Raw genomic sequence first — 40,785 nt, forward strand, 5'->3', positions numbered from 1 at the left:
GCAACAAACAGGTGCTATGCACCCAGCCGGGAGCATAGCGCCGTTTGTTGTCAGCAGCCCGTTTCACGGTCTGCGTGTAGTTCCTTGTAAACTGACCTAACGATCTTTGCAAATATCATTGTCACCTTTATGGAGACGTTTGAAGAATTGTCCGGTTTCTCCTCTGTTTTCCGCATCGTAGAGATCGTGACGATCTTCATTTTCTGTCTGGAATATATCCTGCGTATCGTTGTTCGCAGCACACCGGAGAATTGAACGATATCATAATCATGAAAATATACCGGAAACCGGGGCGATCTCACAGCCGCACAAAACACACCGGAATCCCAATCTACATCCATGCCGGCAGATATGTCCGCAAATGCTTCCATGCATTATCTGCTGCCACGGCAAACGCAAAGGTCACAAGAAAAATTCCAACCGTATACAGCGGTATCCCGATCCATCCCGGTACATCGAGCGGTTCTAATTCTTCCTTTACAATATCCAGAAAAATAATATGTGACAGATATATCGTAAAGGAATGACGTGAGATCATCTGCATGATAGATTTCTGCGCCTCGGTAAATGCGATCTTCCCATGCTCTATGATCCCTATAAATACTCCCAGAGAACAGATCGCGATCAGAGGATTACGGTACTGAAAATATATTTCTTCATGATCCCCTGTCGTAAAGGTTCCGTAACAGGTCAGCCCGATATTGATCAGTCCCACGATCAAAACAATTCCGAAGCAGGTTTTCGTCCCCAACTTATAGTATTTACTGAACTTCCGCATAATATATCCCAGAACAAAATAACCGAGATAGCTGGAATTACCTACCATTGGTACCATATATGTAAATTCCATGTCTGCCAGTGCCAGAACATAATAAAGTGTCAGAAAAAACACCCACAAAAGGAAGAAGTACTCCATCAGGCGCCTGGACATCTTTTTAAACAGAAGCTGGAAAAACGGCAGTGCAATATACATCCCCAGAATCGCATATAAAAACCACAGGTGTTTCTTGACCGGATCCTCAAACAGAGTTTTAAAGTCATACCGGTCACCCCAATATGCAATGTTCCAAAAATAGTACAGAACACTCCAGAAAACAAGTACAACGATCGTATGAACTACCCTGTGTACGCTCTTACGCAGACTGACATTTTCGTCCAGCAGAAGGTAGCCGCTGATCATAAAAAAGATGGGAACTGCTACACGGCTGAAGCAGTTCGTCATAAGAGAAAACAGATACGTTCCGCCGGAAACCTCTCCGTACCCCCTGCTATATACATTTGATACATGAATACAGACAACCAATAAACAGGAAATGACCCGCAATAATTCGATATTATAATTCCTCTCGCGGCTCAAAGCCAACACTCCTCTCAAATCCGTAATATTTCAAATCTATGATATTCGTTGGTTTCAGGAAAACCGATATGTTCCGTCCTTCTCACGCCGGATCCCGGTACTGTAAAATGCCTCAAGTGCGCGGATCAGATACGCGGTATCACGCACGCCCGCTGTCTCATACGGCGAATGCATAGCAAGCTGTGCCAGTCCGATATCGACCATATTAACAGATACCTGATGGCTCGCAATATTGCCGAGCGTAGAGCCCCCCGGCACATCCGAACGATTCACATAGCTTTGTACCGGAACCTCAGCCTTCCGGCATATCTCCTGAAATACAGCTGCAGACACCGCATCTGTCGTGTATCGCTGATTGGCATTATATTTGATCACGATACCGCCATTCATATACGGACGATTCGTCGGGTCCGCCTTGTCCATATGATTTGGATGAACGGCATGCGCATTATCTGCAGAAATTAAAAAGCTTTCCGACAGAAGCATTTTCAGCTCCTCTGCATTCATACCCAGACCAAAGGCGATCCGTTCCAATACATCCTTCAGGAACGAAGACGCCGCCCCCTGCTTCGTGCCACTTCCGACTTCTTCATTATCAAACACGCAGCACACACTGATGCTTTCACGGTGATGTCCTTTGAGCATCGCCTTCACAGAGGCATATGCGCACTGCACATCATCCAGATGCGGACTTGAAATATACTCGTTTTGCGCTCCCCACACGGTTCCCGGCATCCGGTTGTACAAAAACAGATCCGTTGATACCACATCCTCCTTTGCAGCACCGCACTCTGCTGCGACCATCTCATCAAAGCTGCCCTCTGAGGCTTCGTCACCCCAAATTGGTATCATATCCTTCTGGGCGTTATATTTATATCCATCATTCAGGTTACGATCCATATGGATCGCCAGATTCGGGATCATCACAAGGTCTCGGTCAAAATTGATCAGACGCTGCTTCACGCCGCCGTCAGCACGTACCATAACCCTTCCGGCAATCGAGAGGGGTCTGTCAAACCACGGTGCGCACAGCATACCGCCGTACTTCTCTGCATTCAGCTCCACATAATGACCAGCCGAAACCATCTCCGGATTCTCCTTGATCTTGAAGCTCGGCGAATCGCTGTGGGACGCTACCATCTGGAAATTATGCACTTCCCCCGCCGGGATCCGGAAAGCGATCAGAGACGATCCATTCCGCATCACATAATAGTCCCTGCCCTTCTGCAGCTTCCATTTTTCATTTTCATATAACCGCTCAAAGCCATTATCGGATAATATCTGTGCCAGTCCATCCGCCACATGAAAGCTGCTCGGATGGCTCTTTATAAATTCCATCATCTCACGGGAAATCTTCTCATTCATCCCATTCACCACGCCTTTCTGCTATATCTGTCGTTTGTTTGCAGACACATGTATCAAAACAGGTCGTCCTGCATCCGATAATGCTCCATCAGCTCCATCGCCGCTCTCAAACTGCCGGTCTGATTAAAACCCTTCGGATAAGCAACACCATCGTCCATCGCCTTCTTCAACGTCTCCTCAAAGCATGTCTTGCCGTATCTCTGTATAAATATTGCCGATACCTTCGCGATATATTCGGTCTGTATATTGTAATAGCCCTTGCTGCAGGCAGGCAGGTCAAAGCACTCATAGCAGCCGTCCAAGCCGCGCTGTTTCGAGCATACGACATTCTCACACTGTCCATCCGGGAAAAGTGTGCCAAACGAACAGCAGGCATAATTACTCCTGCAGCCTCCGCACCACTGACTCTGCAGACAATGTGTACAATGCTGTCCACAGCGCGCGATCGGATCTGTTCCCGCTTTGGCACGCTGTACCAGATAATCCTTCATCTGACGGCAGCGTTCGATCCTTGCCCCTTTCGGATCATCTCCCTCCTCGTCATCATAAGAATAACGGTGAAGCATTTCACAGCAGAAATCCTTACACTCTCCGCAGAAATTGACCTTCTTGCGGCGGGCACATGCTGCCAGCTCACAGGGACCATAAAACGGATTGCCGCCGGTTGCCATGCAGCCGCCACAATGAAACTCTTCTCTATATTCACATTCCTCGCAGCTTAAGCCACAGTAAGAATCCATTCCTTTGTACATCTTTGAATCCTCTGCTTTCTCTCGTAATCATAATCATTATAAAATGTATCACATTCCGTCTCATAACGCAACAAAGCAGCCCGCCAAAACGGACTGCCTGTGATATGTATATCGTTACCTGACGATAAATTCAAAATAATAACATCGGTGCATCAGAAGCTGTGACCTCCACCGCCTCCGCTGCTGCCTCCTCCGCCACCGCCTCCGCCGGAGCCTCCACCGCCCCCGGAGCTTTGCGGACTGTATGTCTTCGTCTCCCGATCAAACTGCACATCAACATGATTCATTCTCTGTGTCGCTGCGATTGCCGCCAGCATTTCCCGATCCGACGGACTCTTCGCCCTCGAAAACAGCTTCACAAGAATATAATTGATCAGGATCGCAAGTGCCAGTGCCAGAAATAAATTGCTGACATATTTCATCGGCTGTGCGATCTTTCGCCCTTCCAAAAGCGTCTGCTCGGAGAGAAACACCTCTCTGGCACATTTATAGTAATCGCCCCTCGTAGCATGCTTATAAACGTTATCGGTGATTGTGTTGGCATATGCATTTGTGATCGTCTTGTAGATCACGCCGTTGCTGTAAATATAAATCTTGCGGTTTGCCATATCGATCAGAAACATCGTTCCGCTCTCTGCGCCGCTGCTCTGTTTCCACAGATACTCATCATACAGAGAATGTGCAAGCCCGGAGGTTCTGAATCCTTCTGTATCAGAAGTGAAAAATCCCACAGAACCGTACTTTGTCAGCCCCTTCATATTCTCCGCCAGTGCGCGCAGCTCACTCTCCTCCAGAAGAGAAGCATCATCGTGAAGCTCAATCTTATATCCGGTCTCATCATTGATATACCAGGTTCCGCTTAACTCTCCGATCTCCTCCGCATGGACGGATGCCGGCACAAACAGCAGACAAAATGCTGCCAGTAAACAGATCACAACAAATCTCATACCGGTCAATTTCCCAAAATTACGATCATGCACGGTCATCACCTCCCTTATAATGAAACTGCGGCAATGGCCGTGTTGCAAACAGATTGTAGCAGCGGATCAGATCCACCAGGGAAGCCACCATCGCAAGAAGCATCAATGCAATGCATCCATAATAATACAGATCTGAAACCGGATGAAGCAATGCAACGATCACAGAAGCCACCATCGGAATCAACAGATAGGTCAACGCATTGCCGCGTCCCTTTCTGGAGCTTACATCATCCATCCTAAACCATGTACGGAACCAGTAGATCAAGACCAGAACCGCTGCGGCTCCCACTGTGATCCGCGTAAAATATTCTTCCAGTACAAATCCAAAAAGAAGCCCTGCTGCTACCACAGCAAGAACAAGGATCGGATCAAAAAACGTCATTGCTGCACGGAAACTGTCACTCTCCGCCGATACCGTTTCTCCGTTAACGATAAGCTTCGGCTTCGCATCTGCCTCTTCTTTTTTCCTCTCCTCTAAGGATGCCGCAAGCTGTGCATCCGACTTTGGCGGAAGCTTCTCTCCTCCGGGTGCTCTTTTGTGATTCTCTCTCTGCTCACGCAGCCTTGCCGCGATCGCACCCTTGTCATATTCCTTGCCCTCCTGCGCTGCAATATCATCAATCTGTCTGAAATACATACAGGATACGATTCCTGCTACCAGACAGACTATGCCAAGCAGCATACTCGGGATCAATGTCAGAAAAGCGTTTAACAAGAAAAACAGCGGAATTGTCAATACCACCGACGCCCCCAGATATTTCGGGACATCCACCGGAAGATCCGCAACAACCTTTCCGGTCTGACCGTTCACCGTTGCGTAGGCGACACGGTTTTTATTCTTGTACGCCATAAACCATACCGGAAACATTGCTCCCTCAGCATCTCCTACCGTAGAATTCAGTTTCCACTGCAACGTTTTGCCGGTTTCTACGATGTCATATTTTCGCAGGTTCGGGTAAGAGCTGATAAAATCCTGCGTCTTATCCAGTGCAAACTGCTCTGCGTCATCCACATATAACGAGGTATCTATATCTGCGCTGTCCGCATAAAAGCCACTTAAAAATGCCGGTGTAAATTCCTTTATGTTCTTCGTGTCAAACGGTGCCAGATTCTCGCTGATCGTATCCGAGAACGAGGAGGATGCATCATAAGCAATTCCCTGATAATCAGCATCCAGATCAAGGTGCAGATTATAGTGACTTTTAATGATATAATCACCTCTGCGCTTCTCCGTGATTCCTGTCAGACGGATATCCCCGCCGCCCTCATGAACGTTGTAGATCCAATACGGCATGTAAATTCCGCGAAACTCATTGATATGCTTCTCACTCTTAAGTTCCTTGGGGGCAAAGACTGCCTTTCCCATCAGCTTCATGTAAGACTTCTTACACTGCTCCTTCGTCTGACGAAACGGTATGATATACTTCGGCCGGTGCTCCTTACGAAGACGGCTCTCCAGTATTGCTGCCGATCCGCAGAAGGTACAAAAGCCTGCCGCCGTGTTGTCGGTGCTGTAAATCTCGCCGCCGCACTGCGGACATTTGAATACGGTTACCTCGTACTCATCCTCTGTTTCCTGCGCTCCGTTGCGTTCGGACACTTCGTAAGGATCGAACTTGGAGTCACAGCTTGCGCATGCCATCATTTTTGATGGAATATCGTATCGCAGATTCCCTCCGCAATTAGGACATTCATACATACAATACCTCCTTTCGGTTTTCCTTTATGGTTAAATTGTTTGCATAACATTTCCATTTATCTGATTCGGACATAAACTATGCTAAGCTTGGAATTTTTGGGGCTTGGCACAGCATCTATCTCCAGAAAGTCAAAGCTTCGGATCAGCTTGCCAAGCTTGGAATAGCCGTAGTTTCGCGGATCAAAGCCCGGGATTCTTTTGGAGAGCTGAATACCGATCTCTGACTGATTGATCCATCCATCCTCGTCAGATTTCAGATCAATAATATTGGCGATCTCATCTCCGAGCTCCTCCTTGGTCAAAAAGCTTTCCTCTGCATGGTCATCGTAAAAATCATAGAAAACATCATCGTAGGAAGAATATACCGGTACATTCTCCTTTTTTGATTCTTTTTTCTGTTTTTTGCCGGACTGACTGCCGCCTGCCGGTTTCTTTTTCTGCTGCTTTTTATTCTCATCCTCCGCCTTATACAGAAGGTCGAGATATTTGAAGGTCTCGCAGGCTGACACAAGAGAGATCGGTGTTTTCTTCTCTCCCATACCGATGACAAGCATGCCCGCCTCGCGCAGCCGGTTCGCAAGCTTTGTAAAATCACTGTCCGAAGTGACCAGACAGAAACCGGTCACGTTGCCTGTATACAAAATATCCATCGCATCAATGATCATCGCTGAATCCGATGCGTTCTTGTTCTTTGTGTAATTGATCTGGAAAATTGGCGTGAGTGCATATTTACGAAGCTCATCCTTCCATGCCGATGCACTTCCTTCGGAAAAATCCGCATATACTCTTTTATACGTCGGTGTACCAAATTCTATGACTTCATCCAAGATCAGTTTAATATATTTGCGGGAAATATTTTCTCCGTCGATCAATACAGCTATCTTGTCCTGTTTCTGCATCCTTTACATTCCTTTCTTTTTCTGATCCTTCTCCTCGTCAGCACGACAGAATACCTCCTCGTACGGCTCTGTTCCATCAGCCGACTGTGCCGTGCCATACACGATCCGAACTGCGATGTCCGGCGCCCCCACAAGCGTCACATCGCTGCTTAAATCCTCAAACTCCCGCAAAAGCTCCCCGCACTTCATGTAATCGTTCCCTTTCAGAAATGCGACAAACTCGTCTCCACCGATGCGGAAGATCGGGCTGTGAGAGAACACCCTGCAGATAATGCCGCACGCTGTTACGATCAGTTCATCTCCACATTTTCTGCCTCTTGTCTTGTTGACTCCCGCCAGTCCCGTCACCTTAAATACTACGATTGTGTACGGCTGCTTCTGCGCCTCCTCGGACAGGGATTTTATGTATTCATAATAGTACATCTTATTCTTAACTCCGGTAAGTCCGTCACGATAGACAAGTCCGTTGATCTCCTTTACATAAGCCTTGAGATTCTGCGCCATCTGCTGGATGCTCTCCGTCAGCGTCTTCACTTCATCATTCGTGTTACACTCGATGCTCACATCCATATTACCGTCCGCAATCTCTTTTGCCGCGGCATTAAGCTGTTTTAACGGCTGAACGATCTTTTTCGTCATATATATCGTGAAACACAAATAACCGATCAGAATACTGCAGGTCACCAGCAGAATTACCAGCAGCAGATGATTTTTCGGCCGGTTTGTCTCTGTGACAGGTGCAAGAAGTACATATTTCATTCCGTTATTTAACGTCTGATATGACATATGGGAATGCTTCCCTTTATAGGAAAACGGCAGAAGTTTTCCCTGATTGGTGTCTGCCTTTTTCAGGGTATTATAGAAATGATCTGAAATATCCAGTGTGCGGATCTCAAATTCGTTGTCACCGGCATTGCGATAATAAACCACCCGCTTGTTCATATCCACAAGATTACCACGTCCATTTTCGTAAATGGCACCCTCCTGCGCCAGATCCACAAGATAAGAAAAGTCCATATCGATTCCCATCACGCCTACTAATGTCTTGCCAAGGTAGAACGGAATTCCATAAGAGATCATCTCCACCCCGATCGTCTCATTATAATAGGAACTTGTCCATATCGGTTTCCCGGCATTGACAGGCTGATAATACCAGCAGGTCTTTTCCACGTCCTTTTCTCCATACTCGGTGAGATCTGTCGTCATTGATTTCTTAAGGCCACTCTTGATATCGTTCTTCGCCCAGAAGAATCCGTCCTTCGGTCCCGTCAGCTCCGGATTATAACGAAAATACACCCCGAGCGTTCCCTCTGTATGATCTGTTACGTTGACTGCCAATGAACACACCCGGTCGGTATATTCCTTCCGAAAATCTTCATCCTGCAGATCCTTCAGTGATGTCAGACGGCTCCGGGCATAGTTGTAAATGATCGTTGCCGCCTGCTTTACGGTATCGAGCTGATTATCCATGCGGATCGTCTGCTCCTCGCACACTGTATTCAGTGTCGTCTTAAGATTTTCTGTCGACTCATAAACTGCATAGATGAGGCAGATGCCGCCTAACAGTAATGACATCGTCAGAAGTCCCGATATCATCAGGACTGTAAATTTGCTTTGAATTGATTTCATACTATCTCCATTCTTTTGTTCCTTCGTGCTTATCCTTCCTTATATAGTGTATCATGAATTTGCAGCATACACCAGATACTAAAATGACATTTTGTATTATAATTATAATACCTCATTTAATTCTTCGGTTCCCTCCAGCACGAAACGCCCCTCATGGATCAGCGCGATCTGTCTTCCGTCATGACAATGAACAATAATATCCCCCAGCTCATGATATGGGATCGTCACATCTGTATGACAGTTAAAATACGCCTTCTCCGGCTCGGTATGGCGAAGTGCGGAGAAGCGGTTTTCTTTTGCAATCATCTGCTTGCCGTCCGGATTATATGTGACAAGATCTTCCTCATGAGAAAAACAGGTGTCACCAAACGCAAAATGTGGTCCTGTCTTCTCCGCGATCAGGATCGGCAGGAGGTTGGAAATGCCGTACTTCTGCCCCATCGCATAAGCAGTCGTATTCGTACCGATTGCAAACTCCCCCATCGGAAGGGTCAAATGCTGGAACAAAAGATTCTCTTCAATATAGGCTTTATTCTCCTTTTCTGTCCCAAAATTGGTACACATATATTCTTTGACCGTACCATCCTCAATCTCCAGAGACAGGTTCTCATATTTGAGTTCGTTCAGATATACCTCGGTCACATGAAGTGTTCCATGCGTTCCCTCCAGCTTCGGTGAAGTAAATACTTCTCCAAGCGGAATGTTCACATCGGCAAGACAGTTTTCAAAATCGGTCTGACGCTCCGGATCCTCCAGCGGATGAAGCGCTACCGTCAGATCTGTGCGATTGCCGTTTCGTCCGGTTACGGTAACATATTCTCCCTGATCCAGCGCATCGATCAGCTTCTGCTGGATCACGCCGTATTTAGTGCTGTCCAACGTATTGACCCGTACGGTTTCGTCAAAGATTTCTTTGTAGTTCTGTCCAATTTCTGGGACAGGGTATGCGATGATCGTAAAGCTCACCTGATCCCCCGGTATAAATTCATTGGAAAGCAGTGAAGCGGCAGACTGGTATTCCAGCTTCTGCTTACGCTGCTTCTCGGTATATACGGCAGCCTCCTTCTTTGCAACAGGGACAAACGGCTCCTCTCCGAAAACTTCAACAACTGCCGGACCTGCATAGGCAGCCGCCAGTGTCTGATATTCCTCATAGGCACATCTTTGCTGTGCCAGCTTCCGGTCTGCCAGTGCCTTTCCAAAGATCAGTGCCTCATCAAAACGGTGATCGTAATCGTATTGCGGATTAGCTCCTCCTGAGCTGTAGCCGACCCGGATGCCTCTGCCATTGTGATAGATCAGATTGCCAACCGCACGGTACATCGTCGTCTTAAGTCCCAGCTTTTCAAACCGGCACATTGCCGCACGTATCATCCGCTCAAAGCCGAGCTGATACCGGATGTTGACCGTCTGCTTAGAGGACAGATCGATCCGGTACAACTCAAATCCCTTCCGGTATCCCTCCGTATAAGTGCACGCCATATCCTCGATCTGCTTTACTTCCAACTCCTGCAGATGTCTGGCTGTTCCAAGCTCATTCTCTCCGATATATTCTCCAAAATAATACAGGTACTTCTGATCTGTCAAATCTGCCGTCATGATCAGCGACTGTGCAAAGCAGTGATCCGGATCTAACATCGCCTGTGTCCGGTCCGCAATCGTCACATCCGCATAATCATACACATAATAATACAGGGCATTCCGAAGCTCATGCGGTTCGCATTTCTCATCCTCCATCAGATCGTAGATCTCAATGAATAACTCCAGACCCGTCACCAGGAAAAACAGTCTCTGCTCAAACACCCACACCAGCGTCTCACGCAGCTCTGCATATAACAGGCACAGATACCGTCCATACTCTTCCCCGAGCACCTTCACTGCATATGCCGGGTTGGCGTAACTCTCCCCATAGTTCTCCGGAAGGATATCCTCGTAAAGTGCATGGTTCTGCTCCTGCAGCTCCTCGAGTGACTTTGTGTAAAGCGTGCCGTCTGTGACACTTTCATATGTCTCCATCAGCATCACAAGATAACCGGAAACCTTTTCAAAATAATCTCCGGTATATTCCGGCACAACTGCTCCGCCGTTCTTTAACTCTTCGTAAACTCCGCGGACACGCCCCGCCGCAAGCTCATATCTTTCCTGATACTGCTTCTTTTCTTCCTCTGCTTTTGGATAAACAATATTCATAGTGTTTCAAATCCCCCTGTAGCATTCCTGATTATCTGTTCCCATAATAAAGAAAAAATACTGGAGCACCGCCTGTAAAAACAGTCGGCACCACAGTGTTATTGATTTAAGTTCCTTTATTGTCCGGTGCATAAGCTTTGCAAACCTGCCTCACTGCACCCTTCATATCGCCGTCGTATCCGGCTACATGATCTCCTCGATCCGCAGATATCTCTCCTTACGCAGATCGATTGCCTCTCCATCTGCCATCACTACCGGCCGCGACAGAGCATAGTTGTTGATATAGATCAGTTTTCCGCTCCTTCCATCCGAAAGACGTACGTTTTCATTGAGATAGGATTCTGCAATCCTCCTCAGAAAGATCATGATATATCGGCTGTCATACTTCTGAAAGCCCTCCTGTTCAAACAGATTGATCACATCAAACGGACATGTCGGTCCACGATAAACACGCGGAGAAGTCATTGCATCATACACATCCACGATCGATACGATCTTGGCATATTCATCAATATGTGCAGCCACCAGCCCAAGCGGATATCCACTGCCGTCATTGCGTTCATGATGTTGCAGCGCCGTATAACGGATATGATAATCCAGCTTGTTCTCTGTCAGTATCGCAAAGCCATATTCCGTGTGCTTCTTGATGATCTGATATTCTTCCTCACTGAGCCTTGACGGCTTCTGAATGATCTCGAGCGGTATCCTTGTCTTACCGATATCGTGAAGGATGCCGGCGACAGTCAGAGTCTTTTTCTCTTCCTCGTCGAAATCAAGCCAGTCCGCAAATACGTTGCACAAAAGCCCCACATTCATTGAATGCGCATATGTACTATCATCATAGTGTCTCAAATTCTGAACCATATCGAATGCATTGATGGAATTACCGGTATCCTTCAAAAGCATCACTACCTGACGATACAATGCTTCGCAGTCAATCTTCTGATTCTTCTCGACGACACAGCTGATCATATTCTGAAAACCTAACACCTCTGTGTCATAATCCTCCTGAAACTTCTTAAACTCCGGACTGTTCTGTATCCGTTCCGAATAGGAGGAACGATGATACGAATTGGCCTCCTGAATACTTAAGACCTCTTCCTCGATCATAAACTGTGGTATCTCGAAACGGTGCAGCTTTGTGATGGTTCTCTCATCCAACACCGTTCCCTTTTTTATGACGATCTGATTGGCAAAATTATAGACATCCTGTCCCAGGATCATCCCCGGACAAAGCCTCGACTTGTCCATCATCTGCACTTCGTTTCACCACCTCTTGTTCAAAATAAGCCCGCTCCCCGGAGCACTCTCCGGTTTTGCGGGCAAAAGCATCATCAATCCTTATCAACAACTTCCATGAAAAAGCTTGAGTAATCTTTTCTCTGTTCCTTCGTTGCTGCAATCGCTGTCCGCGGATGCTGATTCAGATGACCTGTGATGAGGTACGGAATGTCGTACCCCCAGACAGCTCCCTGTTCCTCGAGAGGAACCATATACTTCTCAACAAACTGCAGTACCGGGAATAACTGGTACTTTGGATTCTTGAGGAATCCAAGCAGAAGCTCCATCGCACAGTTCCCTGCGCCACGTCCCATGCCCTTCATCGTTGCATCCAGGAAGGATACGCCATTGGTCAACGCCTCGATCGTATTGGCAAATGCAAGCTGCTGGTTATTGTGTGCATGCATTCCGATGTACTTGCCATACTTCTCACCGATCTCAAGGTACTGCTCACTGATATTACGGATCTGCTCCGGAAATAAAGAACCGTAGCTGTCTACGATGTAGATTCCATCTACCGGACTGTTGCCGAGCATCTCGAGCGCAGACATGATATCGGACTCCTTCGCATTGGAGATCGCCATGATATTACATGTCGTCTCATAACCCTTATTGTGTGCATCCTCGATCATATCGAGTGCTGCCGGCATCGTGTTCACATATGTAGCGACACGCACCAGATCAACCGGACTCTCATCTCTCGGATGGATGTCCTCCTTGTAATTACACCTTCCGACGTCTGCCATGATGGAGATCTTCAGATCAGTATCATTATCTCCTACGATCGCGCGGATATCCTCATCGTTGCAGAATTTCCACTTGCCAAATTTGTCCACATCAAACATTTCTTTGTCTGCTCTATATCCGAACTCCATATAATCTACGCCAGCCTTTACGTTGGTCTTATACAGAGCTTTAATAAACTCATCGGTAAAATAAAAATCATTAACCAGTCCACCATCTCGAATTGTTGCATCCAGGACCTTGATGTCCGGACGAAAAGATAATAAATCTCCTTTTTGTGCCATAATGTCTTTCCTCCGTTTCTAAAACTTCATTTCCATCGTATATTATACATAATCTCGGCATGTTTTACAATCCTTTTACTCCGATCGGAAATAAAAAGATTTCCCCATACTACAAAAAAGCTGTGATATTCACCAAAATGGAAATATCACAGCTTTCTATGCGTTTATGATCCGCCGTCGAGCGGAATCTCTTTCATTTGTTAGTGTGCCAGAATGATCTTCTTCGGACACTTCTCCGCACACTTGCCACAGCCCGTACACTTGCTCTGATCGATATGAGCCACATTATTCTCAACCGTCACAGCTCCGGACTCGCACTGTCTTACGCAAAGACCACAGCCGATACATCCGGTATCGCAGACTGCCATAACCTTTGGTCCCTTGTCCTGATTAGAACATGCCACTCCATAAGAGGCATCGTATGGAACCATCTCAATCAGGTGATTTGGACATTCCTCCGCACACTTACCGCATGCCACACACTTCTCCTTGTCAACAACTGCCACGCCGTCAACCACATGGATCGCATCAAACTGACAGGCTGCCACACAGGAGCCAAAACCCATGCATCCAAAAGAGCATGCCTTGTCACCGCGTCCCGGTATCGCTGCTGCTCTCTTACAGTCTGAGATACCGTAATAATTTGCCTTAAGCCCCGCCTTGTCGCAGGTTCCGTTACATTTCACAAAGGCAACCATCCTGACTGCCTCTCCGGCATCCACACCCATGACTGCTCCGATCTTCTCGGCGACTGCTGCGCCTCCGACCGGACATGCATTAACCGGTGCTTCTCCGGCCGCGATTGCTTTGGCAAGCGCATCACAGCCTGCATAACCACAGCCGCCACAGTTGTTGCCCGGAAGGAACTCACGAACCTCGATCTCTTTCTCATCGACAGGCACGGCAAGCTTGATCGCTGCAAATCCCAGAAGAAGACCAATCAGAATACCGATAACGCCAACTAAAATTGCCGCATGTAAAATACCAGCTACCATTTTGTCTCCTCCCTTCTATACCAGACCGGCAAAGCCGCAGAATGCGATTGCCATCAGACTTGCTGTTACAAGTACGATCGGTGTACCCTGAAATGACTTCGGCACATCGTTGTACTCGTTGCGCTCGCGGATACTTGCCATGATCGTAATAGCCACAAGAAAACCAAGTGCGGTAAACAGACCTCTTACGACACTGTAAAGGAATCCCATACCAAAGCTCTCTCCGGCATAATCAGTTACATTGTTCAGTGCCACACCAAGAACTGCACAGTTGGTCGTGATCAGTGGAAGATACACACCAAGGGATGCATGCAGTGCCGGCATGAATTTCTTAAGAACCATCTCGATAAACTGCACAAGTGCAGCAATGATCAGGATAAATGCAATGGTCTCCAGATAAGCAAGACCGGTTGGTTCCAGAATAAAATAATAAATCGGATATGTTATTGCTGAAGCAATCGTAATAACGAATGTAACGGCAGCTCCCATACCAACGGCTGTCTCAACCTTTTTCGATACACCAAGGAATGGACAGATACCAAGGAACTGGCTCAATACGACGTTGCTGACCAGCATTGATGATATAATGATCACAAATAATTCGCCCACTGCCATCAATCCTCCTTCCTGTCAGAAGCGGCTTCCTTCGCCTTGGTCTCAGCCTCGGCTTTAGCCTTTGCTTCCTTTGCTGCCTTCGCCTTCGCTGCGGCTTCTGCTTTTGCCTTGGCTGCGGCTGCCTTCTGAGCAGCTCTCTCTGCCTCTACAAGTCCCTTGTTGGCAACACTGCAGTTACCGACGCAGGATGCACAATTTCCACCGCAGGCAATCTCGTCATCTGCCTTCTCTACATTTGTCGCAGAAGGCATCTTGAGCTTATTCTGGATTGCTGTCAGGAAAGACAGAACAAGGAATGCTCCCGGTGCCAGTACAAAAAATGTAATATGATAATCATCCGGAATGAACTGATGTCCAAAGATTGCACCAGCACCCAGGATCTCACGGCAGATACCGATACAGGTCAGACCAAACGTAAATCCAAGACCCATACCGAGTCCATCAAATGCAGATGGAAGTACCGGATTCTTTGATGCATATGCCTCGGCTCTTCCGAGGATAATGCAGTTTACTACGATAAGTGGGATATATACACCCAATGCTTTGTTCAGTGATGGAAGATACGCCTGCAAAAGTAACTGGATCAACGTTACGAACGTTGCAACGATTACGATAAATGCAGGGATTCTCACCTTATCCGGAATCACCTTACGAAGCAGAGAGATGAATACATTCGACAGGATCAAAACTGCCGTTGTCGTCAGACCCATGCCCAGACCGTTGATGGCTGATGAAGTAACAGCCAGCGTCGGACACATGCCAAGCATCATCACGAAGGTAGGATTCTCTGTGATAATGCCGTTTTTCAAACGTTCTGTACAAGAATTCATAATCCATTCCTCCTATTCTGATAATGATGCAATGAAATCCAACGCACCATTGACGGCTCTTGTTACCGCACGGCTTGTAATGGTCGCTCCGCTGATCGCATTGACCGTGCCGCTCTTTGCATCACCGGAACCATCCTTCACAACGGAAAGTCCGGAGTCACCCTTTGCCATGCCGACATACTGCTCATTCCATGAGGTCGCACTGTTCTGTCCAAGACCGGGTGTCTCGTTGGAGCAGTCGGTTACACGGATACCTAAAATATTGCCATCCTTATCAACACCAAGTGCCAGCACCACACTTCCGCCATAGCCTTTGGCTGAGCAGGTCACTACATAGCCGGCATCTGCGCCGTCCACCTGTGCCTTCATGACCTCAGAGATCTCTACATCGCTGAGGGTCTCACCCATGGCATCTGCCTTGATCTCACCGGCAGCAAGCTTCTCATTGTACTTGACAAGTGCGTCATCAACCGTCTTGTCATCGACAAATTCTGCATTCTCATAAACAGCGGCATATGCCTCTGCCTTTATCTTTTCATTCTGCTGCTCGATCGGCTTCTTTGTAATGGTATACACACCGCCCAACAGGATACCTGCGATCAGTGTGATCACGGTAAGCGCAATGGTATCATGCACCAGTGTATTGCCTGATTTTTTCTCGTCTTTATTTGCCATCCTTGATGCCCTCCTTTCCAAATGGAACAGGAATTGTCACCTTTTCGATCAACGGTACCATAAGGTTGCTGATGATGATCGCATAGGATACGCCCTCTGCAGATGCACCGTAGACACGGAAGATACCGGTCAGAATACCTAACAGGATGCCAAACACGATCTGTCCTTTCGGGGTGATCGGGCTTGTTACGTAATCAGTGGCCATGAAGAAGGCACCGAGTAAAAGTCCGCCGCCGCAAAGCTCAGCAGCAAGGTACATCATATTGAAACCGTGTCCGCCGAAGATCAGATAAAATACAGCGAAGGTTGCCAGATAGCATACCGGAATACGCCAGCTGATGACCTTGCGGATCAACAGATAAGCTGCACCGATCAACAGACAAAGTGCTGAGGTTTCACCGATCGTTCCGCCGGTTGTTCCGAGAAACATCTTCAGCACCTGTGCCCAGTCAAGATTCATGGAGCCATCCTTGATCATTGCCAGCGGCGTTGCTCCACTGATCGCATCAAGCTGTTTGTCGGACAGATATTTCAATCCTACTGCCTTGTCATAAGCAAAGGATGTCATCTGACCCGCAAAGGAGATCATCAGGAAGCATCTTGCACCGAGTGCGGGGTTCATGAAGTTCTGTCCAAGACCACCGAAAAGCTGTTTTACAATGATGATTGCAAAAACACTGCCGATGATCGCCATCCAGATTGGAAACTTGGAGCTTAAGTTCAGTCCAAGAAAAAGTCCTGTCAGAGCGGCACTTCCATCGCTGACGGTCAGCGGAAGTCCCATTGCCTTCTGCCATATGTACTCAGACAGTACACATGACGCCATACATACCACAATCAATACCAGTGCGCGGATACCGAAATTGTAAATTCCGAACAGAGCCGCCGGTGCCAGAGCAAGAAGCACATCGTACATGATCGATTTTGTAGAGGTCTTGCTTCGAACGTGTGGTGATGATGAAATATTCAATAGATTACTCACGATTCTACACCTCCTATTTCTTTCTTCTCTGGGCTGCCACATACTGGCGTGCCTGCTTAAAGGTCTGGGTCAGAGGACGTCTTGCCGGACATACAAATGTACAGCTTCCGCACTCATAGCATTCCATACCGTTTAATTTCACAAATGCATCGTAATCATTGTGCATAGCCGCCTGTGCCATCTTCTGCGGCATCAGATTGCCGGGACATGCTTCCACGCAGCGTCCACAGCGGATACACGGTGTCGGCTCATACTCTGCCACCTCATCCTTTGTCAGTGCAAGGATTGAGGAGGAGGTCTTGGTCACCGGTACATTCAGATCAAAGAATGCAAAGCCCATCATCGGACCACCGGAAATGATCTTGACCGGCTCTGTCTTAAAGCCGTCTCCTTCCGGTACCAGATCGGCATGACTGCAGCCGAGACGAACCTCTACATTGACCGGTGTATTAAATGCATCACCGGTTAATGTCAGAACTCCCCGGATCAGCGGTGTCTGCTTGCAGACAGCACGGTAGATTGCAATAACCGTAGATACATTATCCACGATACAACCTGCATCTGCCGGCAGCTTTGCAGAATAGATCTTACGTCCGGTTGCCGCATAGATCAGGGTACGCTCACCACCCTGAGGATACTTTGTCTTAAGGGGAAGCACCTCTATGCGCTCCTCATTCTGAACAGCCTCCCGCATCTTTGCGATCGCATCCGGCTTGTTGTCCTCAATGCAGATCACACCCTTCGCATTGTCGAAAAGCGTAAGCATTACCTTCAGACCTTCAACGATCTGATCGGTATATTCCATCATCTGACGATAATCAGATGTCAGATACGGCTCACACTCTGCGCCGTTTACAAGGATGTAATCAATCTTATCCGGCTCCTTCGGGGCAAGCTTTACATGTGTCGGGAAGCCTGCTCCTCCCATACCAACGATACCCGCCTCCTTCACGATATCGCGGATCTCATCCTTGGACAGCTTCGTGTAATCACGATCCTCTCCAAGCCCCTCGATGCCTGTGTACTCCTCATCATTCTCAATTACTACACAAGTTGCTTTGGAACCATTAAGAAGCATTCTCGGTTCTACTGCTTTGACGGTTCCAGAAACCGAACTGCAGATATTTGCAGAAATAAAGCCACTGGCTTCGCCAATCTTTTGTCCTACCAGCACCTTGTCGCCCTTTTCCACGATCGGAGTCGCAGGCGCACCAATATGCTGAGCCATGGAAAATACATACTCTCCCGGCAGATTTACCTGCTTGATCGGCAAATCCTTAGACAGCTCTTTTCCCTCGTAGGGATGAACACCCCCACGAAATGTTGCGTTACTCATTCCGGTTCCCCTTTCTTTGTTTTATTTTGCCGTGTCTGTTGAGATCATTTCTCATTTCCCTCACATATGCCTATTACAATCTATTCTTTTGGGACGTGATTCAGCCACAACAATTCACCTTTTATTGTATCATTCGTACGACAAAAGTCAATATTTTCACGCCGTTTTCGGTTATTTTCACCAAAATCTCGTCCCTTTTCCCATTGAGAATTTATATCAGACTTTTCCGATAATTATAAATATGTAAAAGAAAAAAGAACAAAACCTCAGAAGTTTCCTATAATGCAAGAAAAAACGCTGTGCAAATGCACAGCGCCCCGTATGTTAAGCTGATAACGGGAATCGAACCCGTGACCTCCGCCTTACCAAGGCGACGCTCTACCGACTGAGCCATATCAGCAATCAACATGCGATATTATATAATACTTTCACCAAAAATGCAAGCATTTTTTTATTCTTCTTCCATAAATTTCAGGTACAGTTTCCGCAGGATAAACGCTGCCAGCAGCACCGCCACAACAACGACTCCGCCCACGATGTACTTCTTGTAGTCCTTCTTCTCGGTAAATGCAGTCAATGGCGAATCAACGATCTTCTTATCCGACTCTGACTCCACATACTCCTTCCCCAGATCCTTTTTGATGTACTTGATCGCCTTTTTCTTTATCTTACCCTTTTTCATGACTGCAAGATTCTCCATAATGACCTTCTTTTTCTGATCATAGGAAAGCTTTTTAAAGCTTTGATCCCGATCCTGTGCCGCCATGTCATCATCCGTCGCCAGCCACTCCCCGGTATTGTGACTGTCGCGGAGAGTCTCCTTCCCCTCCGCCGTCTCGCCATACACATACTCCCTGTTCCGATAGAAGATCATGTCCGCGGGCGTCTTGCTGTTAATCTGCAGAAAATGGTCGGATTCATCATAGCTGAAGTATATCTTTCCGCTATAATCGTCCAGCTGCAGACGGAATTTGCAGAAATCCTTTCCGTTGCGGGTAACAAGGAAATAATACTCAGATACGCCTTTCTGTGAATACCAGATATTATAAATGTAAAACGGCCGGCAGATCCGAAGCACATCATCATCCTTCACCTTCTTCATCAGTTCACCAAGCTTATTATCTTCCTTGGAAACCTTCTTGGTGTAACTGACATAATCGTCCTCGCGAAGCTGTGCATATTTATTATATTTCTTTACCGCCTTGTCCACATGCTTCCGAAATAACGGCTCCACATTCTTCAAAATGTAAGACGGCATCTCCTTCCCATAAATACCATTAAAATCTGTCTCAAGCGTGTACGCTTCTGCCTGCTTTGCCCCGGCAGCAATGCTTCCGAGTACCGCCAAAATCCCCATGCATAAAAGTAATGCTGACTTTTTGATTCTCCCCATAGTCATCCCCCTCTCTTTTTCTAAATATACCATGGGGATTTATCTGTTTTCTACCCTACTTTTTTAAGGTATTATCTATAATTATTACATATTTCCATCTGCCATCAACACAGCGTTGAGCATAACCGACGCCCCCTCCGTACACTGCTGTGGAGAAGAATATTCCTCCTCACAGTGTGACAGTCCTCCTTTCGACTGTACAAACACCATTGTAGTCGGCAGCATATAGCCAAGATACTGCGCATCGTGTCCTGCCGTACTCGCTCCGAGGTGGGATTCAGATGTTTCGAAAGGCACTTGCAAATGATCCGGAATTTCTCTTGATGGATGAGCCTTTCGGTGCGTCAGATGCCCAAACCCGTCTCATCATGCAGGAAATTCTCCTGAAAGTCTGGGAGGACACCGGCAAAACGATCCTTTTTGTCACGCACGATGTCAACGTAGCTGTTTTCCTTGTTGACAAGGTATATGTTATGACAGCCCACCCCGGCAAATTAAAATATATTCAGGACGTCGATTTTGAACGTCCACGTCATCCGGATATCAAATATGATCTTGGCATCATTTCCGGTTCTTCTGACGATCCGGCAGGAACTCGATCAAAACATTCTGTTCTCTCTGGTTTCGCGTGCGGAGCCTGTTCATGTATTCTCATCTCTTATCATCTTAAAAAGTAAGACCGAATGGCCAAATGCCCAGGAGTTCATAGAGTTTCTTCCGGATACCTGGGATTCGGCGACGACATATTAAACGGCATTAGCGGTACGATTGTTTTCAAATTATGATGTAAAAATAAAAGACCCATTTTATGTCCAATCGACCAGACCCATATCAAGCTTTTATTGAATTACGATAAATTTTTATTGACATTTCCGAAAATCCATGTTATAACAGATTTATCGTAATACGATAAATCATTATGTGCTTATTTAATTTGGCCAATGAACGCACAGCAGGGGGAGATAACGATTCAACAATCAAATATATTTAAAAACTCAGGCAGCCTGAAGCTTTCTGCATTCATCGTCGTTCTGGCATTGTTGATGATCAGCTGCATGTTCCGGAGCAGAAACAGTAATATTCATTCTCACTTTCCGCCCGGAAAGAATGCACTGTGTTTCCAGGATACCGGACAGTATCCTGACATTGTCAGCTATGATTACAAGGGACGCATCTATGTTCCGTATGGCAGGAGAAAAGCCGGTTACGGGAAACCACGCGTCCGTGAGATTGATCATTGCATTGGTTATGTTAAAAACGCTGATGCAACATCCGGGGAACAAATAAAAGAAGCGAACAATACGGATAGCGGTGTGTATCTTTATACATTAAAGGGGGACGATGCTCACTGCTATCTACTGGAATATATGGAAACCGGGCTGATGGATGAACCAACCTATTTAAGAGCTGTTGATACGAAAAAGCAGGACTTGAAACAGCTCGATCCAACAGAATATATAGAGCCCGACGATGTATATGAGACAGCAAACATCTGGAAACATTAAAATTAAAATATTAAAATTCGCGACAGGAAAGGATTTGATTAATATGGAACAGAAAACATTGGCAAGATGGCTTAAAATAATTATTATCGGCACAGGTTTGTGCGGCATAGTAGTCGGCGCATTTCTTCTGCCGGAAATCGGATCAGAAATAATAACTGCATACAAGGAATTTTCTTCGTGGAGACTTCCATGGCTTGTATTTCTGTGGCTGACTCTGATTCCCTGTTATGCGGCACTGGCAATCAGCTGGCAGATTGCCGACCGAATCGGAAAAAACCGCTCCTTTACCATTGAAAATGCCGTAGGGCTTGGCCGGATTTCAAAGCTGGCAGTCGCTGATACCGCTTTCTTTTTCATCGGAAATATAGTATTGTGGTTATGCGGCTGGAATCATCCGGGTATTGTACTCGGGTCGTTGCTAATCTGCTTTGTTGGAATTGTAATCGCTGTAGCGATGGCAGTATTGTCACATCACACAAGGAAAGCCGCCGCACTGCAGGAAGAAAATGATCTGACGATCTGATCACTACTATGAAAGGACACACGTTATTATGGAAGAATTATTACCGGGAAAGATTATATTTAATATTGATGTGATGCTGGCAAAACGTAAAATGAGTGTCACAGAATTAGCAGATAAAGTGGGGATCACGATCGCCAATATGTCCATCTTAAAAAACGGAAAAGCCAAAGCGATAAAGGTATCAACCCTGATCAAGATCTGCCATGCGCTGGACTGCCAGCCCGGCGATATATTGGCATACCAAGAAGAGTAATTTGATTTAATTTCATAGCATTACTTTATACATATATTGTATTCTCACTCCTTGCTTTGTACCCATGCTATTTTGTTGCGTGGGATTCATTGCATAAATTCTTTACATTATTCCAACTTAACACCGAATTGTTTAGCAATCAATTTTCATTTTCCATATAAAAAAGATGCCGCACGATTGTGCGGCACCCCTTTTATATGGTTATCCGATATATTCCATTATTTGAATTTCTTATATCCGCTCTTCTTCAGAAGCTTCACATTTGCTTTGCGAACCTTTGCGGAAGCGCCCTTAACCTTAATCTTCTTCTTGCATCCCTTGAAGGACTTCTTAGCGACCTTCTTCAGTTTTGCTTTCACCGTCAGAGTCTTTAACTTCTTACAGTTTGCAAATGCTGCAGATGGGATGGTCTTAATGTTCTTATTCAGGGTGATCGCCGTTGCCTTAGATCCCTTGAATGCCTTAGCGCCGATCGCTGTTACCTTGTAACCTGCTGTCTGCTTCTTGATTGTTGCAGGTACATTAAGCTTCTTAGCCTTAGCACCCTTCTTAGTCAGGCCAACTACCTTTACGGTACCCTTAGCTACTGTTGTAGCTGCCTTTGTTACCTTGTACTTGTAGTTACCGGAAGTAAATGTAGCATTTACCTTAGGTCCAACGATAGATGGAGCACTTGTAACAGCTGCCGGTGTTGTTGTCTTTGCTGCAGGTGCAGAAGCAGATGGTACTGCTGATGGCACGTTTGAAGGTGAAGCTGAAGGTACCTGTGTTGGAGCAGCCGGAGACTCAGCTGGTTTCGCATTCGGATCGATCTGCTTTCCTGTCTGCGGATCGATATAAGTACCATTTGCAACATCCTTCAGAAGCTGATCAAGACCGGATACGGTAAACTCGATTGAAACGCTCTGGCTTGGAAGTTCAAGTTCCTCATTAGCACTTGCATCATCTAATGGATGACTTCCCTCATCAGCCCACTTATCAATTGCCATGAATGTATAGTAATCATTCTTGTTTTCCTCAGTCTTCGGTGGGAGTACAGAATCATTCAATACTTCCTTACCGTCAAGCTTGATTGATTTTGCTGTAACTGTAACGCCCGGATATGTCTTCCATGCAATATCTGTAGCAACACCTAACATGTTAAATGCATTTGCTGCTGAAAGATCAATTCCATCAATTGATACGGTGTAATCACCGTCCTTGTCAAAGTATACATCCTGTACCTTTGTCGTATCAGCAGCCTCATTACCGGCTGCCCTAATATACTCAAATGCATGTGCATCCTTAGCCAGCTTCTTCTGTGGCTTAAATGCATCACGATAATCCCCGGAAGCTGTCTGATACATCAGGTATGCATGTGCACCCTTCTTCTCCCAGAGAGACTTATCGATGTACTTACCATAAGAAATCTCAGGAGTATCATCATTCAGAGCCTTACCTGTCTCAGGATCGATGTAAGAACCATCTGCAATATCCTGAAGCACTTTATCCAGTCCAGTAACTGTAAATGTAAATTCAATACTCTTAGATGCTACCGGAAGCTTCTCTGCAGCATTCAGTTCATTCAGCGGGAAGAACTCCCCATCCTTTGCATATGCGTTAACAGCCATGAAGGTGTAATACTTGTTATCTTCCTTTACAGTCAGATCAAATGGAGCATCTGTTACTTCCTTGCCATCTACCTTCATGGTAGCATTGGTAATCTTGATTCCTGACTCTTTGTAGGTCTTGTAATCGATATCTGTAGCAATACCAAGCATCCTGTAATTGTTTGCTGCACTCAGATCAACACCGTCAAGAGAGATTGTATACTCGCCGTCCTTTGTGATCTGAACATCCGTTACCTTTGTATTTTCCTTTGTTACCTCATTTCCACCGGCCTGAATATACTGATAAGATCCCTCATCCTTGCCAAGGCTTCTCAAAGGCTTGTATGCGTTACGATAATCCCATGTTGGTGTCTGATAGGTAATATATGCATGAAGTCCTTTTGTTTTCCAGAGTGTCTTATCTACATAATCACCAAAGTGAACATCACTGTCATCGCCATTCGATGGTACACCACCTGAGATCTTTGTCATGGTAGCATCACCGTCAGCCTGGTTGATCGTGTTATAGAAATCAGCGATATCCTTGTAGATCTGCTTGCACTCAACACGGTCGAAGTACTGGCTTGTCTCCCAGAGGCAAGGAACTGCACTGATCTGCTGTGCTGCTGTAAAGGTATCGTTATACCACTGTGTTACACTGGCATCAACACCAGCCGGGTTACATACGGCACACTCACCGATAATGATGCCATAACCGTTATCAGAGAACTTCTCCTTCATCTGATTGAAGTACTCATATGTTGCCTTCTGGTCACCAACAGTATATGTACCTGTACCACCGTCACCACAGAAATCCCATGGAGTATAGTAATGAACAGAGATGAACAGCTTGTCCTTACCGTTCTCAGCAATATCGGTCGGCATCTTGTATCTGTCATCTACTGTCTTGGAGATATCAGTATCATATCCCGGAATCAGGAGATGTCTGTATGTGTTGTTGCCGCCTGTGCTGCGGACAATGTCAACAAACTTCTGGTTGATCTTATTGGTCATCTCATATAACTCGTCTGTCTTTAAGTTACCACCTAAGGTTACGATATCCTTACCTGAATTGTCCGGCTTTGCATATCCCTTTGCAGGACCATTCAGACAGATTGCATCGTTCAGACGGGTTCCGAGCTCCTCGTTAGCACCCTCGAAGATCAGGTGGTCAGAGTAATCTTTGAAACGCTCAGAGATCTGTGTCCAGTAGCTCTCATAACGAGTCCATGCTGCTGCACGTGTCTCCTCGTCAGCTACCTTGTTGCCATCTGCATCTTTCTTGCAGGCACCAAACTGCCCCCACCACTGGTTATCCCAGTGATCATTGACGATAACATACATCCCCTCGTTCAAAGCGTAGTTTACGATCTCCTCGATACGTCCAAGGAACTCCTCTCTCAGAGTATATGTACCATCATCGATATCTGCATTAGACCATGCTACCGGAATACGAACGGTATTGATACCATATGAATGTAATGCGTCAAAATACTCCTGTGTGGTTACAGGCTGTTTCCACATGGTCTCGCCATCTGTTGGTGTAGCATCCTTCTTCTGGTCAACCGGGATAACTGCCTCCATGGTATTACCAAGGTTTACCCCGGCACCCATCTCGTTCTCGGCGAGCCACTTTGAAGATAATTCCTTACGAACAGTTCCGTTATCCTTAACCGTCATCTTTGTGCCGGTACCCTGGATCGTTACCTCTCTGCTCTCTCCTTCTGTAATGTTAGATGCTTTCTCCGGAAGCTTCTCACGAAGTGTGATCTGATCCGGTGTCAGCACCTCTGTAAATACGGTTTTGTCATCCTCTGCTGCTTCTGCGGTCTTTGTTCCAATTCCACCAACACTGAAGCTGGTAACAACCATGGAAAAACTCAGACAAGCAGCTAAAAGTCCTTTAAGATTTTTCTTTCTCAAGTCTTTTCCTCCTCTTTCTTGATATTCTCATTGTGAAGATTCATGATCTCTTCTTCCGAGATCGTTTGCTATAGCATACACATATATTGTACACAAATATACGGCAACATTCAAGGAATTTATTGTTGATAATCACCACGAAAAATAGAGCAAAAATATAGTAAAAATTCAATCTTTCACAAAAAATACCCTTAAAATACGAAAAAAGCAGGCGAATACATCACCGCAAAATTTTCATTATCTGCGGCGGTATGTAACCGCTCTGCTCTTTGTCACGGCAGCACCCGAATTGATGCCTGCCATGCTTCTATTCCCTTCTATTTGTAAAAAACAATACTGCTTCCGACGATCTTTTTGCTTTGATACATAGCACTGTCCGCCTGACGATATAGCCGCTCAAAATCCAGATCATCCTTCCTGTGGAAGGCAGCGCCCATACTCACATGGATCACTCTGCCGCCAAGCTCCGGAATACGGATATCCTGCATCCGCCCGACCACTTCATCCGCAAGCTGCTGTCCATGTACATCATCCAACATCCCCGGAATGTACATGGCAAACTCGTCTCCACCAAGCCGCAGAAGTATGTCCTTTTCGCCGCAGATTCCCTGCAGTGCTTTCGCCACGGCAATGATCACCTCATCCCCGACTGCATGTCCGTATGTGTCATTGATTGATTTAAATTTATCACAGTCAAGGATCACAAACATGCCCGGAATATTCTGCGCAATCGTTTCTTTAATCTTGCGCTCTCCACTGCCGCGGTTGCGGATCCCTGTCATCAGATCCATCTCTGACAGATACAGGAGACGGTTTTCTCTGCGCTTTTCCTCGTCAATCACCTCAACTGCATACAACACATGCAGTAAGCGTCCGTCCTCATCCTCATCCACCTTGATAAAACGTTCCCTGCACCATCCAGATATATTTCCAAGGTATTCATGGGCGATCGTGCATTTACCGCACATCCGATCCTCTAAGGTGGAAATGTCCGTAAATTTCCGAACGCTCTGTGCATACTTCTCATTGGCAAGCACTTCCATCACATTTCTGATCTGTACGGCAAAATCATCACCGCCCTCCGCACTGATCTGCCGCTCGATATGCGGTGTTGTCTTGATCATCTGAAATCTGCCGTTCTGCACATTGACCAGATGCATTGACAGATAGATCTGCGCCAGTGCGGCATAGCTGTTCAGGCTCGCTTCCTGATTGGACTTATCAAAGGAATTACGCAGCTTGAGAAGCGACACCAGAAACGTTCCGATCATGTCCAGAAAAAGGGACAGTTCTTCCATATCAGTATCTCTCGGATTGTCCACGCCGAAAAATCCGCTGATCTGACCATGATAACGAAGCGCACTCACTGCAACACATTCTATCTTCTGCGGTGCCAGCGTCTGATAAGTCATAGGATATTGTTCCTTTATATCCTCCACATTACGAATGATCACATTCTCATCCCGGTCAAAGGTATCATACCACCATCCGATGATATCCATATCGACATTCTGAAGAACATCAATCTGGGGAACAATCCCCTCCTTGCACCACTCATAGGTATTATTGGTCACATGAGTGTGCAGATCATCCTCAAAAATATAGATCCGGTCAGAACCAATATGATTACCAAGGAATCGGATAAACTCCTGAATCTGCTCGTCCGGATTATCATGCTCCATCGCCGAACGCATCGCCTTATTGATGATCAGTTCACATCTTATCTCTGTTTTCATAATAATCTTGTATCCTTTCTCCCTGAAATACCCCTTTTATCTTCCTGACTATTTCTTTAACGTTCCCTCTGCGAGATCTCTCTCCGTCAGATAACCGGTCGAAAAAGCCGCATTGCATTCTGCTATCTCCTTCGTTCCATTAATATAATCGGCATAAAGGTCCCACAGATCCATGCCTCCGTCCGCTTCAAGTCCATCGTCATCCGGAAGCCATTCACGGATCAGTGCGATCCGTTCTTCCTTTGTTGTATCCCTGATCAATATTGATTTCATAGCCATGATCCTCTCTGCAAAATAAGTCGATTTAAATACATATTATTTCACCCTGCCTATAATGTCAACCATTCACGCTGCTTGACATATACTATATATAAACTTATAATGAAGTTGATTATACTCTCATTTTCATGAGAGCATCATCAATACCAAAGGAGGATTTGAAAAATGCAGCAAAGAAGTATTCCGATGTACATCATTCTGTCCATCGTGACCTGCGGACTGTTCGGTCTGTACTGGTTTATCGTTCTGACAGACGAGACCAACGAGGTGACCGGTCAGACACAGCTTGCCAGTGGTCCTATGGCTCTCATCCTTACCATTATCACCTGTAACATTTACGGTTGGTACTGGGCTTACAAGATGGGTGAGAAGGTTGATATGATCAAGGCACAGAATGGTCAGTCATCCAGCAATTCCGGTATCCTGTTTATTATTCTGCAGGCACTTGGTCTTGGCATCGTCAACTATGCACTTGCGCAGGATGCCTTAAACCATACCGCATAATGCTGTTACACTTTATGGAATGACAGAAGTAAAAGGATCATTAAAATGAAAAAAGAACGAATCCGGAGATTATTGATACGTGACATTATCATTGCTGCAATTCTTGCCGTTTACGGCTCGATCGTCAGCCTGACTCATTGGAGTATTCCATGTATCGTTTATCAGCTCACCGGATTACAATGTCCGGGATGTGGGATATCCCGGATGCTTCTTGCAATGCTGCACGGGGATTTCCGTGCAGCATTTTCTTTTCATCCGTTTCTGTTTGCAACATGGCCTTTCATCGCTTATCTGATTCTTCGCATGGATCATCGCTACGTGAACGGTTACGGAATGACGCTGAAAAAAGCAGACACAATTCTTGCCTGCTTTTATATGATCGGACTGGTCATTTTCACAATATGGAGAAATCTGTCCGCGATTTTATAAGCGGTATGCGATTATCCCCGAAAAACACCTCATCATATAAGAAGCCGGTCTGCGATTTCAGACCGGCTTTTCTTTAACGAATCCGATACTGACAGATCATACTTTCCTGTCCGTTTTTCCGGTCAGACTCTATCGCAAAGGTATCTTCGGTGAGCCAATGCAAGGAAGACTCCTCAGACTGCGTCAGATTCTTTCGTTCCAGCAAGCATAATTTCCGTTCCGGCACATCAAGAATCCCAAGCTTTCGGATTCCATTCTCCGAGAAACGCGCCGACAAAAGAAGCTTGTCGCCGGACACATTGATCAACACAAATTCCGTATTAAGATCAGCATCCATGCCTTCCAGTTTTATCCGTTCCCCGGTCAGCTCATCCACCAGATATGTTGTTCCATTCTTCGTGAAAAGATCATACCGCCCGCCGGTAAATGCCACCCTGTCGACTTCGTTCGTCTCGTCATCCTCTTCCCCGATCACGACATGATGAAACAGCTCTTTCTTTTCTCCCGACTGCAGATCAAAACGATAGCAATCGTAGCATTCCTCTTCTGTCCCCTCTGATGCCGTTCCGATGATCATAGTATTTCCCAGAGCACGGACAAACCGGATATCCTTTTGCTTTGTCAGTTCTTCCAGAGACACCGCTTTCTTCTGCACAGTATCAACCATATAATACTTTGCCGTTTTCTGTGTCTTTCCCACAAGCGCGCAGTAATACCGGTCCGATATTGTCTCCCAGTTTGTTATCACGGGATAATTGCACAGGCGTTTTCCATTGATCCGGATATTGCGGAAAATATCAGTAAGCTTTGCGGTATTAATATCCTGTATGTCCCCGTCACACCGCAACGGATACTCATACGTCCCCTCGTCAGACTCCTTCGACAGAGTAAGCCAGAAACCACCGGTATCATCAGCGGATAATAAAAACCGTTTCTGTCGAATCTTTCGTTCCCCCTGATCACCACGATACAGATCATAAATATTTCTCACATACTGTTTCCCCTGATAAGAAATAACGTTGGCATTTGCGAAGCCCTTTTGTCCCTGCCAGCAAATCGTTCCCTTAAAGGAATGGATATTCCGGATCGACACACATGCATTATTCTGAACGGAAAAATATGTCTCCTTCCCCCGATCTTTGGAAACATAAATATCCTCATACGGTTCGACCGGCTTCTTTGCCGTCACATACCGCACCTCCAGAATATCATCGATCTTCTTGACCGGCGAAACGTCGATCACAGCTTCAGAAGACTTCGCCGTCCCGGAAGCTACCGGTGCATGCGGTTTCCGGATCTCCTCTCTGCCGTTTAACCGCACAATGGAAATAACCCACTGACGAAACTGCGCATTGACCTGATACGCTGTAGAAAGGGCAAGTGCCACCAGGAGCACCGCAACAGCTACCCGGCGCCATGCCGACGACTTCGCATTTCTTCCCGTAATGATTCGCACTGTTTTCCCAAAATCTCTTTCTAAGACACCATCAATACAAGAATCCGTTTCCGCCAGACATTCCTCGATAAACCGGTCTTCAATCTCCCCATAGGCACGCAGTAATTTATCGGTCATCGCCATAGCCTCCCTTCCTCAGATGCGCTCTCAGCTTCCGATTCTCCCTTCTAAGGATCGACTTGACCGAGTTGATATTCATATTCATATCCGCCGCAATCTGAACAACAGAGTCCATGAAGAAATATCTCCTGACCAGGATCCTTCTCTGTTTCGCCGGCAATTGTTCCAGGAAAGCATTGATCTGTTCCGTCAGTTCCCCCAACTCGATCCCCTCCGTCAGATTTGGCGTATTGGAAAATGTTTCTTCCAGCTCTTCCAAGGAGACCGTCTGCTGCCGGCTTCGTTTTCCTGCCAGATTATAGTCCAGCCGGTTCATCGCGATATTCCTTGTAATCTTACAGAGAAATGCCCGGAAATAAGACGGACGTTCCTCCGGAATGCGGTTCCATACCGCAAGATAAGTATCCTGCACACATTCCTCTGTGTCCTCTCTGGAATGTAGAATGTGCTCCGCAATATGGCTACATAATTTGTCGTATTTCTTTTTCGTTTCCCGGATCGCTTCCTGCGAGCGCGACCAGTACAGTTCAATAATATCCGTATCTTCCATGCAGTTTCTCCTTTCGCCGTCCATCCCATAAGTAGGAATATACGGCGAAAAAGTTTCACTTCCCCTCATCATCCCCTTAAAAATGATAGGCATCTACCCATTCCTTCATAAGCGTTTCCTGCCTTTTCTGCAGCTTCGCAGTACGAGCTTCATCCTCCCCGTCATCCTGCGCCACCATATACAAGGAATAGGTGACTCCGTCTCTGGTAAGATATGCGTTTTTCTTATAAAACATATATTTCCCGGTTCTGGAGCTGCTGTCCACGACCAGCCACTCGTCTCCGTCTGCGGATTTTAATTTTGTCTGTTGATATTCCACATTGCCGTCCTCAGAAACGCCTGTCTGACCAGCATCTAAATGGGAACCCTTAAAAAATATCTCCTCCCACTGCTGCAATCGGATATGATCGATCTCATATTTATGCTCGAGCATCACCTGATCCATCGTCACATCACGTTCTCCCCTCACGCTCGCATACAACGACACCGTTATCTCGGATGACCTATAATTCCAGTCTGCCGTCACCAGCTTATCATACCCAATAAAATCAACTGCCTTCTTATCTGAGTCAAAAGTCTTCTGACAATAGCCCGGCATTTCGTCGGTATACGCAAAGTCCATATTTTTGTTCTGTTCAATGATCGTTTCCTTCATGCTGTCAAGCTGACCATGAAGCTCGTTAAAGTCGACCTGCTGCTTATCCCACTTCACGGTATAGCCGGAACCACTATCGCCGGAGTGCTTCTCGCTCACAAATATTCCGAGCTTCTGCGCCGCATATACGGCTGTTCCCATCGCCAACAGGATCACCAGAACAACCGCTGCTGCCTTAAGCGGGAAATACGCCTTTTTCTTTCGGGAAGAACACTCTGCCCAGGATTGTGTCAGAAAACGGTCATCAATACCGGAAAGATATTCCAATCGATTTACTTCCTTCATATGCGATATCTCCCTTCTAAATAATTCTTAAGTCTCTTTCTCATTCGAAACAGACTGCTTTTGATCCTGCTCGCTCCATAACCGGTCTGTCCGCACAATTCCTCGATCGATTCTCCGAACCAATAACGATGCACAAACAGATAACGGTCCTGAGCCCGCTCCTTTTCCAGAAATTCATTGATCAACTCCGTCAATAAGCTTTCCTGTTCCACCTTATCCGGAATAATGTTTTGAAGCTCATTCGACAATTCCACAACCTCAGCTTTACGTTTCTGCCGCTCCATACTTCTGATCATATTGAGTGCCTTATTTCTGCATATTCTGGCGCTGTACGCAAATAAATTGTCCGGCCTGTTCGGCGGAATACTGTCCCATACGGCAAGCAGTACATCATTCATGCATTCCTCCGCATCCTGTGCAGAAACAAAATGACCTGCCAGCATTTTCAGCTTCGCCGCATACTGATCCTGAAGTGCCTTTATGCCATCCTCTTCCCGGTTCCATAGCATTGCTATGATCTGTTTTTCATCCATAGAATACTCTCCCTTCTACTTATAAAGACACTTTTTCTGACCGACAGGTTTCTCTTGTTAAAATTTAAAAGTGAAATTTGAAATTTTTATTCTTCATCTCCTTCAACAGTTTCTACTCTTCATAATAATTGGTGTATTGTTCAAAAATCTCCTTTACCCTTCCATATGCCGCTTTCGGACGACGATATTCATCCACAACCCCCTTATTATTCATTTCTCTCGGACGACCTGCAAACCATTCACTGCTCACCCGCACATCACAAAACTGCCAAATATAAACACCCATGCTTTCTGAAAACTTCAAGCATTCTGACACCTGTTCAGACAGCGCATCTGCCTGATATTCCTCTGTCCATTTTCCGTGATAAGCATTATGACAGCCATACAAGCCTCCTGCTCCGATCTCGGAAACAATAAAAGGCTTACCCTTTCCATTTCCGTCCTCGACGATCCAGTCATATACCTCATTTAAATAATCGCGGACCGGCTTGTCCACATACCATCTTGGATATAGATTGCAGGAAATAACATCCGGCAGATCAAAGCAGATATCACCGAAAAATTTGCAGCTCGCAAATGTACATGGTCTGCTGTCATCCATTTCCCGGATCAGCCGGAACTGCTTCTCATAACAGGAACGCCCAAACAATGTTTCACTCGCACATTCATTTAAAATTCCCCAAATAAAAATACATGGATGATTGTAATGATAAAATATCATTTCCCGGATAACCTGTTCCGCCTGCTCCTCAAACAATGGATGTTTCATCCTATCTTCTTCCAGGCCGCGTGCATGATTTTCTTCCCAGACCAGAATGCCAAGCTCATCACACAGATCTAGAAATATTTCATCGTTCGGATAATGTGCCGTCCGAATGGAATTTGCTCCCATCTGCCGTATTAAAACCAGATCATTATATATTGTCTGATACGGCAGCGCACATCCATAATCCGGATGATCTTCATGACGGCATACTCCCTTGATCCGAAGCTTTTTCCCATTCAGCAAAATGTATTTACCCTGAACACATATCTCACGAAATCCAAAGCGTTCAATCAGATCATCGATCACTTCATCCTCTCGCAGCATTTGCAATTCCACCTGATACAGCACCGGCGTCTCCGGACTCCACTCCTCAATCCCATCGATCTTCAAATCGGTACAAAATTCATAATGTTTTTTAGCAGTATCTGTAAGTTTCCATTCAAAAGCAGTATCTTTTATTTTTCCTTGAATGGTAATATCCTCGTCGTTCTGTCTGATTTTCAGTACATTGACTGCTGCCTTAACCTGAACATGCCATTGTTCATTTTCGCGATATGTTTTCACATGAACATATTCCAAATACAGATCACTGAGTTCTTCTACGACAACACCTCTTGATATTCCGCCGTAAGACATATAATCGTTCGGAACATGAAGCGCACTGTCTTTATGAAAACGATTATCCGCCTTGATCTCCAGCATATGTCTGCCCGGTTCCAAATCACTGACAACGACGGAAAACGGCGTATAGGCATTGTAATGATGTCCAATCTCATGTCCGTCCAAATAAACCGTTGCGGTATGGCTCACACCTTTACACTCGATCCGCACATTTCCCTGTGCCTGAAAAGTTTTACGATAAATCCCCTCTCCTCTGTAATCTGCAAAAAGCGGATGGTTCTCCCAGCAGCCCGGCACAGCAACCGGAAACTTCTGTCCTGCATAATTTCCTGCACATGGTTCAAATTCCCATAAACTTTCGGTTAATTCCATTTGCTTTCTCACATCATGTGTCTTAAATGTCCGAATCATTTGATTCAATGCCTCCCTTCTTTAAAGCAAGTTCTAATCATAAATAATTTTTTATCCTCATAAATAGTTCATATTATCTCCGGTCTCATCAACCACAAGTCCTCTTACACCAGCAGCGAATAATATTCCCACGGCCAGATGACATCATCAAAACAGTTTTCCATATATTCCCAAATATCATCATCCGCATATCCCATCATCCGAAAGATCACACATACACTTTCCCGCAGCTCCCCATAGGAAAGCATGCCTTTTCGCTGTTGCAAAAACAAAACCTGCAGCAACACCGCATACTCCATTGCCATCCATTCTAACTTCACAAGAATATCCAGAACCTGCTCCGTTCCCGGCGTGATCAGTGCCGATGATATCTCCTCCGCAAACAGATTTCGAAGATGCTTCTCAAAAGGTTGAATCTTCTGCCGAAAATCATCCCATTCCTTCGTCTGCCTGTTATCTAATTGCTCTGCTGCATCCGCAAGCGGCAGCAAAAAATCCGTATAAATATTTTGTCTGCGGTATATCTCAGAAACATCCAGAAAGAGCAGATTATATTCTTCCATTCGATCGCTTGTCATTTCGTCATTATCGCCGATCGCATCCTGAATCTCCTTAAGATCTGTCGCATTCTTATAAGCTTGGAGCTTCTCCTCCAGGCTTCCATTCTCTTCCAGTTCATTCAGATCCTTTACGATCAGAAAACAGATTTCCAAAGCAGTATTTAACTTGACTCCCTTTGTAGTTACAATTTCCAACAGCCAGTCCCTGATTTCAAATAATATCGGATTTATTTCAGCGATCTCTCCACACGTCATTTTGCTTTCTTCCCGTTCCTGAAGCTGAAAAGATTCCTGCTGCCACAGCAGATCTAACACTGCCGGACAGCCCGGTGTCAGCGCACGCTCAATCCTTCCGTTGTATATGTGCTCCTCTCTCGGAAAAGTCTGACAGGTGTGCGAAATCGCCTGATCTCCATCCCTGATGACAATTTTGCATAACTTCTCATCATTTAGAAACGGACACATCCCATCCTGTCCAAGTGCAATAACATATCCGTCCTCACCCTGCTTCACATGACTTTTCCATTCCTCGTCCCATCGAAAAAATGTCTCATCATCTACTGCAATACGCCACTGCATGCAGCAGGTCGTGGGACATTTCGATGCGGTACATTGAAATTGTTCATAATAATCCGGTTGATATAATTTCATAGTAATCTCATATTCCTTTCTCAACCCTAATCTATCTTTCTTCGCAAGCTGTCGGAAGATCCCTGTTTTAAAAGCAAAAAATCTGCGCAGATCATTTGCTTTCATCCAAAAGGAAATTACCTGTGTAAAATACTACAAGCCTTCGTCGTAAATCTTCGTAATTGCCGCCTGTGCTTCCTCCATCTCATGCTTCTTCCGAAAACGCTCACGATCCTCCAGAATTGCAAGCATTTCATCAACCACCATTTCCACGCTCGGATTCGTCATCCGATACAGATACCCCAGCATTCGCGTCGCAGTATAATCGGTGTTCATATATTTATATGCAATCTCACGACATAACTCTTCCGGAAAATTCTTGTCCATCAGTGCCCGATACACCTCCGCACTGCGCGAGGAATTTTTATTACTTCTATCCATCAAATCGTCCTCTCTTTAGAATCGTATATTTCTACTTTGTAATTATTTTCTGATCACTTCTTTCCCAGCATCGTTAGTAATAATAATTTGTTCATCATCTTTCCACTGAACAGAATTAACGGAATTTAATTTCACCCTCTGTGTTTTTACCTTTATGTATTTATCTCCTCTTTTCGCCAAAATCACGACATGAAACTTCTGTGTCTCACCATCCTTCAAATACTTTCCAACAACGATCGCAATATCACCATTTGTATGATTCACAGCAATATTTGTAATCCGTTCCTTCTTCTCGGTTTGATACAAAAGCTTATCTTCCGAATTAAGAAGTTTATGGTTCCCTGAATCGCCAGATGTCGCTTCCACATACGCAAGAGAATCCAGCGTATCGCCAAAGGCATAGCTCGAACAATATTTTTCCAGAAGAAGCTCCTGCGTAGATGCATCGTAAACACTCATACAGCCCATAAACGGACTCACATGAGAAAAAGCAACTATCATCTTGTCATCAGGCCACTCCAGAGACATAATTCCCGTTGCCAGATGCGGTTCAACCGTAATCGTTTGGGTCTTGTCTGTCGCCCGATCCTGAATATATAAAAGCTGACTGTCGTCTTCGCAGACATACGCATTATAGCTTTTCTGTGTAGACACTGCAGACAAGACAGTTTGTGATGCGGATGCATCTTTTACTTTGTTATTCACTGATGTCACTGCCCGGTTGCCAGTTTCATCATTGACAAAGGTTTGTTTAGAAATCCGCTTGTCCTGATGAATCTCTGTCTGCTTTATTCCGGACGCGCCGGTTATATTTGTATTCTTAGTTGTAACCAGAGTTATGGCTGCGAGAATAACGCAGATACCGGTCACGGTGTAAAGCTTGGTCTTTTTCATTTGGATCTCCTTTAATGATGTTAGCTTATTTTTAAACTATAAATCAAATAATGTGTTGTATTACACTGCTTTTACTCACAAGAGGTTATTTAATGTTTTCATATCTTCCAGACTTAACTTACCTTGCGCGTGCATATCTTCCAACGGACCATTTCGAAAACAATAATGTACGACAAATCTTGCAAATAAGTCCACATCAACATTTTCGAAAAAAAGTTCCTTCATTTCTCTATTTCAAGCATCAAGTAATCCTACTATAGCACAATCTGTTAAAAATAAATAGAGATATTCTCATATCAATCCTTTCAAATTTCTCAAACATCCTTTGATATCTATTTTGATTACTCTAATATATGTCACCCTAAAGTTTCAAATCCCAGAATCAAATTCTTTACTATTTCAAAAATCCCCATACCAGGCAAAAGCTTAGCCCGGTATGGGAACCCATTATTCTAATATTATATTACAAGCGTAAGCTCTAATAAATCGTCATATCCAATTTTCTAAAAATATCTGCATCTTGCTCTAGTGAGATTATCTTGCTGTAAATTTCTAATTCAAAGTTATCAGCGACTCTTTTACCAAAATTCGATTCTATACTTTCAGTAATATCTACAATATCATAGATTGCTTTCCGTTTTTGTTGCTATTCTTGCTGATATCAGACGAATATTCTCTTTCCGTTCTGTATATACAACAAAAATCACATCATTAACCATTCCAATTTTGTATATGAATTTGTCCAATAGCTATATTCAATGTTTCCGAATAGAATGATAGAGAAACACCGTTCCGGCACCCAATAATAAAACAGCTATTATTAAAATACAAGCCAACGGGAACCGCAAAATATAATCTGCCGAATTTGTAAAACACTCATGATAATTTCTAAACTCGAATGCTTGATACCATTTTGCAAATAACGGCATCAATAAAACAAATATCCCGCCTATCAGGATACATGTTATTGAGATACACCTTTCAATAATACTGCCATTACTATTTTTCTTATCCGTATTGTGATTATTTGTGTCCTGACCATTATCGTCATCTACCTCATCCTTCATAAGATAATCCAACGAGCAGTCAAAATATCTTCCTAATTTGACCATATTTTCCATATCAGGAATCGTCCCCATTTCCCACTTGGAAACAGCCTGTCTGGAAACATTCAGTTTTTCTGCCAGCTGCTCCTGTGATAATCCGTTCTGTTTTCTTAATCTCTGTAATTTTTCAGCAAACGTCATAGCATGCATCCCCTTTCTGTTTTTCAGTGTAATTACAGTATATCTTTATCTCTCGATCTATCTACCATCTGAACCTTGCAAATCCGCAATTCAAGGTTACATTCCGGAAAATACTGCCGATTTATACACTTCTGCTATAAATCAGATTATGATAGGTACATCCACAACATTGCAGTCACCTCTGTTTTGATTTTATACCCTTTTATAAATAATAGGAGCATCATATCCAAATGTACGTTTTCCATTCACTTCCATACTCTCCGATACTTCCAGACATGTATCAGAAAATTTCTCCCATAACCGAAATATCATTACCGGCGAAAACTGGCTTACACTGCCTCCTTCCCATGTACCATCCTTTTCGTGATACAAAGCCGGAGTAAATTTTTCTGACTTTTTCAATGCACTGTATTTTACATTTTTCATTGTTTCGTAGGAAAATGTCTTTTTATCCTCTCCTTCCGGAATTTCATAGGAAGAAAGCATAATCCCATCATCCTGCTCTGTCAACAAAAACAAATGTGGCGAAGAATGACGTTTTCCTTGGCTTTGATAATAACTTTCTTCCACAATGAATATGCCGGAAAAATCTGCCGGAAGATCTTGTATTTTATTGTTACACGGTGTATTAACATGCTCCGCATATGGATATATCTCTCCTGCTTCCTTCATTTTTTGAAATTGTTCCTGATTATCAAAGTGACCTGTCATCATTTTAATAAACTGCTCAAGTTTAGATATATTTTCTGTATGGCTCATATAGTTCTCCTCTCTCGACGATATTTTCTCTCATTATACACCCATCCATATGAAAAAAAAAGAATATTATCTTTCATACTATCCACATAAGTTTTCATGATAAACTCCCTGCTTAAAACGTGAACGAGAGAAACGTCCACAGCAGACAGATCAATGAATAATCGAAAAGTAGCATGTTTTTTTGCCGGAGTAGGTGGAATTGATTTAGGCTTTGAACAGATCGGAGCATTTGAAGTCGTATACGCAAATGAGATTGACAAATACCCTATTGCCACCTACGAAAACAACTTTAATATCAGAGCAGACTGCCGTGATATTAACACAATAAATGCGAGTGAAATGCCAGAATCTGATGTAATGGTTGGTGGATTTCCTTGTCAAGCCTTTTCGCTTGCCGGATATAGACAGGGATTCGATGATGAAAAAGGACGAGGAACGCTATTCTTTGAAATGATGCGTATTATTAGGGAAAAGAAAGCAGCCGGACACCAACCCAAAGTTGTATTCTTTGAAAATGTCAAGAATCTGGTTGGACACGATCACGGCAATACGTTTCAAGTCATTCAAGAACAATTAGAATATCTGGGATATCATATAAAAACAAAGGTTCTCAACGCAATGGAGTACGGAAATGTACCACAGAATCGGCTCTCACCAAAAGCAAGACAGTATTTCCAAGCGATGACAGCCTCTTAAAAATGCTCTATCCGGCTACTATGGACATCACTAAAAAATGGACCGGACGCCGCAGGGACTGGTCCCAGATACGAGCCCAGCTGGAAACCTACTTTGAAGAACGGCTGGAAAAAGCAGAATTCTAGGGAAATCTATTTGACATGTGCATTTATACCTGTATAATGCCAGCCCTTGTACCTTTTCCAACTTTGCTTACTTTAGCTGCAGTCTTCGCAACTTTAGCTGTTTTCGCAGGTACTTTCGCTACATAAGAACCCGGTACTCCCGGAATAAGAGAGGCTGCATCCCATAGTAAATATCCCTCATTTTCCCATGACGGATTTGTACACATTGAGTAAATACTATCTCCCAGACTCACTATATCAAATATGGTCTCCCAAATATTCACCCACTCGGATCTACCCTATTTACCCCATCATTTCCGCAGTAAGTATACAAGTGTAAACTCAGGGCATCTTCCTCATCACCTGTATAGGTATCCCTTGTTAGAAATCTTCCCAAGTACGGCTGGTAATACCTGGCTCGGAGATAAATGGCATCCGTCTCCTTATCGTAGTGTTCACCACAATAGCGGAAAGGATTCTCATCCTTTCTATCCGGGTTCACTTCATTCCCGAAGGAATCATACTCATAGGTCTTGATGACTTTGCCACTTTCATCCGTCAACTGTACCACATCGCCATGAGGATTTTTGACATAATACTGCTTCTCTGTTCCTTCTCCCTGATCCGCATATACAAGGTCATTTCCACAGATATATCGCTTCTGCACCTTGCCGCTGTCAGAGAGTTCCATTACCAGTTAATCCCCGTCCCAGACAAAAACTGTTTTTTCTCCATTCACAGTCTTGCTAGTACGCAGTCCCTCGGCATCGTAAGTATAGTTTACCTTATCCATCTTTCTGTCACTGTTCCCAGGGCGCCCTGGTCTTTACTCTATGCCTCGCCACCCAAACTGGTATCATACCATTTTAGGTGGCAGGTGACAACTGCCCTGCGCTAGAGGACGCATAAATGTGATTCTGTACAATTGCACTCATTTGTGCAAGTGGTTGTGCCGGAGTAACACCAAGAAATCTATTTTCCACGGCATTCCGCCATGGTTCTGTAAGACTTGTCATTGATTGAATATTGGTTGCAGTTAACTTGAAAGCCTCAAATACTTAAACATATCCTGAACAGAATATTTATTAGTTTCATTCATTTTATTGTTTATTTTTTTTGTTTTATTTACATTCACTTCAAATCCACCTATTTTATTTTGTTCGTAAATTATAGCCTTATGAAGTTCTAAATCTGTTATTCCGCCTAATATCAATAAAAAATCTTCCCTACCATCATTATTTATATCCTTAAACAAAAAATCATTTACCCTAAAATCACTCGGAAACACCACTGATTCAGAAAAGTCGTAC

General features: G+C 44.9%; 42 protein-coding genes, 1 tRNA gene and 1 pseudogene. 9 read left to right on the plus strand and 35 right to left on the minus strand.

The window, feature by feature from the left end; genetic code table 11:
* Positions 1-129: 129 nt before the first annotated feature.
* Positions 130-255 carry a hypothetical protein gene (locus ACZLMD_RS07880; RefSeq protein WP_489495513.1) on the plus strand — a complete coding sequence of 42 codons (126 nt, stop codon included), beginning with the start codon at positions 130-132 and terminating at the stop codon, positions 253-255.
* Between the two features lie 76 nt (positions 256-331).
* On the opposite strand, the gene ACZLMD_RS07885 is transcribed toward ACZLMD_RS07880, so the two are convergent.
* From ACZLMD_RS07885 to ACZLMD_RS07975, 19 genes are all read right to left on the minus strand, one after another.
* Entirely contained in the window at positions 332-1,357 is a 1,026-nt protein-coding gene (locus ACZLMD_RS07885) for an acyltransferase (RefSeq protein ID WP_022306548.1), read from the minus strand.
* Between the two features lie 54 nt (positions 1,358-1,411).
* On the minus strand, positions 1,412-2,722 hold the full coding sequence (locus ACZLMD_RS07890; protein ID WP_489495514.1) for a M18 family aminopeptidase: 1,311 nt from the start codon (positions 2,720-2,722) through the stop codon (positions 1,412-1,414).
* 53 nt (positions 2,723-2,775) lie between these two features.
* A complete protein-coding gene (locus tag ACZLMD_RS07895) occupies positions 2,776-3,474 on the minus strand; it encodes a DUF3795 domain-containing protein (protein WP_482521304.1) in 699 nt (232 codons plus the stop codon).
* Positions 3,475-3,626: 152 nt separating this feature from the next.
* On the minus strand, positions 3,627-4,454 hold the full coding sequence (locus tag ACZLMD_RS07900) for a TPM domain-containing protein (RefSeq protein WP_482521303.1): 828 nt from the start codon (positions 4,452-4,454) through the stop codon (positions 3,627-3,629).
* On the minus strand, positions 4,447-6,153 hold the full coding sequence (locus ACZLMD_RS07905) for a TFIIB-type zinc ribbon-containing protein (RefSeq protein WP_489495515.1): 1,707 nt from the start codon (positions 6,151-6,153) through the stop codon (positions 4,447-4,449). The genes ACZLMD_RS07900 and ACZLMD_RS07905 overlap by 8 nt, the downstream gene beginning before the upstream one ends.
* A 56-nt stretch (positions 6,154-6,209) precedes the next feature.
* A complete protein-coding gene (locus ACZLMD_RS07910) occupies positions 6,210-7,052 on the minus strand; it encodes an NYN domain-containing protein (protein WP_022306553.1) in 843 nt (280 codons plus the stop codon).
* Positions 7,053-7,055: 3 nt separating this feature from the next.
* A complete protein-coding gene (locus tag ACZLMD_RS07915; RefSeq protein WP_484106977.1) occupies positions 7,056-8,681 on the minus strand; it encodes a diguanylate cyclase domain-containing protein in 1,626 nt (541 codons plus the stop codon).
* Positions 8,682-8,783: 102 nt separating this feature from the next.
* A complete protein-coding gene (locus ACZLMD_RS07920) occupies positions 8,784-10,871 on the minus strand; it encodes an aminopeptidase (RefSeq protein ID WP_484106976.1) in 2,088 nt (695 codons plus the stop codon).
* Between the two features lie 183 nt (positions 10,872-11,054).
* Positions 11,055-12,125, minus strand: coding sequence for an HD-GYP domain-containing protein (locus ACZLMD_RS07925; RefSeq protein WP_484107021.1), 1,071 nt, complete (start codon positions 12,123-12,125; stop codon positions 11,055-11,057).
* A gap of 80 nt (positions 12,126-12,205) precedes the next feature.
* Positions 12,206-13,180 carry an aldolase catalytic domain-containing protein gene (locus ACZLMD_RS07930; RefSeq protein WP_022306557.1) on the minus strand — a complete coding sequence of 325 codons (975 nt, stop codon included), beginning with the start codon at positions 13,178-13,180 and terminating at the stop codon, positions 12,206-12,208.
* 200 nt (positions 13,181-13,380) lie between these two features.
* The gene (locus tag ACZLMD_RS07935) at positions 13,381-14,175 is read right to left on the minus strand and encodes an RnfABCDGE type electron transport complex subunit B (protein WP_486817828.1); all 795 of its coding nucleotides are present in this window, start codon (positions 14,173-14,175) and stop codon (positions 13,381-13,383) included.
* A gap of 15 nt (positions 14,176-14,190) precedes the next feature.
* Positions 14,191-14,790 carry an electron transport complex protein RnfA gene (locus ACZLMD_RS07940; RefSeq protein WP_022306559.1) on the minus strand — a complete coding sequence of 200 codons (600 nt, stop codon included), beginning with the start codon at positions 14,788-14,790 and terminating at the stop codon, positions 14,191-14,193.
* On the minus strand, positions 14,790-15,620 hold the full coding sequence (rsxE, locus tag ACZLMD_RS07945) for an electron transport complex subunit RsxE (RefSeq protein WP_178413268.1): 831 nt from the start codon (positions 15,618-15,620) through the stop codon (positions 14,790-14,792). The genes ACZLMD_RS07940 and rsxE overlap by 1 nt, the downstream gene beginning before the upstream one ends.
* Positions 15,621-15,632: 12 nt before the next feature.
* Positions 15,633-16,295: an RnfABCDGE type electron transport complex subunit G gene (locus ACZLMD_RS07950; protein WP_022306561.1), complete on the minus strand. Its 663-nt coding sequence runs from the start codon at positions 16,293-16,295 to the stop codon at positions 15,633-15,635.
* Complete coding sequence (locus tag ACZLMD_RS07955; protein WP_022306562.1) at positions 16,285-17,277, minus strand: RnfABCDGE type electron transport complex subunit D; 993 nt, start codon at positions 17,275-17,277, stop codon at positions 16,285-16,287. Before ACZLMD_RS07955 ends, ACZLMD_RS07950 begins: the two co-directional genes overlap by 11 nt.
* A 13-nt stretch (positions 17,278-17,290) precedes the next feature.
* Complete coding sequence (rsxC, locus tag ACZLMD_RS07960; protein ID WP_022306563.1) at positions 17,291-18,613, minus strand: electron transport complex subunit RsxC; 1,323 nt, start codon at positions 18,611-18,613, stop codon at positions 17,291-17,293.
* Between the two features lie 327 nt (positions 18,614-18,940).
* A tRNA-Thr gene (locus tag ACZLMD_RS07965) sits at positions 18,941-19,013 on the minus strand.
* A 51-nt stretch (positions 19,014-19,064) separates the two neighbouring features.
* A complete protein-coding gene (locus tag ACZLMD_RS07970; RefSeq protein WP_022306564.1) occupies positions 19,065-20,006 on the minus strand; it encodes a hypothetical protein in 942 nt (313 codons plus the stop codon).
* An 84-nt stretch (positions 20,007-20,090) separates the two neighbouring features.
* The gene (locus ACZLMD_RS07975; RefSeq protein WP_489495524.1) at positions 20,091-20,354 is read right to left on the minus strand and encodes a M20/M25/M40 family metallo-hydrolase; all 264 of its coding nucleotides are present in this window, start codon (positions 20,352-20,354) and stop codon (positions 20,091-20,093) included.
* Between ACZLMD_RS07975 and ACZLMD_RS07980 the strand changes: the two genes are divergently transcribed.
* The 4 genes from ACZLMD_RS07980 to ACZLMD_RS07995 all read left to right on the plus strand — a co-directional run bounded on the left by ACZLMD_RS07980 (position 20,288) and on the right by ACZLMD_RS07995 (position 22,287).
* Positions 20,288-20,683 carry a hypothetical protein gene (locus ACZLMD_RS07980; protein ID WP_484106974.1) on the plus strand — a complete coding sequence of 132 codons (396 nt, stop codon included), beginning with the start codon at positions 20,288-20,290 and terminating at the stop codon, positions 20,681-20,683. The two genes, ACZLMD_RS07975 and ACZLMD_RS07980, sit on opposite strands and share 67 nt — an antisense overlap.
* A gap of 264 nt (positions 20,684-20,947) precedes the next feature.
* Positions 20,948-21,511, plus strand: coding sequence for a hypothetical protein (locus ACZLMD_RS07985; protein WP_489495516.1), 564 nt, complete (start codon positions 20,948-20,950; stop codon positions 21,509-21,511).
* A gap of 43 nt (positions 21,512-21,554) precedes the next feature.
* Positions 21,555-22,034 (plus strand): DUF2975 domain-containing protein, encoded by a 480-nt coding sequence (locus ACZLMD_RS07990; protein ID WP_022306567.1) that lies wholly within the window; start codon positions 21,555-21,557, stop codon positions 22,032-22,034.
* A 28-nt stretch (positions 22,035-22,062) separates the two neighbouring features.
* Entirely contained in the window at positions 22,063-22,287 is a 225-nt protein-coding gene (locus ACZLMD_RS07995) for a helix-turn-helix domain-containing protein (RefSeq protein ID WP_118561775.1), read from the plus strand.
* Positions 22,288-22,505: 218 nt separating this feature from the next.
* Here the strand turns inward: ACZLMD_RS07995 and ACZLMD_RS08000 are convergent, their stop codons facing one another.
* From ACZLMD_RS08000 to ACZLMD_RS08010, 3 genes are all read right to left on the minus strand, one after another.
* On the minus strand, positions 22,506-25,799 hold the full coding sequence (locus ACZLMD_RS08000) for a glycoside hydrolase family 5 protein (protein ID WP_489495517.1): 3,294 nt from the start codon (positions 25,797-25,799) through the stop codon (positions 22,506-22,508).
* Between the two features lie 317 nt (positions 25,800-26,116).
* A complete protein-coding gene (locus ACZLMD_RS08005; protein WP_482521894.1) occupies positions 26,117-27,535 on the minus strand; it encodes a sensor domain-containing diguanylate cyclase in 1,419 nt (472 codons plus the stop codon).
* 48 nt (positions 27,536-27,583) lie between these two features.
* Complete coding sequence (locus tag ACZLMD_RS08010) at positions 27,584-27,808, minus strand: hypothetical protein (protein WP_022306571.1); 225 nt, start codon at positions 27,806-27,808, stop codon at positions 27,584-27,586.
* A gap of 171 nt (positions 27,809-27,979) precedes the next feature.
* On the opposite strand from ACZLMD_RS08010, the gene ACZLMD_RS08015 reads away from it, so the two are divergent.
* Together ACZLMD_RS08015 and ACZLMD_RS08020 are read left to right on the plus strand one after the other, a co-directional pair.
* Complete coding sequence (locus ACZLMD_RS08015) at positions 27,980-28,318, plus strand: DUF4234 domain-containing protein (protein ID WP_022306572.1); 339 nt, start codon at positions 27,980-27,982, stop codon at positions 28,316-28,318.
* A gap of 45 nt (positions 28,319-28,363) precedes the next feature.
* A complete protein-coding gene (locus tag ACZLMD_RS08020; protein ID WP_484106971.1) occupies positions 28,364-28,747 on the plus strand; it encodes a DUF2752 domain-containing protein in 384 nt (127 codons plus the stop codon).
* A gap of 73 nt (positions 28,748-28,820) precedes the next feature.
* Here the strand turns inward: ACZLMD_RS08020 and ACZLMD_RS08025 are convergent, their stop codons facing one another.
* The 11 genes from ACZLMD_RS08025 to ACZLMD_RS08075 all read right to left on the minus strand — a co-directional run bounded on the left by ACZLMD_RS08025 (position 28,821) and on the right by ACZLMD_RS08075 (position 38,657).
* Positions 28,821-30,320: a hypothetical protein gene (locus ACZLMD_RS08025; RefSeq protein WP_489495518.1), complete on the minus strand. Its 1,500-nt coding sequence runs from the start codon at positions 30,318-30,320 to the stop codon at positions 28,821-28,823.
* Positions 30,310-30,873 carry an RNA polymerase sigma factor gene (locus tag ACZLMD_RS08030; protein ID WP_482523459.1) on the minus strand — a complete coding sequence of 188 codons (564 nt, stop codon included), beginning with the start codon at positions 30,871-30,873 and terminating at the stop codon, positions 30,310-30,312. The genes ACZLMD_RS08025 and ACZLMD_RS08030 overlap by 11 nt, the downstream gene beginning before the upstream one ends.
* Positions 30,874-30,949: 76 nt before the next feature.
* Positions 30,950-31,813: a hypothetical protein gene (locus ACZLMD_RS08035; protein WP_022305069.1), complete on the minus strand. Its 864-nt coding sequence runs from the start codon at positions 31,811-31,813 to the stop codon at positions 30,950-30,952.
* Positions 31,810-32,346: an RNA polymerase sigma factor gene (locus ACZLMD_RS08040; RefSeq protein WP_022305068.1), complete on the minus strand. Its 537-nt coding sequence runs from the start codon at positions 32,344-32,346 to the stop codon at positions 31,810-31,812. Before ACZLMD_RS08040 ends, ACZLMD_RS08035 begins: the two co-directional genes overlap by 4 nt.
* 112 nt (positions 32,347-32,458) lie before the next feature.
* The gene (locus tag ACZLMD_RS08045; protein WP_022305067.1) at positions 32,459-34,144 is read right to left on the minus strand and encodes a glycoside hydrolase family 2 protein; all 1,686 of its coding nucleotides are present in this window, start codon (positions 34,142-34,144) and stop codon (positions 32,459-32,461) included.
* Positions 34,145-34,248: 104 nt separating this feature from the next.
* A complete protein-coding gene (gene fliB, locus ACZLMD_RS08050; protein WP_489495519.1) occupies positions 34,249-35,355 on the minus strand; it encodes a flagellin lysine-N-methylase in 1,107 nt (368 codons plus the stop codon).
* Positions 35,356-35,487: 132 nt separating this feature from the next.
* Complete coding sequence (locus tag ACZLMD_RS08055; protein WP_022305065.1) at positions 35,488-35,775, minus strand: hypothetical protein; 288 nt, start codon at positions 35,773-35,775, stop codon at positions 35,488-35,490.
* Positions 35,776-35,817: 42 nt separating this feature from the next.
* Positions 35,818-36,669, minus strand: coding sequence for a hypothetical protein (locus ACZLMD_RS08060; protein WP_489495520.1), 852 nt, complete (start codon positions 36,667-36,669; stop codon positions 35,818-35,820).
* 620 nt (positions 36,670-37,289) lie between these two features.
* Positions 37,290-37,388, minus strand: a complete 99-nt coding sequence (locus tag ACZLMD_RS08065; RefSeq protein WP_178413282.1) for a BrnT family toxin — start codon at positions 37,386-37,388, stop codon at positions 37,290-37,292.
* Between the two features lie 36 nt (positions 37,389-37,424).
* Positions 37,425-37,916, minus strand: a complete 492-nt coding sequence (locus tag ACZLMD_RS08070; RefSeq protein WP_178413283.1) for a helix-turn-helix domain-containing protein — start codon at positions 37,914-37,916, stop codon at positions 37,425-37,427.
* 192 nt (positions 37,917-38,108) lie between these two features.
* Positions 38,109-38,657, minus strand: coding sequence for a hypothetical protein (locus ACZLMD_RS08075; RefSeq protein ID WP_178413288.1), 549 nt, complete (start codon positions 38,655-38,657; stop codon positions 38,109-38,111).
* Between the two features lie 171 nt (positions 38,658-38,828).
* On the opposite strand from ACZLMD_RS08075, the gene dcm reads away from it, so the two are divergent.
* Positions 38,829-39,371 carry a DNA (cytosine-5-)-methyltransferase gene (gene dcm / locus ACZLMD_RS08080; protein WP_489495521.1) on the plus strand — a complete coding sequence of 181 codons (543 nt, stop codon included), beginning with the start codon at positions 38,829-38,831 and terminating at the stop codon, positions 39,369-39,371.
* A pseudogene (locus ACZLMD_RS08085) lies at positions 39,329-39,496 on the plus strand (IS256 family transposase); the annotation flags it as partial. The gene dcm and the pseudogene ACZLMD_RS08085, both read left to right, overlap by 43 nt.
* Before the next feature lie 259 nt (positions 39,497-39,755).
* Here ACZLMD_RS08085 and ACZLMD_RS08090 read toward each other — a convergent pair.
* On the minus strand, positions 39,756-40,166 hold the full coding sequence (locus tag ACZLMD_RS08090; protein WP_489495522.1) for an RHS repeat-associated core domain-containing protein: 411 nt from the start codon (positions 40,164-40,166) through the stop codon (positions 39,756-39,758).
* A gap of 345 nt (positions 40,167-40,511) precedes the next feature.
* The coding region (locus tag ACZLMD_RS08095) for a hypothetical protein (protein WP_489495523.1) at positions 40,512-40,785 on the minus strand (274 nt) is incomplete at its 5' end.

It is taken from the genome of Jutongia sp. (assembly GCF_057878315.1).

What these genes read in the sequence shown, in the direction of transcription:
- ACZLMD_RS07890 (WP_489495514.1), bottom strand. Translation starts at nt 2,722, where the DNA reads ATGAATGAGAAGATTTCCCGTGAGATGATGGAATTTATAAAGAGCCAT.
- ACZLMD_RS08030 (WP_482523459.1), bottom strand. Translation starts at nt 30,873, where the DNA reads ATGGAAGATACGGATATTATTGAACTGTACTGGTCGCGCTCGCAGGAA.
- fliB (WP_489495519.1), bottom strand. Translation starts at nt 35,355, where the DNA reads ATGAAATTATATCAACCGGATTATTATGAACAATTTCAATGTACCGCA.
- ACZLMD_RS07940 (WP_022306559.1), bottom strand. Translation starts at nt 14,790, where the DNA reads ATGGCAGTGGGCGAATTATTTGTGATCATTATATCATCAATGCTGGTC.
- ACZLMD_RS08035 (WP_022305069.1), bottom strand. Translation starts at nt 31,813, where the DNA reads ATGAAGGAAGTAAATCGATTGGAATATCTTTCCGGTATTGATGACCGT.
- ACZLMD_RS08015 (WP_022306572.1), top strand. Translation starts at nt 27,980, where the DNA reads ATGCAGCAAAGAAGTATTCCGATGTACATCATTCTGTCCATCGTGACC.
- ACZLMD_RS08040 (WP_022305068.1), bottom strand. Translation starts at nt 32,346, where the DNA reads ATGGATGAAAAACAGATCATAGCAATGCTATGGAACCGGGAAGAGGAT.
- ACZLMD_RS07880 (WP_489495513.1), top strand. Translation starts at nt 130, where the DNA reads ATGGAGACGTTTGAAGAATTGTCCGGTTTCTCCTCTGTTTTCCGCATC.
- ACZLMD_RS07935 (WP_486817828.1), bottom strand. Translation starts at nt 14,175, where the DNA reads ATGGTAGCTGGTATTTTACATGCGGCAATTTTAGTTGGCGTTATCGGT.
- ACZLMD_RS07925 (WP_484107021.1), bottom strand. Translation starts at nt 12,125, where the DNA reads ATGATGGACAAGTCGAGGCTTTGTCCGGGGATGATCCTGGGACAGGAT.
- ACZLMD_RS07950 (WP_022306561.1), bottom strand. Translation starts at nt 16,295, where the DNA reads ATGGCAAATAAAGACGAGAAAAAATCAGGCAATACACTGGTGCATGAT.
- ACZLMD_RS07920 (WP_484106976.1), bottom strand. Translation starts at nt 10,871, where the DNA reads ATGAATATTGTTTATCCAAAAGCAGAGGAAGAAAAGAAGCAGTATCAG.
- ACZLMD_RS07980 (WP_484106974.1), top strand. Translation starts at nt 20,288, where the DNA reads ATGTTTCGAAAGGCACTTGCAAATGATCCGGAATTTCTCTTGATGGAT.
- ACZLMD_RS07895 (WP_482521304.1), bottom strand. Translation starts at nt 3,474, where the DNA reads ATGTACAAAGGAATGGATTCTTACTGTGGCTTAAGCTGCGAGGAATGT.
- ACZLMD_RS08005 (WP_482521894.1), bottom strand. Translation starts at nt 27,535, where the DNA reads ATGAAAACAGAGATAAGATGTGAACTGATCATCAATAAGGCGATGCGT.
- ACZLMD_RS08020 (WP_484106971.1), top strand. Translation starts at nt 28,364, where the DNA reads ATGAAAAAAGAACGAATCCGGAGATTATTGATACGTGACATTATCATT.
- dcm (WP_489495521.1), top strand. Translation starts at nt 38,829, where the DNA reads ATGAATAATCGAAAAGTAGCATGTTTTTTTGCCGGAGTAGGTGGAATT.
- ACZLMD_RS07985 (WP_489495516.1), top strand. Translation starts at nt 20,948, where the DNA reads ATGAACGCACAGCAGGGGGAGATAACGATTCAACAATCAAATATATTT.
- ACZLMD_RS08070 (WP_178413283.1), bottom strand. Translation starts at nt 37,916, where the DNA reads ATGACGTTTGCTGAAAAATTACAGAGATTAAGAAAACAGAACGGATTA.
- ACZLMD_RS07995 (WP_118561775.1), top strand. Translation starts at nt 22,063, where the DNA reads ATGGAAGAATTATTACCGGGAAAGATTATATTTAATATTGATGTGATG.
- ACZLMD_RS07970 (WP_022306564.1), bottom strand. Translation starts at nt 20,006, where the DNA reads ATGGGGAGAATCAAAAAGTCAGCATTACTTTTATGCATGGGGATTTTG.
- ACZLMD_RS08025 (WP_489495518.1), bottom strand. Translation starts at nt 30,320, where the DNA reads ATGACCGATAAATTACTGCGTGCCTATGGGGAGATTGAAGACCGGTTT.
- ACZLMD_RS08090 (WP_489495522.1), bottom strand. Translation starts at nt 40,166, where the DNA reads ATGGAACTCTCTGACAGCGGCAAGGTGCAGAAGCGATATATCTGTGGA.
- ACZLMD_RS08055 (WP_022305065.1), bottom strand. Translation starts at nt 35,775, where the DNA reads ATGGATAGAAGTAATAAAAATTCCTCGCGCAGTGCGGAGGTGTATCGG.
- ACZLMD_RS07910 (WP_022306553.1), bottom strand. Translation starts at nt 7,052, where the DNA reads ATGCAGAAACAGGACAAGATAGCTGTATTGATCGACGGAGAAAATATT.
- ACZLMD_RS07930 (WP_022306557.1), bottom strand. Translation starts at nt 13,180, where the DNA reads ATGGCACAAAAAGGAGATTTATTATCTTTTCGTCCGGACATCAAGGTC.
- ACZLMD_RS07990 (WP_022306567.1), top strand. Translation starts at nt 21,555, where the DNA reads ATGGAACAGAAAACATTGGCAAGATGGCTTAAAATAATTATTATCGGC.
- ACZLMD_RS08010 (WP_022306571.1), bottom strand. Translation starts at nt 27,808, where the DNA reads ATGAAATCAATATTGATCAGGGATACAACAAAGGAAGAACGGATCGCA.
- ACZLMD_RS08060 (WP_489495520.1), bottom strand. Translation starts at nt 36,669, where the DNA reads ATGAAAAAGACCAAGCTTTACACCGTGACCGGTATCTGCGTTATTCTC.
- ACZLMD_RS07915 (WP_484106977.1), bottom strand. Translation starts at nt 8,681, where the DNA reads ATGAAATCAATTCAAAGCAAATTTACAGTCCTGATGATATCGGGACTT.
- ACZLMD_RS07905 (WP_489495515.1), bottom strand. Translation starts at nt 6,153, where the DNA reads ATGTATGAATGTCCTAATTGCGGAGGGAATCTGCGATACGATATTCCA.
- rsxE (WP_178413268.1), bottom strand. Translation starts at nt 15,620, where the DNA reads ATGAATTCTTGTACAGAACGTTTGAAAAACGGCATTATCACAGAGAAT.
- ACZLMD_RS08065 (WP_178413282.1), bottom strand. Translation starts at nt 37,388, where the DNA reads ATGGTTAATGATGTGATTTTTGTTGTATATACAGAACGGAAAGAGAAT.
- rsxC (WP_022306563.1), bottom strand. Translation starts at nt 18,613, where the DNA reads ATGAGTAACGCAACATTTCGTGGGGGTGTTCATCCCTACGAGGGAAAA.
- ACZLMD_RS08045 (WP_022305067.1), bottom strand. Translation starts at nt 34,144, where the DNA reads ATGATTCGGACATTTAAGACACATGATGTGAGAAAGCAAATGGAATTA.